The 55641-nt window shown below is 45.9% G+C and carries 43 protein-coding genes and 2 pseudogenes; 26 read left to right on the top strand and 19 right to left on the bottom strand.

The window, feature by feature from the left end; translation table 11 throughout:
- Positions 1 to 203: 203 nt before the first annotated feature.
- The gene (locus JGK39_RS04670; protein ID WP_293249344.1) at positions 204 to 632 is read right to left on the bottom strand and encodes an NUDIX hydrolase; all 429 of its coding nucleotides are present in this window, start codon (positions 630 to 632) and stop codon (positions 204 to 206) included.
- A gap of 386 nt (positions 633 to 1018) precedes the next feature.
- On the opposite strand from JGK39_RS04670, the gene JGK39_RS04665 reads away from it, so the two are divergent.
- Together JGK39_RS04665 and JGK39_RS04660 are read left to right on the top strand one after the other, a co-directional pair.
- Positions 1019 to 1939, top strand: coding sequence for an alpha/beta hydrolase-fold protein (locus JGK39_RS04665; protein ID WP_293249341.1), 921 nt, complete (start codon positions 1019 to 1021; stop codon positions 1937 to 1939).
- 11 nt (positions 1940 to 1950) lie between these two features.
- A complete protein-coding gene (locus tag JGK39_RS04660; protein ID WP_293249338.1) occupies positions 1951 to 3630 on the top strand; it encodes a phosphatidylglycerol lysyltransferase domain-containing protein in 1680 nt (559 codons plus the stop codon).
- A gap of 69 nt (positions 3631 to 3699) precedes the next feature.
- On the opposite strand, the gene JGK39_RS04655 is transcribed toward JGK39_RS04660, so the two are convergent.
- The 4 genes from JGK39_RS04655 to deoC form a co-directional block, all read right to left on the bottom strand.
- Positions 3700 to 4926, bottom strand: coding sequence for a glycosyltransferase family 4 protein (locus JGK39_RS04655; RefSeq protein WP_293249335.1), 1227 nt, complete (start codon positions 4924 to 4926; stop codon positions 3700 to 3702).
- A 24-nt stretch (positions 4927 to 4950) separates the two neighbouring features.
- Positions 4951 to 6525: an MFS transporter gene (locus JGK39_RS04650; protein ID WP_293249332.1), complete on the bottom strand. Its 1575-nt coding sequence runs from the start codon at positions 6523 to 6525 to the stop codon at positions 4951 to 4953.
- 198 nt (positions 6526 to 6723) lie between these two features.
- A complete protein-coding gene (gene recO, locus JGK39_RS04645; protein ID WP_293249329.1) occupies positions 6724 to 7599 on the bottom strand; it encodes a DNA repair protein RecO in 876 nt (291 codons plus the stop codon).
- Between the two features lie 258 nt (positions 7600 to 7857).
- Positions 7858 to 8538: a deoxyribose-phosphate aldolase gene (gene deoC, locus JGK39_RS04640; protein ID WP_293249326.1), complete on the bottom strand. Its 681-nt coding sequence runs from the start codon at positions 8536 to 8538 to the stop codon at positions 7858 to 7860.
- Between the two features lie 150 nt (positions 8539 to 8688).
- Here deoC and JGK39_RS04635 point away from each other — a divergent pair.
- From JGK39_RS04635 to JGK39_RS04625, 3 genes and pseudogenes are all read left to right on the top strand, one after another.
- Positions 8689 to 9880 (top strand): annotated as a pseudogene (locus JGK39_RS04635) (transposase).
- 320 nt (positions 9881 to 10200) lie between these two features.
- Positions 10201 to 10563: a hypothetical protein gene (locus JGK39_RS04630; RefSeq protein WP_293249323.1), complete on the top strand. Its 363-nt coding sequence runs from the start codon at positions 10201 to 10203 to the stop codon at positions 10561 to 10563.
- Positions 10564 to 10890: 327 nt separating this feature from the next.
- Positions 10891 to 11913, top strand: a complete 1023-nt coding sequence (locus JGK39_RS04625; protein WP_293249320.1) for a tetratricopeptide repeat protein — start codon at positions 10891 to 10893, stop codon at positions 11911 to 11913.
- Between the two features lie 344 nt (positions 11914 to 12257).
- Here JGK39_RS04625 and JGK39_RS04620 read toward each other — a convergent pair whose 3' ends face one another.
- The 5 genes from JGK39_RS04620 to JGK39_RS04600 form a co-directional block, all read right to left on the bottom strand.
- A complete protein-coding gene (locus JGK39_RS04620) occupies positions 12258 to 13052 on the bottom strand; it encodes a hypothetical protein (protein ID WP_293249317.1) in 795 nt (264 codons plus the stop codon).
- A 729-nt stretch (positions 13053 to 13781) separates the two neighbouring features.
- Positions 13782 to 14504, bottom strand: coding sequence for a pyridoxine 5'-phosphate synthase (locus tag JGK39_RS04615; protein ID WP_293249314.1), 723 nt, complete (start codon positions 14502 to 14504; stop codon positions 13782 to 13784).
- Positions 14505 to 14569: 65 nt separating this feature from the next.
- Positions 14570 to 14926, bottom strand: coding sequence for a hypothetical protein (locus tag JGK39_RS04610; RefSeq protein ID WP_293249311.1), 357 nt, complete (start codon positions 14924 to 14926; stop codon positions 14570 to 14572).
- Between the two features lie 87 nt (positions 14927 to 15013).
- Entirely contained in the window at positions 15014 to 15376 is a 363-nt protein-coding gene (locus tag JGK39_RS04605) for a nucleotidyltransferase domain-containing protein (protein WP_293249308.1), read from the bottom strand.
- 199 nt (positions 15377 to 15575) lie between these two features.
- Positions 15576 to 16730, bottom strand: coding sequence for a calcium-binding protein (locus JGK39_RS04600; protein ID WP_293249305.1), 1155 nt, complete (start codon positions 16728 to 16730; stop codon positions 15576 to 15578).
- 605 nt (positions 16731 to 17335) lie between these two features.
- Between JGK39_RS04600 and JGK39_RS04595 the strand changes: the two genes are divergently transcribed.
- From JGK39_RS04595 to JGK39_RS04585, 3 genes are all read left to right on the top strand, one after another.
- A complete protein-coding gene (locus JGK39_RS04595; protein ID WP_293249302.1) occupies positions 17336 to 18196 on the top strand; it encodes a Tab2/Atab2 family RNA-binding protein in 861 nt (286 codons plus the stop codon).
- 219 nt (positions 18197 to 18415) lie between these two features.
- The gene (locus JGK39_RS04590; RefSeq protein WP_293249298.1) at positions 18416 to 19711 is read left to right on the top strand and encodes a TldD/PmbA family protein; all 1296 of its coding nucleotides are present in this window, start codon (positions 18416 to 18418) and stop codon (positions 19709 to 19711) included.
- A gap of 402 nt (positions 19712 to 20113) precedes the next feature.
- Positions 20114 to 21070, top strand: a complete 957-nt coding sequence (locus JGK39_RS04585; protein WP_293249294.1) for a GDSL-type esterase/lipase family protein — start codon at positions 20114 to 20116, stop codon at positions 21068 to 21070.
- 42 nt (positions 21071 to 21112) lie between these two features.
- Here the strand turns inward: JGK39_RS04585 and JGK39_RS04580 are convergent, their stop codons facing one another.
- Entirely contained in the window at positions 21113 to 22351 is a 1239-nt protein-coding gene (locus JGK39_RS04580; RefSeq protein WP_293295840.1) for a transposase, read from the bottom strand.
- 235 nt (positions 22352 to 22586) lie between these two features.
- On the opposite strand from JGK39_RS04580, the gene JGK39_RS04575 reads away from it, so the two are divergent.
- The 4 genes from JGK39_RS04575 to JGK39_RS04560 all read left to right on the top strand — a co-directional run bounded on the left by JGK39_RS04575 (position 22587) and on the right by JGK39_RS04560 (position 25843).
- Positions 22587 to 23297: a haloacid dehalogenase type II gene (locus tag JGK39_RS04575; protein WP_293249288.1), complete on the top strand. Its 711-nt coding sequence runs from the start codon at positions 22587 to 22589 to the stop codon at positions 23295 to 23297.
- A gap of 54 nt (positions 23298 to 23351) precedes the next feature.
- Entirely contained in the window at positions 23352 to 24128 is a 777-nt protein-coding gene (locus tag JGK39_RS04570; protein ID WP_293249285.1) for a tetratricopeptide repeat protein, read from the top strand.
- A gap of 92 nt (positions 24129 to 24220) precedes the next feature.
- Positions 24221 to 24979 (top strand): tetratricopeptide repeat protein, encoded by a 759-nt coding sequence (locus JGK39_RS04565; protein WP_293249282.1) that lies wholly within the window; start codon positions 24221 to 24223, stop codon positions 24977 to 24979.
- 99 nt (positions 24980 to 25078) lie between these two features.
- Positions 25079 to 25843, top strand: coding sequence for a tetratricopeptide repeat protein (locus tag JGK39_RS04560; protein ID WP_293249279.1), 765 nt, complete (start codon positions 25079 to 25081; stop codon positions 25841 to 25843).
- Between the two features lie 119 nt (positions 25844 to 25962).
- Here JGK39_RS04560 and JGK39_RS04555 read toward each other — a convergent pair whose 3' ends face one another.
- Entirely contained in the window at positions 25963 to 26133 is a 171-nt protein-coding gene (locus tag JGK39_RS04555) for a hypothetical protein (RefSeq protein ID WP_293249276.1), read from the bottom strand.
- A gap of 411 nt (positions 26134 to 26544) precedes the next feature.
- Between JGK39_RS04555 and JGK39_RS04550 the strand changes: the two genes are divergently transcribed.
- From JGK39_RS04550 to JGK39_RS04540, 3 genes are all read left to right on the top strand, one after another.
- Positions 26545 to 29355, top strand: a complete 2811-nt coding sequence (locus JGK39_RS04550; RefSeq protein WP_293249273.1) for a chloride channel protein — start codon at positions 26545 to 26547, stop codon at positions 29353 to 29355.
- Positions 29356 to 29556: 201 nt separating this feature from the next.
- Complete coding sequence (locus JGK39_RS04545) at positions 29557 to 30678, top strand: glycosyltransferase family 4 protein (protein WP_293249270.1); 1122 nt, start codon at positions 29557 to 29559, stop codon at positions 30676 to 30678.
- Positions 30679 to 30689: 11 nt separating this feature from the next.
- The gene (locus tag JGK39_RS04540; RefSeq protein ID WP_293143588.1) at positions 30690 to 30923 is read left to right on the top strand and encodes a hypothetical protein; all 234 of its coding nucleotides are present in this window, start codon (positions 30690 to 30692) and stop codon (positions 30921 to 30923) included.
- A 123-nt stretch (positions 30924 to 31046) separates the two neighbouring features.
- Here the strand turns inward: JGK39_RS04540 and JGK39_RS04535 are convergent, their stop codons facing one another.
- A complete protein-coding gene (locus JGK39_RS04535) occupies positions 31047 to 31982 on the bottom strand; it encodes an exopolyphosphatase (protein ID WP_293249267.1) in 936 nt (311 codons plus the stop codon).
- 66 nt (positions 31983 to 32048) lie between these two features.
- On the opposite strand from JGK39_RS04535, the gene bioF reads away from it, so the two are divergent.
- The 4 genes from bioF (at position 32049) to JGK39_RS04515 (ending at position 35100) form a co-directional block, all read left to right on the top strand.
- On the top strand, positions 32049 to 33218 hold the full coding sequence (bioF, locus tag JGK39_RS04530) for an 8-amino-7-oxononanoate synthase (protein WP_293249264.1): 1170 nt from the start codon (positions 32049 to 32051) through the stop codon (positions 33216 to 33218).
- A 254-nt stretch (positions 33219 to 33472) separates the two neighbouring features.
- Complete coding sequence (locus JGK39_RS04525) at positions 33473 to 34135, top strand: methyltransferase (RefSeq protein ID WP_293249261.1); 663 nt, start codon at positions 33473 to 33475, stop codon at positions 34133 to 34135.
- 178 nt (positions 34136 to 34313) lie between these two features.
- The gene (locus JGK39_RS04520; protein ID WP_293249258.1) at positions 34314 to 34616 is read left to right on the top strand and encodes a 4a-hydroxytetrahydrobiopterin dehydratase; all 303 of its coding nucleotides are present in this window, start codon (positions 34314 to 34316) and stop codon (positions 34614 to 34616) included.
- Between the two features lie 334 nt (positions 34617 to 34950).
- Positions 34951 to 35100, top strand: a complete 150-nt coding sequence (locus JGK39_RS04515; RefSeq protein WP_293249255.1) for a hypothetical protein — start codon at positions 34951 to 34953, stop codon at positions 35098 to 35100.
- 324 nt (positions 35101 to 35424) lie between these two features.
- Here the strand turns inward: JGK39_RS04515 and JGK39_RS04510 are convergent, their stop codons facing one another.
- Positions 35425 to 36792: a TldD/PmbA family protein gene (locus tag JGK39_RS04510; protein WP_293249252.1), complete on the bottom strand. Its 1368-nt coding sequence runs from the start codon at positions 36790 to 36792 to the stop codon at positions 35425 to 35427.
- A gap of 347 nt (positions 36793 to 37139) precedes the next feature.
- Here JGK39_RS04510 and JGK39_RS04505 point away from each other — a divergent pair, with 347 nt between their 5' ends.
- The 4 genes from JGK39_RS04505 to JGK39_RS04490 all read left to right on the top strand — a co-directional run bounded on the left by JGK39_RS04505 (position 37140) and on the right by JGK39_RS04490 (position 47133).
- Positions 37140 to 41789: a PAS domain S-box protein gene (locus JGK39_RS04505; protein ID WP_293249249.1), complete on the top strand. Its 4650-nt coding sequence runs from the start codon at positions 37140 to 37142 to the stop codon at positions 41787 to 41789.
- A gap of 201 nt (positions 41790 to 41990) precedes the next feature.
- Entirely contained in the window at positions 41991 to 42848 is an 858-nt protein-coding gene (locus JGK39_RS04500) for a DUF1361 domain-containing protein (RefSeq protein WP_293295842.1), read from the top strand.
- A gap of 304 nt (positions 42849 to 43152) precedes the next feature.
- Entirely contained in the window at positions 43153 to 45126 is a 1974-nt protein-coding gene (locus JGK39_RS04495) for an ABC transporter ATP-binding protein/permease (RefSeq protein ID WP_293295844.1), read from the top strand.
- A 363-nt stretch (positions 45127 to 45489) separates the two neighbouring features.
- Entirely contained in the window at positions 45490 to 47133 is a 1644-nt protein-coding gene (locus JGK39_RS04490) for an NB-ARC domain-containing protein (protein ID WP_293249240.1), read from the top strand.
- 697 nt (positions 47134 to 47830) lie between these two features.
- Here JGK39_RS04490 and JGK39_RS04485 read toward each other — a convergent pair.
- From JGK39_RS04485 to JGK39_RS04465, 5 genes are all read right to left on the bottom strand, one after another.
- Positions 47831 to 49561, bottom strand: a complete 1731-nt coding sequence (locus tag JGK39_RS04485) for an NAD(P)H-quinone oxidoreductase subunit 4 (protein WP_293249237.1) — start codon at positions 49559 to 49561, stop codon at positions 47831 to 47833.
- 245 nt (positions 49562 to 49806) lie between these two features.
- Positions 49807 to 50508: a DUF4079 domain-containing protein gene (locus JGK39_RS04480; protein WP_293295846.1), complete on the bottom strand. Its 702-nt coding sequence runs from the start codon at positions 50506 to 50508 to the stop codon at positions 49807 to 49809.
- 32 nt (positions 50509 to 50540) lie between these two features.
- The gene (locus JGK39_RS04475) at positions 50541 to 50750 is read right to left on the bottom strand and encodes a hypothetical protein (protein WP_293249231.1); all 210 of its coding nucleotides are present in this window, start codon (positions 50748 to 50750) and stop codon (positions 50541 to 50543) included.
- Between the two features lie 241 nt (positions 50751 to 50991).
- Positions 50992 to 51390 carry a YHS domain-containing (seleno)protein gene (locus JGK39_RS04470; RefSeq protein WP_293249228.1) on the bottom strand — a complete coding sequence of 133 codons (399 nt, stop codon included), beginning with the start codon at positions 51388 to 51390 and terminating at the stop codon, positions 50992 to 50994.
- A 122-nt stretch (positions 51391 to 51512) separates the two neighbouring features.
- Positions 51513 to 52445 (bottom strand): ADP-ribosylglycohydrolase family protein, encoded by a 933-nt coding sequence (locus JGK39_RS04465; protein ID WP_293249225.1) that lies wholly within the window; start codon positions 52443 to 52445, stop codon positions 51513 to 51515.
- Positions 52446 to 52736: 291 nt separating this feature from the next.
- On the opposite strand from JGK39_RS04465, the gene minC reads away from it, so the two are divergent.
- The 3 genes and pseudogenes from minC to minE form a co-directional block, all read left to right on the top strand.
- Positions 52737 to 53534 carry a septum site-determining protein MinC gene (gene minC / locus JGK39_RS04460; RefSeq protein WP_293249222.1) on the top strand — a complete coding sequence of 266 codons (798 nt, stop codon included), beginning with the start codon at positions 52737 to 52739 and terminating at the stop codon, positions 53532 to 53534.
- 413 nt (positions 53535 to 53947) lie between these two features.
- Positions 53948 to 54754: a septum site-determining protein MinD gene (gene minD / locus JGK39_RS04455; RefSeq protein ID WP_293249219.1), complete on the top strand. Its 807-nt coding sequence runs from the start codon at positions 53948 to 53950 to the stop codon at positions 54752 to 54754.
- A gap of 215 nt (positions 54755 to 54969) precedes the next feature.
- Positions 54970 to 55227 (top strand): annotated as a pseudogene (minE, locus tag JGK39_RS04450) (cell division topological specificity factor MinE); the annotation flags it as partial.
- Positions 55228 to 55641: the final 414 nt, after the last annotated feature.

The raw sequence follows: 55641 nt of genomic DNA, 5'->3' as shown, positions 1-55641 counted from the left end.
GTCCTTAACGGTTTGTAGTAAGGACTTTAGTCCTTAACGGTTTGTAGTAAGGACTTTAGTCCTTAACGGTTTGTAGTAAGGACTTTAGTCCTTAATGGTGGCGTATTGGCGTATATTTTAATTCTGAGGACTGAAGTCCTCACTACGAACTTTACAATTAATCTGCATTAATCTGCGTGCATCTGCGGTCAAAAAATCTTCTGCTACAAACGCGGCCGCAATCCGTAGTGGCGGTAGCGCCAATAATCGCGTAAAATGCTCTCGTGATCGAAACACAACTCCCTGGGAATCTGCCAAGATTCAAAAACTTGTAAATTTTTAGCATCATCCGCAGCTTGAGGCTCGCCCGTTGCCGCAGCCAAGAATACTATACTGATTGTATGTTGCCGCGCGTCGCGATTTGGATCGGAATAAACATAAAATTGCTCGATTAATTCTACATTCAAACTCGTTTCTTCTAAAGCTTCGCGCTTCGCCGCCGTTTCTACCGATTCCCCATAATCGACAAAGCCGCCGGGAATCGCCCAGCCGTAGGGAATATGCAGACGTTCTATAAGTACGATCGGTCGCTGCGGGCGATCGACCAATTCAATGATAATATCAACTGTAGGTGCAGGATTTCTATAAGTCATTTGCGAAGGAAGAAGGAAGTTCGGCAACGGATTGTGTAACGGATGTAACGGATGTAACGGATGTAGAAGAAGGAAACATTTAATAGCATAAGTCTGTAGGGGCGGGTTTTACCAACAGTAATAGCCGGAGATGAATAATCTCGTAAACCCGCCCAACCCAACCAACAATCATCATGTACATCTTAACATTCAATATACAAGGGGCTCCCCTCACCGACAATCCTGACACTGCAAACAAATTAAATAAACTCGCCCCCACCCCAAGATAAAACCTGCTGCTGGGTGACATTAGCGCAAGATGTGCGATCGACCTAACCACAGTCCTAAAATAATATTTGCATATAATGTACTAATTGCCATAGTACACAAAAAGAGAGATTGATAATATGCCTAAATGGCTCTTAAAAGTTTTAGGTATCGGTGCGGGTACAATCCTCCTGCTAGGTGCGGCTGGATACTGGTACGTGTTTATTGCCGGAGCACCTCAATTAGACCCTCCGAAAATCATAGCCGATGCCGACTTAAAATTTGAACTAAAAACATATAAAAGTGCAGCTATGAATTCCGAGCGCACCTACGGCTTAATTTTACCTCCCGGGTACGCAAAAAATCCCAAACAGCGCTATCCCGTGATTTTTTTGCTGCACGGCGGGCACGGAGATGCGCGCGCTTATCAAGACAAAGCTGCTGTTACTTCTGTGCTCCACGATTTATATAAAAGCAAAAGATTGCCGCCGTCAATTATAATTACTCCTGACGGAAACGACAAGCGGGGTACGAGTCCTTTGTGGGATCCGCAGTATTTTGACGGGCCGAACGGTAAGGTGGGAAGTGCGATCGGCTCCGAATTGGTTCAAATCGTAAAATCGCGCTACAGAACGCTGGAAGACCCCAAATTTTGGGCAATGGGAGGACAATCTTCGGGGGGGTGGGGAGCTTTTAACATCGGTTTGCGATATTTAAATAATTTTAATATTTTGTTCAGCCACAGCGGTTATTTTACCGATCAAAGCGGCAAAGCTAACAGTCCTAAATATTTAGTGCCGAAACTTTCTGCAAAAGACAGACAGCGACTGCGGGCTTATTTGGATGCGGGGGAAGAAGACAAGGAGTTTCTGACTTCTACTCAGCAGTTTCACGAACAATTAAATAGTTTGGGTATTGCCAATCAGTTTAACAAATTTCCGGGAGGACACGGGATTGTGGGCCCGGATGTCGGTTGGAATTATTGGCACAAGCATTTAGCCGATTCTTTGAGTTATGTTGGAAAACTGTTTAAGATATCGCTGGCCGCACCGAAAAATTAGAAAGGTGAACTGTGTTACCCCAAAAAACTAGGATTGGACTCTGGACTGCATCATTTTTAACTGGATTGGTTGGAGTTATTAACCTGCTGTCTGCTGTAACTCCCAGTTTACCCGATCGCCGAAATTGGCTGGAACCGTTTTTTCCTTTTACCGTGCGGGCGGGCGGGCATTTTTTTGCAGCCGTTATCGGATTTATGCTGCTAACTCTGGCAACTAATTTGTTGCGGCGCAAGCGGATTGCTTGGTTGCTGACGGTGGGATTGTTAATTGCTTCTATTGTAGTTCATTTAGTCAAGGGATTGGATGTTGAAGAAAGTTTGCTTTCGGGAGTGCTGCTGTTTCAGTTGTTGGTGATGCGAAAAAGTTTTACGGCTAAATCCGATCGCCCTTCAATTGCTCAAGGAATCCGAGTTTTGGTAGGCGCTTTGCTGTTTACGCTAGCTTACGGCACGGCGGGATTTTATATTTTGGACGGGCGTTTTGAAGTTAACGAACAAGCGGTTAATTTTGATTGGGATGATGCTATTTTCCAAACTTTTGCCATGTTTTTTACGGCGGATGACGCGGGTTTGGTGCCAAAAACTCGGTTTGCTAACTTTTTTGCCGATTCGATTTATGCTGTGGGTGCGGTAACGATTGGTTACGCACTTTTTATGCTGCTGCGCCCGGTGCTGCTGCGAGATGCAGGAAGTATTTCGGAACGGAATAAAGCTCAAGAAATTGTCGCAGAATACGGGCGGACAACGCTAGCGAGATTGGCGCTGCTTGAGGATAAATCTTATTATTTTAGTCCTTCGGGCAAAAGTACGATCGCCTACGTGCCCAAAGGTAGAGGCGCGATCGCCCTGGGAGACCCCATCGGCCCCCCAGAAGACCGCAAAGAGGCAATTCTGGGGTTTCAAGAATTTTGCGATCGCAACGATTGGTATCCGGCATTTTATCAAACTTTGCCCGACGATCTAGAAATGTATTCTAATCTCGGTTTTCGAGTGATGCAAATCGGCGAAGAAGCAATTGTTGACCTCAAAAATTTTACTCTCAAAGGCAAGGCAAATCAAAATTTGCGAACTGCAATCAACCGACTCACAAAAGCCGGCAATCAAGTCGAATTTTACGAACCTCCTTTAAGTTTGGAGTTGATGCGGAAAATGAAAGCTGTTAGCGACGAGTGGCTGCAAATGGTTCAGGGTGCCGAAAAACAGTTTTCTGTCGGTTGGTTTGATGAGGCATATTTGCAGAAAACTCGCGCCGCAGCCATCCACACTCCCGACGGTAAAATTAGTGCTTTTGCTAATATGATATCTGTGGGCGATCGAGTTGTTGGAGTTGATTTAATGCGGCGCCGCACTGAGGTGGAAAATGGCACGATGGAGTGTTTGTTTGCTTCGATGTTGCAGCACTGTCAAGAGTTGGGCTATGTACAATTTGATTTGGGTTTATCGGCTTTGGCGGGAGTCGGAGAACCGGGGAAATCCGGGCGTTTGGAAAAGGTTTTGATTTATCTTTCGGATCACTTGAGCAAGTTTTATAATTTTAAGGGATTGCACAGTTTTAAAGATAAGTTCGGGCCGCGCTGGGAACCGCGTTATTTTGTTTATCCGAGTTGGGGAAGTTTGCCGGATGTTGTGGTTGCTTTGATTCGGGCTGATTCGGGCGATAGACTTTTGGATTATTTGCGCCCGGGAAGTTAGAGAAAATTGGTTTGTAGTGAGGACTTTAGTCCTCATAAATCCGAGGACTAAAGTCCTCACTACAAACATTCATGCTAAACCGCGAACTGGCACGCGCTGCTTCTGCAAAACTTCTGCATACAGCTTTTCCAACTCAGTAATATTCTGACTGAGAGTGTACCGCTCGATCGCCCGCTGGCGCGCTTTTTGGCCCAGCAGCATTCCCAACTCAGGGTGATCGCAAAACAGCGGCAGCAAAGTTTGCAACTGACTCCGCACCCGCTGAGTGTTCAAAACTATCCCCGCGCCTTCCTCCAAAGCCTCCCCGTCAGCACCGGCATCCGTTGCCAAACAAGCTAAACCGCAGGCCATCGCTTCCAGCAGCGACAGCGACAGTCCCTCCACCAAAGAAGGCAAAATAAATACATCTGCACCGCGCAGAATTTCGATCCGGCGTTCTTCCTCGGCGACAAATCCGAGCCACACAATGCCCTCCTCTTCGCCGTAGGACAGTTGCAGCGACGCGGCGAGGGGCCCGTCGCCCACGATGGCCAACACGTTGCCAGGGCCAAAATTGCATTGTTTCCAGGCCTTCAGCAAAGCCTCAACATTTTTCTCCGGGGCAATGCGACCTTGATATACAAAAAGTCTATCGGCCTTTAACTCTGATTTCAACCCCGAAGGCCCGGGCGAATACTTCTGGGCGTCTACGCCGTTGGGAATCACAGCCACCCGTTCTTCCGGCACTCCCAACTTCACCAAAATATCCCGCTGAATGTAAGAAAATACGATCGTCGAGTCGTAGTTAGCCAAAAACGGAGCGTACAGTTGATACATCAGGTGTTGGGTTCCCGATGTCAAATTCCGCAATTTGCGATCGAACGGCGGGTGAAAAGTCGCCACCAAAGGCAAATTCAATTCTTGACAAATTTCCGGCAGCAAAAAGTCTAGAGGCGAAAGCGTCAGGGAAGCGTGAACAACATCCGGTTTCAGCCGCCGCAAAGACTTCATCAAAACTGTGCGGGATTTGAGAGTTGGAATCGTATAAATTTGCGATTTGTAGTGACAGGGTAAAGAAACTTCGTTGCAACTCGCCGGCGAAAGCGAATTGGTATAGGAACTTGGAGCCATGGACGAGCCCCATGAACCATTTGCCGCGCTCCACGCCGCATTATTCCTGTCAAGTTGGCCCGCTTCTTGGGCAAAGTGCAGGAAACTAACCTGGTATTCCCGGTCTAATAGTGCGTTAGTGACTTCCCTGGAGTAAGTTACGTTACCGCAAAAAGGTGATTTTTTTCCTAGCCAAGCGATGTGCATTCAAGTAAATCAGAGTTTGTTATTTTATGGGAGTCGATCGACTTTGCTATTAGTGCTACGGGAAATATACCAGGTTAAGACGCCACCTGCGATCGCCAATCCTGCCAAAGCCAAAAATACGGTTGGCAAACCCAGAAATGTTTCTGCTACTCCCGCTAAAGCTAACGGTAAACTCAAAGCGATATTAGTGGCATTGTTTTGCAGCCCAAAGACTTTTCCCCGCATTTCTTCTGGGGTTTCTGCTTGAATTGTCGTCTGCATCGGCACTCCCACCAACGAGGCAAACAAACCCAACAGCGTAATGAACAGCACCGAGATCCACAAATGGTGCGTAAATGCAGAAAGACCCATCAGAGCAAGTGCCATGCCAACAGAGCCGATTAAACTAAGTTGAGAGTGAGAAAATTTGTGGCCGAGATAGCCAACAGTCGTCGCTCCAACAGCCATTCCCACGCCCACCGCAGCCAGCAAAAAGCCAAATTGTGACGCTTTCATACCGGGCAGGATTTCTGCCAGCCGCACCGCTAGAACTGCCAAGGCTGCAAAAATGGAAAATAGAATAATTAGTTGAATTAAAGCATTGCGGACTTTCGGCTGATCGTTGATGTAACGCAAACCGTCTTTTAAATCTGCTAGGGGGTGCGGCGGTTCGTGTTCGACTTCGTTTTTTTCGCCTGTTTTCATAGACAGCAACAGCACTCCGGCGAAGGCGTAACTGCCGCCTACTACTAATTCTTTGCCGATGCCGAGTCCGCCGCCGAGGTTGGTAAATAGGTTGTCGGCTAAGGCTAGTAAGGGTTCTCCGACTGCAAAGCCGATAATCACCGAACCCATCATGGTTGTGGTGTAGAGCGAGTTTGCCGATAGCAGGTGGCGGCGTTCCACTATTAAGGGAATCACGGACTGTTCTGCTGGGGCGAAAAATTGAGTTAGGGTCGAAACTAGGAATGTGACTAGCAGCAGCAAGCAGAATCCGAGCGGTAGTTGACCGAGTTCAAATCCGTCTGAGAGCCACAGCAGCAGGGGTAATGTTAAGACGAAGCCTCCGCGCAGCAGGTTTGTGGCTACAAGCACGGCTTTTTTCGACCAACGATCGACATACACGCCCGCAGCAGCCCCGAACAATACCGCAGGAATCGTAAAAGCAATCATGATTGCTGACACCCACCTGCTGATGGTTTGATCGGGCGCTTGAAATCTGCTGGCTACCAGGGCGATCGTCAGTACGAGATAAACTTTATCTGCTAGTTGCGAGAAAACTTGCCCGCTCCACAAGGCTAGAAAATTTCGGTTTTTCAGAACCGGCAGAAATCCTGTTTCTTTTTCGTCCGTTTCGGCTACTGCTTCCGCGAGTTCTGCTGCGGTTGATGCTGTTGGCAGCGGGGGGATGGCTTCGGGTTGTTGGCTGTTGCCGTTGTTCCAGTCTGTTTCTGGATTTGTGGGATATTTGTCCATTTCTGGGTCTTGGGCGTTGCTCCATTGTCGATCGGCAAAGACGGGCGATGAGTTAAAATCTGGAAAATTTTCTCGTTCTTCCATCTTGTGGTGGGTCACAGCTAAAACAGATATTCTCAAATCAGTATCGGACAGTCGCATCATAGGATTAGGGGTGGATCGCCTGGGATGGTGGAGGTTGGGGGACGTGAAGTTCAAATTGAGGCGTTTACCTCGAATTTTAATAACTCGTAACTTTTCTTATTATCTAGTGTTCCAAGAATCTTGAGAATTTACCTGAAACTGCTTGCTGGTTCGGATATCCCGCAAGGTGGGGTGAGATTTTCACTCAACATTCAAAATTTAAAACTCAAAACTCTCCAAGTAGGTGTCGATCGAGCTTCCCGATCGAATCGTGCAACCTAAATGATACTGGGCATATTGCCGCAAAATATTTTCTACTGATATCCAAGTCGCGCGATCGGCAATCCCCTCTCCTAGTTCTGCACTACCCAACTGTTGCAGCGCAGCTAATTCTCTAGCATTAATCTGAAAATTTGTCAAGTGTTTGCTGTCGCTCGTTTGCGGGGAACGGGAGCTGGATCTGTACAAGCTGCCGGTTTGGGAAGAGAGTTCTGCCTCTAAGTTAGCTAGCTCTGGCAAGCTGAAGGTTCCCCCAGAGGGTATACTAAACCCGGTTTGCCATTTCGGATCTTTGAAATTTGGGATGAGGGGTTGTCTGGTGGCGCAGCAGACTTGGACTTGGGGCGCGAGGCCTGCTAGGGCTAGCAAGTGAAAAATACCCTGGGCCAGATGGGCGACTAGCAGGGCGGCGGATTGGATTTCTGTGCGATCGGACAAACGCTCCAAACGGCTCAAGTGTTCGCCCAGCAAAAAGAACAGCGATTCTTGCGGTTCGTCGGAAAGGGCGCTGGCGATCGCCAATTCGGCCAGATATTGCGCGGCTGATAGTTTTCCGAGGTTGCGGCTCAAACCCGGATAGGATTCGACGGTGGACGCTTGAGTAATCTTGTCGAGCGATCGGCCTTTGGCGATGAGCAATTCGTTGACGACAAATAACTCGCTTCTCCCGCCAATGCTCGATCGCTGTTTGCGAACACCCGGTGCTACGGCTTTTATCAAGCCGAATTCCCGCGTCAAAACTGTCAGCAGGCGATCGGATTCCCCGATCGGCGCACTCTTAAGATTAATACCAATTGCTTTGTAAGTTCGATTCACTAGATTTTAAATTTTAGATTCACAATGGCAGTAGCAAAAACAGTCCACGACACACAACTTTTATTCGATACTCGTTACCAGACTCTGATACTCGTTACCAGGCTCTGCCTCCTAATCCCAGCCGATGCAGAGCCTCTAAATATGGGTTCCTTTCGCAGAGCCTTGGAACCAGTTAAGTTTCAGCTTAAGTTCACACTAATACCCATTACCTAATGACTACTGACTAATGACTAATGACTAATGACTGCTGACTAATGACTAATGAGTCTGATTTAAATTATCTCGCTGGCGGATTAATTCCGGGCCGCGAGAAGTCCCCAAACGAGTCGCACCAGCCACGATCAAATCTATAGCTTGTTCGTGAGTGCGAATTCCTCCGGCCGCTTTAATACCAACTCTTCCCTTAGTAAATTCCTTCAACAACCGTACATCTTCAACTGTCGCCCCACCAAAAAAGCCCGTATTCGTTTTGATGTAAGTCGCGCCCGCCTCCATGCAAAGCTCAGCCGCTAATTGTTTTTCCTCATCAGAAAGCATCGAGCATTCGATAATCGCCTTGATAGTTAGTCCGGTTTCTTCGCAAATTTCGGCCAATTCCCGATGAAATTCGTCGCTTTTTCCGGCTTTCAACAATCCTAAATTCACCGAGACATCTAACTCAACGGCTCCGCTGTCTGCCGCTTCTAGGGCTTCGTAGAGTTTTACTGCTGGTGTGGTTGCTCCCGTGGGAAAACCTATGACTGTCGAGACTTTTGGATTTTTGCCGTGCAAGAGACTTACCGCTTGTCGCACGTAGGCGGGATAAACGCAAACTGTGGCAAACCCAAATCTTTCTGCTTGTTGGCAGCAATTTTCTACTTGCTCGGGGGTGGCGCCCGGATCGATCAGGGCGTGGTCGATATAGGGGGCAATATCGATATCTGGCCCTTGTGCAGCCATTGCTGTTTTTTCTCCGAAGCAACTACTTCTTTATTATCAAAGATTTGGGTTTAAAACCCCGTCCTTCTAGGACGGCTTTAATTGTAAAGTTTTAATAACTCGCCGAACATTTTATGCTGGAGTGTATAGTATAAGATCGGAGGTGAAGTCATGTTAGTTTTTGAGTTCAAGGCATACGGAAAATCGAATCAGTTCAAAGCAGTAGGCGAAGCAATTCGTACCGCTAAGTTTGTCCGCAATAGCTGTTTGCGTTATTGGATGGACAACAAGAAAGTGGGTAAAAACGACTTAAATAAATACTGCGCCGTACTAGCTCGCGATTTTCTCTTTGCCGACGAACTCAACTCAATGGCAAGACAAGCTAGCGCAGAACGGGCATGGTCTTCTATTTCCCGATTTTACGATAACTGCAAGAAAAATATTCCTGGTAAAAAAGGGTATCCACAATTTCAAAGAGATTGCCACTCGGTGGAATATAAAACCAGTGGCTGGAAACTTGCTGACGATCGAAAATCAATCAACTTTACCGACAAAAAAGGAATTGGACGATTAAAACTAAAAGGCACACGCGATCTACATTTTTACCAAATTAGCCAAATAAAAAGGGTGAGATTGGTCAAACGTGCTGATGGCGTGTACGTCCAATTCTGTGTGGATGTCGATAGACAAGAAAACACAGAACCCTCTGGTACTACGATCGGATTAGACGTGGGATTGAAGGAATATTACACTGATTCAAACGGAACTACGGTTGAAAACCTTCCTGTTTATGAGAAAAGGTGAGAAAGTCCTCAAACGCTCTGGGCGTCGCGTATCCAGGAAAGTCAAAGGCTCAAGAAATAGGGGCAAAGCTCGGCAGATTCTAGGCAAGCGCCATCTCAAAATAAGTAGACAACGTAAAGACCATGCTGTGAAATTAGCAAGGTGCGTAATCTCATCAAACGATGTAGTCGTCTACGAAGATTTGAGAATCAAAAACATGGTGAAGAATCATTGTCTGGCTAAGTCCATTAATGACGCATCTTGGTATCAATTTCGTGTTTGGCTTGAATACTTTGGAAAAGTGTTTGAAAAAATCACGGTTGCGGTGAATCCCCAATACACCAGTCAAGAATGCTCTAGCTGCGGTGAAATCGTGAAGAAAACGCTCTCTACAAGAACCCATGCTTGTAAATGTGGTTGTGTCTTGGATCGTGACGAAAACGCAGCTAAAAATATCCTTAGTCGAGGATTGGGTACGGTAGGGCATACCGGAACCTTTGGTCTTGAACCAAGCAACTCTTTGGGAGAATTAGTCTCTACTGTTGTTGGAGAAATCCTGCCTCAGCAAACTGGCTCGTAGATCAAAGAATCCCCACGCCTTCAGGCTGGGGAGTGTCAAGTATCGAATTTACCAATTCTTAACTTGCCTCCGGCTCTGAGCGAGCACAAATACTCAATTTGCCTGTTCTAAAACTCTGGCGGGAATTGGTTCATTTATTAATGCCAAAAAAATTAAATTTTAGTATCTGCCTTTAGATACATTTTGGATATTTCTTTAGGTATACTTTGTTAAAAGGAGTTGCGGTAGAGCCTGCGTCAGCTACCCTAGGGCAGAGCCTGGTAGCAGTCACTGTTTTTACTCCGATTAGTGCTTTAAAAACATAACAGCCAGTGCCAAGCATGAATCATTTAGAACTCGAACAAGAAATTGGAAAGATGGCTAGAGCGATGATGACTCGCAATAGCTTAATTGGTAAAGATTTGATTGCAGATCTCAGAGGGCGGCTGTCAACAGACAGCGTAGCTGCTTTGATGATTGTCAGTATTGAGCGCTTGATTTGGTCTGACTGTGAGTCGGTAATCTGGAGTTTGAGTTATTTGATTCCTGCTGATGTGATGGAAGAAATTCGCCGCATTACGGCGCTGGTTGTTTGCAAGCGCTTGATGGGCAAGGGTTTTGTTCTGGGGAAGGATTTTAGTATTGATGGTTCAGGCAGGTTGCTGTTGAGCGAGACTGCTCAAACAGCGGTTGTGGTTGCTTGAATTTGGAAAGCAGAAGTTGGAGCTATTGGCACTACGAGATTTGCACTCTTAGTGTAACTGCAAACCTAATTTTGGATTCGGTAATAGTTGCGTGACTCGCGCCAGCCTGAGATTTGCAGCAGCTCCAACCAGTGATGAGTGTGGTTAGCTGAAAGAGCATTTGATGAAAGGAAAATAGTCGGTTTCAACAGCCAATTGTTGAGGTTGTTAATGGCAGTTTGTACGGGCGATCGCCCTGTATCAAAATTTTCAGATTTTTCGTGAAATTACAGTTTAACTCCGGGCCTTGTTCGTGTAGAATCATCCCTAAGATAGATGCAAAATATTATGAACTTAATTCAAAACTTGGAAGCAGCTTGGTATTATCATCTGGGTTCGCGTTACCTCGAAGCTAACGATCATGATAGTGCTCTGACGAATTTTGACAGAGCTGTGAAGTTGCAGTCGGATCATTACAAGGCTTGGTTCGGGCGAGGTATGGCTTTGGGGAACTTAGAACGGCACTTAGAAGCGCTTTCAAGTTTTGATGAAGCTTTGGCGGTGCAGCCGGATGCGAGCTTTGGCTGGCACAACCGGGCTATTGCTTTAGGAAAGTTGGGCCGCCTTTTGGAGGCTCTTAACAGTTTTGACAGGGCTCTGGAGTTCAACCCCTGTGCGGCGAGTATTTGGCACAACCGGGGACTGACGTCGATCGATATGGGGCTTTACCAGAAGGCGGTTCTGAGTTTCGATCGCTCTTTAAGCTTGCAGCCAGAGGCGCCTTGGGCGTGGTACAACCGAGGGAATGCTCTGTTAGAGTTAAAACTTTACTATCAGGCGCTCAACAGTTTCGATCGCGCGATCGAGTTTAATCCAGATGATGCGAAGGCTTGGTACAATCGCGGTATAGCAGCCAACTCCATGGGACTTTACAAGCAAGCAGTGGCTAGTTTTAGTCGATCGATCGCTCTGAAACCGGACAGAGCCGAAGCTGTAGGCGAGCGACGAATTGCTTTGCAAAAATTAGTCGGCTTAAATCAGAAAAATGCCAAGTTCACTCCCACATCAGAGTGTATCTTTGAGGATTATTTGATTTGGTACAATCGGGGTGTGGAGTTGGCGCGGCAAGGTAGCTATTCGGAGGCGATCGCTTGCTACGAAACTGCCTTAGAAATCAATCCTGATTTTGCTAACGCTTTTTACAATCAAGCTTGCTGTTATGCGCTGCTGGGCTTTGCTGATTTGGCCCTTGACAATTTGCAGCGGGCTGTGGAGTTTATGCCGATTTTATACCGAGAGCTAGCTGTAGCTGACTCGGATTTAAGCTGTATTTGGAAACAAGAACGTTTTGCAGCACTGATCGAAGGTTGAGAAGTCATTAGTCATTAGTCATTAGTCATTAGTCATTGGTCATTAGTCATTGGTCATTAGTCATTGGTCATTAGTCATTAGTCATCAGTCATTAGTCATCAGGAAGAAGGAAAAAGGAAGAAGGAAGTAATATTCTTTCCGGTTAAGTCGAACGGAATTATACAGTGCTGTACCCGCTCGCGATCTGTACAAAAAAAATGCTTTTTCCAAAACTGAGATGCTCCCCTAACTAACGTTCTTGGCGGTTGATTTTTCGCAAAAAAAAGCTCGCGTTTCGGGCGAGCTTTTGTGGCTGGGCTGCGTGAAATTTAGATCGGCCTCAAAAGTGTTTTTGCTATCTCGATCTATCGCACCGCAACTCTGATAGAGGATTTGACTGGCCTGTTGGCAACTATCAGCACCTTATAGGTGCCTGACTCGGGGAGTTGAGCAAAAGTTTGACCTTCGCCTTGATCCAGGAGTTGTCCCGATGGAGATTCGATCGCCACATCGAGATTTTTGTTGCTAGCATTCACGGTGATTGTCTGTCCCTGTTTTCCGGGAACTGTCAGGGGCTGGATTTGGTAGCCGGACATTTTGAGCCTGACTGTGGCTTCTGTTTCCCCGTATGCTATGGGAAGTGCGCGATCGGGCCTATAAGTCCACTTGGCGTTAAAGTCGCGTTCGAGTACGAAGGCGCTAGTCTCACCTTTCGGAGTAACTCGCACGCGATAAATGCCGGACTCTGGCAACTGACCTATCCACTGATTGTCACTTTTGTCAACAACTCCCAGATTTTGACCGTTGGGGCTGTACAGTTGGGCTGTCAGTTTTCCCGCCCACAGCGAGAGAGTGAGTTCTCGCCCTTTGACGCCTTCAAAAATATAGGTGGTGGGTTGGCTGATAGTTTCTCTAATTTCCGAGGTTGACATTCGCTCAATGGGCTCTAGCTTGGCAACAGGGGCCGCAGTAACTGACGTTGGCTCGATCGGTTCTTGCTGAGCAACTAAGGCAGAAGTAACTGGTGTATTAACAGTTTCTGTAATTTCCGCAGCGGCCATCCGCTCGCTCGGTTCAAATTGGGGGGCTACAGGGCTGGCAAATACGGATTTTGCCGTCAACATCAGTAGCATTCCAGTCAGTAAAATTAGTTTTTTCATGTCGCACTTGGCAGGGGTAAGGAGTTGTATATGGTTACTTGTGTTTGCCTGTTTGCACCGGATTAAGTAAGCGCGATCGCACACTTGGCTACAGCAGCATCTAGGATACAGGTAAATATCCCGTACTTGGACAAAACTGTTGGTAGCAGATTGGTAGTGCGGGAGCTAAGTAGTAGCCTCAATTTGTCGGGACATTTCAATGATACTCCCTACGCATAATATCATTGAGAATTTGAGTAATTTGGTTAAGGAAAATTAAAGTTTTTTCCAACGATATGGGTAAAAAAATGCCTGCACCCAAAAAACGCGGTGTCTGGGCTTCCGGATCGATCTTGCTACCGCGAAAATGCCCTTGACACGCCTGACGGCGGTCTCTACTGTTACGTACAATTTTTCTTGTTCTTGTGGAATGGGCGGGAGAGCCCGTCTCTAAAGGGCGATCGGCTTTTAGGGTGCAGGGATCGATCGCACATTCGGGCTATTAAGGAATGAGAATTAAATAACGTACAATTTTTCTTGTTCTTGTGGGATGGGCGGGAGAGCCCGTCTCTAAAGGACGGGCTCTCCCGCCCATCCCACAAATACGTGTAAATTATTTAATTCACGATCCTAATTTGCCCAGAATCGGGCAGTCTACAATGACAGGTTCCTATGCTTTGTAGATACCAGGGGCGGGTTTAGTGATAATTTTTGTGCAAAACTAGCCCTCCCACGCGAGGTTTATTTCTACTACAAACCTGAGAGAATTTTTAGGTAAGCTTTTACCGTGTTCGACAAGCCCATTTCTAGCGCTTCCGCAATTAAAGCATGACCTATCGAGACTTCTAGTATATCAGGAATAGAGCAAAACTTAGCTAAATTTTCCAAATTTAGATCGTGTCCGGCATTCACTCCCAAACCTACAGATTGAGCCGCTTTAGCTGCTAAAACATACTGTTGAAAAACAGATTCTACATTCCCTTCACGAAAAGCAGTTGCATAGGGTTCCGTGTACAGCTCTACTCGGTCTGCTCCAACTTCTTTTGCTAGGGGCATGAGAGCAGCATCTGCGTCCATAAACAAGCTGACTCTGATGCCGTTGTTTTTTAATTTTTCAATAATTGGTAACAGGCGATCGCGATTTTCGGGAATATCCCAACCGCTATCCGAGGTGAGCACGTCGGGAGCATCCGGCACTAAGGTACACTGAGCGGGTTTGACATCGCAAACTATATCCATAAATGGCGGCTGAAACGGATTTCCTTCGATGTTGAACTCGACGGTTAGCATTTTGGCTAATTCGTAAACATCGGCAGCTTTGATGTGCCTTTCATCGGGGCGGGGATGGACTGTAACGCCGTGGGCTCCGGCGGCGATTACTGTTTTTGCAGCTTCGGTAACGCTGGGAATGCCGATATTTCTAGAGTTTCTGAGGAGGGCGATTCTGTTGATGTTGACGCTGAGTTTTGTCATGGGATGTTAATTTTTCAGGTAGATGCTACTATATTAATCGCTTTCGGAACGAAATCTTTAGCGCATTACGGTACTTCTCGGGCATTCTGAGAGTTAAATTTAGCTTCTGCGTGGGGTAAGGTTTCTGCAAAAAAGTCCTCGGCTGTTTGCTGTTTTGCGGCCAAATCTTCGAGATTGGCAATGCAGAAAAGCGGTGTGACGCGATCGACTATTGCGGGCGGAAAATCTCGGGTGAAATATTTGAGTTGAAAGTCGTATCTGTGGGGACGGTAGATCGTGCCCAGCAGTTCGATTAAGGGTAGAAGCGTCCAATCGTGATAGTTGCCGATCGCCTCTACTAAATGCCCGCGATATATCTCTTTTTTCACCAAAGGTTGCAGCAAATCAAAACGAATTTTAATTTCGTTGAATCTGGCTAGCATTTGGGAAAAATGCTTGTTTGTATCCAAATGAGCAGGTACAATTAGATTGGCTTTGTCAAAGGCGATTCCCTACGGGATAGCTTCGCTTCACGGGACTTGTCCGTGTCTCTCAATTTCCAGAAAATCGTTGCGGCTGCTGCGCCGGAAAACGGCAAAATCAATTAGCAAGAAGGGCGGAGTTTCTTTGAGACGCCAAAAGCATTGAGATTGACCGTGCCAAGCTGGTTCGGGAACTCGATATTTGAGTTCTATTTCGGAAATTTCGGCGAGGGTTGTTTCTACAATCTCAAAGGTTTGTTCGACGGAGTTATCTGCAACCACAACTGCAATATCGAGGTCTGACCATTCGTCTGTGTAGCCGTGGGCTGCTGAACCTCCTTGCCACAAAGCGAGAACAAAATCTAAAGGTTGGAGGGTTGAAACAATCTTTTCGAGAATGAGTTGTCTCATGGCATCAAGCTAAACTCTTACTTTTGATTGTAGCGCCAATTCTGTAAAGGCAGTTCCAGCAAAGCGCCAATAAAATTCCTGGACGCACGGGCAGTCAGAAACCGGGTTTTTTACCGAATCTGTGGACTACAACGCCTCTTTTCGTAAAAAACCCGGTTTCTCGGCCCCCATGCGTCCAGGACTATAACTATTAAAAATTCTATCCGATTTGGCTGAGGGTTGAGTCTTGAGGCCCGGCCATGAAGATAGAAGTTCTGACGTTAATTTTTGACGGATCTGTACTCATAATAACCCCGACAACATCACCGCAGGAACAGAGGATGGCAGTGTCGGCAATCCCGTCTTTGTTGACATCAACCGAGGCAAGACTGATGCTGTCCATCCCTAATGTGCCTTTAAGGTAAGCAATTTTGATGGTGTCGCCTTCGCTGGGTTTGAAGTCGAGAATGCGATCGGCAAAGGCTGCACCAGCAGTAAATGTATCGCCCCGCAAAATAAATTGATCTGCACCTTCTCCCCCCATTAAGAAGTCCGCGCCAGCATCGCCAATCAAGATATCATTGCCCGCACCTCCGATCGCCATATCACTGCCAGCACCGCCTCGGATGACATCATCTCCCGCTCCGCCCAGCAGGTAGTCGTCTCCTTGATTGCCCATAATTATATCATTGCCTTCACCGCCATCAATCAGGTCGTTTCCTTGTCCTCCGTGAAACATATCATCGCCGGCAGCGCCAAACATTGTATCGTTACCAGCGTTTCCGTTAGCGATATCGTTACCCTTGGTTCCGACGATTTGATCGTTGCCTCCGAAAGCGCGAAGTCCTCCTGATTGTGCTGCATCTGAGGATTGAATTTCTATGAGATTATCGGCATTGTCTGCATCCACAAAGCGATTTTCTTTCGCTCCTAGAGCCGCACTACTCATTATACTAGATAAGCTTTTAAGTTGGCTGGCATCGCTAATCACATTTGCGTCGCCAAAGTCGCTAACATTAATAGTAATGGCCATATTTGTCAGGCTGTCAAAGTTGAGAGTATCGGTGACTCTTGATTTGACTGAGTTACCCAGTAAAACATCGGGTATTTGGACGCTATCTCCCATTAGTTCGCGGGTCATCGTACTGTTAAAGTGCTTGCCAATGGCACTTAAATCTTCTGCGGCTGAGCCTACAGTTTGACCGCTAGGTGTTTGTAGAACGATGCCGGGGGCAACGGTGAGGTAATTCGCACCTCTTAAGTTGTCTGCACCAGCTTTGCTTTTGTCGATAGTTTTTCGGAGATCGTTGGGAATCATATCCCCGATGTGAGAAGCTCTGACGGTCCCGTAATTGGATTCTGTTTGGTCTGCCATTTAGTTTGTTAATCTTTGAGATTAGGTTTGCTTACGTAAGATAAACCTAAAAAACTTGAAATTTCCCTTGGTTACGTAATTTTAATCAATGATGACTGCTTAAATAAGTTTTACGCTTAGTCTTTTGACAGAGATGATATAATGGCAAAAATTAAGTTTGACAAATTGTCTTTTGACAAAACAAAGTAAATCTTTTATAATATTAATTTTTTTTAAATGCGGGATTAAGCAGAAACAGGGTTGGCAAATAAAACTTCTACATTTGATGGCAGGTGTTAGGTGTAAACCTATTTTTTACTAATTATTAGAGCGCCGCCGGCACCGAATTTTTTACTGATTATTATTGGTGCGTGGAGTACAAAAACTGCATAATATCTATGATATTTGCAACTAACTAAAAATCTTTTTTTGCCGATCGCAAATAGGGAACCTATTGTCGGCGGGTGTTCGGCGCAGCAAAGATGCAACGCCAGATGCCTGACATCCGATCGCAGCCGTATTCCGGCAAAATCGCCCGGGAGCAAAAATCAGTCTTAAATTCTCAGCATCAGAAACCTGCCCGATGTCAGGTAACATGAGAAAGGATTAATTTTTAACAGCGCGGCATGGCTACTATTTGGGAACTCGACTTTTACAGCCGTCCAATCCTAGACGAGCGAGGGAAAAAAAAATGGGAAGTGTTGATTTGCGAAAGCCCGCTGAATGTAGGCGACAAGGCAGAATCTCTGTTTCGCTATTCGCAATTGTGCCCCAGTACAACCGTGAATTCCCTGTGGCTGGCTGGTGCAATTAAAGATGCGATCGCCTCTGCACCGAAACCACCCGAAAAAATCCGCTTTTTCCGCCGCCAAATGGCGAACATGATTACCAAAGCCTGCGAGGAATTGGATATTCCCTCAGCGTGCAGCCGCCGCACCCTCGCCCTGGGCCTGTGGCTGGAAGAACGGATGCAAGACGTTTATCCCTCAGAACCGGGCTATCAGCCGGTTGTGAACCCGAGCGTTCAATTTGTACCCGAAACGCCCGTAGCGCTGCCGGATGCCTTAATCGGCGAAAAATGGACGTTTGTGAGTTTGCCGATCGCAGCTTTTGATGAAATGTCCGAGTGGGATATTGGATTTGGCGAAGCTTTCGGGCTCCCGATGACACGCCTCGCGCCGGAAACACAAATTCCAGGATTAATCATCTACTCATCGAGAGCAACGGCTTTAGCAGGTTGGATGTCGGGTTTGGAATTGGCTTTTCTCAGATATGACAGCGCCCCTATCCCTAGGCTGGTATTAGATACGGGAGCTAACGATCGCTGGATTATAGCTAATCTCAGAGACGCAGCAACTGAGAAAGAAGCGGCATCATTTGAAGCGGCGAAACAACAAGCCAAAAAAGTACACTTTTTAGCAATTCAGTCAAATCCACAATCGGAATCTTTTGCTGGATTTTGGCTGCTGCACGAACTAACTATTTAGTCGATGCTTGGTAATAAATGATATAGCCTCGGTCGCCAAAAAATTGGTAATTGGTAATTGGTAATTGGTAATTGATAATTGATAATTGCTTCCAATGACAACGGATAACTGCCAACTGCTTTCCTAACAACTGTCAACTGTCAACTGTCAACTGTCAACTGTCAACTGTCAACTGTCAACTGTCAACTGTCAACTGTCAACTGTCAACTACCACCAACAATGACCAATCACCAATCAGCAGAACAACTGTTAGAATTAGCCACCAAAGCAGGTGCCGAAGCTGCTGAGGTATTGGAATCGCAATCGCTCTCGCGACCGGTCTTTTTTGAAGCAAACCGCCTCAAACAGCTAGAAACTGCCCAAGCAGAAGGCATTGCGCTGCGACTGTGGCGGGACGGGCGGCCGGGTTTGGCGGTGGCCTACGGGCCCGTGGAACCGCAGATTTTGGTCGATCGCGCGATCGCACTTTCTCAACTCAACGAACCGGAAACTATCGAACTCGGCACCGGTGAGACGGTTGTTTATCCCGATCGCGGAGTGTCAGTCCCAGCCGAACAGCTAGTAAACTGGGGAAAAGAGGCGATCGCGATCGTCCGCGAAGCCTATCCAGAAAGCCTCTGCACCGCCGAACTCGACTGCGAAATCGAAAGCACCCGCTTGCTGAACACCCTAGGCTTGGATTCTAGCCACACCGACACCACCCTCAGCGGTTACTTGTCAGCAGAATTAGTCCGCGGCGAAGATTTCCTCAACATTTGGGATGGCGAAACCGAACGCGGCAGGCTCGACTTAACCACCAGCGCCCAGCGGGTTTTGCAGCGGTTGGAATGGGCGAAAGAAAATGTAGCCACCGCCACCGGGCGCGTGCCGGTACTGTTTACAGCCAAAGCCGCCGATTTGCTGTGGGGGACTGTCTGTGCGGCATTAAACGGCAAACAGGTACTCGAAGGCGCTTCTCCTTGGAGCGATCGATTGGGCCAACAAGTGACTTCACCCCTTGTCACTCTTAAGCAGCAGCCGGATATCGGGCCCTATAGCTGTCCTTTTGATGACGAAGGTACTCCCACTCGGGCGATCGTCTTTATCAACAGCGGAGTATTGCAGCTATTTTATACCGATCGCACCACCGGTAGAGCCTTGGGAAGCGGCACCACCGGCAACGGATTTCGCCCCGGTTTGGGCAGCTATCCAACGCCGAGTTTGTTTAATGTTCTCATTAAACCAGGTTCGCGATCGTTAATTGACTTAATCACTCAATTAGACGACGGTATTGTCATCGATCAAATGCTCGGCGGCAGTGCCGGAATTTCCGGCGACTTTTCAATTAACGTCGATCTCGGCTACAGAGTCAAAAAAGGTCAAATAATCGGCAGAATCAAAGACACCATGGTAGCCGGCAACGTCTACAGCGTCCTCAAACAATTGGTAGAATTAGGAGGAGACTCCGAGTGGAACGGTTCTTGCCACACACCATCTGTAATTGTAGAGGGATTGTCCGTCACCGGCAAAAACTAAATTTATGGGAATTGGTAATATCATGTCCGGTCGATTACCATAACAACAAAGGTTTGTAGTGCGGACTTTAGTCCGCAGCCGGAAAGCGGACTAAAGTCCGCACTACGAACGGTTTGTCCTGCGATTAATTGCTCCGACACGATATAATTGGTAATCGGTAATGAGTCACATAGGGAAATATTCACATCCAAACTATGAGACTACTTACTTTCACGCACCACCCCAACCATTAGATAACATCCATGCACCGTTAACCAAACGACATGAATGTTAATTTTTATATCCCTAATTATCTATTTACTGGCTCAATTATCTGGTGCTACAATCAAAAAATAAAAAAGAAAAATCGTTAGGCCTTGACACACCAGACAAGCTCACTATAATCCCAAATCAAAAATAGTTATGCGTATTTGTTTTATCGGCGACTCTTTTGTCAATGGTACGGGCGACCCCAAATATCTTGGTTGGACAGGACGTGTTTGTGCGGCAGCCAGCGGGCAAAGACAGGATATCACCTACTATAATTTAGGAGTGCGGGGAGAAACCAGTACGGATATAGAAACTCGGTGGTTCAGCGAAATTTCTTGTCGCTTACCTCACTACTGCGACGGCAGAATAGTATTTTCCTTTGGCGTCAACGACACTTATTTTGAAAATGGGAAAACTCGCGTCTTACTTGACAAATCCCTTGAAAATATCCGCTATATTCTCAGCTCTGCGAAAGAAAGAGTGCCAGTTTTAATGATAGGGCCACCGCCAGTCATTGATGTAGAGCGCACAATCAGAATCGCCACTTTATCCGCTCAGTTTTCCCAAGTTTGTGGCGAGTTAAATGTGCCTTATTTGGATATTTGTACCCCGCTGGAAAAATCAGAGATTTGGATCGAAGAACTTACCAAGAATGACGGTTCCCATCCTCAGGCTGCTGGTTATAAGGAACTGGCTAAAATAGTTCACAATTGGGAGGCTTGGAAAGATTGGTTTAAAAATATAAACATATCAGATAAAGAGACGGTAACTCTGTTTAGAGCCGTCGGGAAAAAAGAAATGGAATTAATTAAAGAAAGCGATTTTCTGGCCTTTCCGCCGCGATTGTCTTTTCAGCCTATCTTTTATCCCGTACTTCACAAAGCATACGCGATACAAATTGCGCGAGATTGGAATACCAAAGATGCAGCATCGGGATATTTTGGCTATGTAACGAGGTTTCGTGTTTTGGCTGAATTCTTGAATAAATATCCCATCCAAACTGTCGGAAGTTCAATTCATCAAGAGTATTGGATTCCAGCAGAAGAGTTGGCAGACTTTAATCGCAATATTGTTGGGAAGATTGAAATTTTTGCTGAATATCAACCTTGACATACTCCCCACCGATGAATCGGGGGGATTCTTATTCATGGTTCATCGAAGTCCACTTACAGTATCAAATTGCTTATCAACGGCAGCGGTGGTCTTCTCCCCATGCTTTCCCGATTTCTCGGCAGATTCCTCTTGCCCAGAGGTACTGTGTTTATTCCACTCAACACCGAGAATATTCAATCCTTTGTGCAAGATATTTAAAGCCGCATTCGTATCGCGACAAATCTCAATCTTGCAACTAGGGCATGAATGCGTTCTAGTGCTAAGAGATTTTTTCACTCTATGACCACAATTAGAGCAATCAACAGACGTATAGTTTGGCGATACTGACACAACTACTTTATCCCAAATCTTGCCGTAGTAGTCCAACCATTGAGTGTATTGATACCAGCCAGGATCCGAAATTGACTTGGCCAAATGATGATTTTTGACCAGATTCGCAATCTGTAAATCTTCATACACCACGACATCGTTAGATATCACTACGTTTCGAGCTTGTTTAATTGCCCAATCTTTCCGCTGGCGTTGAATTTTCAGATGGATTTTGCCTAGTCGTTTTCGCGCTTTGTGATAGTTCTTTGATTGAGGTTTAGCACCCTTCACAAACTTCTTGCTTAATTGGCGTTGGGCTTTCTTGAGTCGCTGCGCGGCTTTTCTCAAGAACTGCGGATATATCACGGCATTATCATTTTGGTCTTTGGTGAAAAACTTCAGTCCTAGATCCAACCCGACAACATTACCTGAATATTTCCCTTGCTCTTTACGATAGGCATCAAAACAGAATTGAGCATAATACCCATCTGCTCTACGCAAAATCCGCAGGCGGTTAATTTTTAACCTATGCAAATCTTCCTGTGTTTCATTATTACAGAATATCGACAATGTTCCGATCTCAAAGCCATCGGTGAATGCGATCGATTTGCAATCATCCGATAGTTTCCAGCCTGAAACTTTGTATTCAACAGAGCGACAATGTTTTTTAAACTTGGGAAAACCTTTCTTGCCTACACCTTTTTTACATCGCTTATAGAAATTAGAGATAGCAGCCCAAGCACGTTCGGCACTAGCCTGTCTAGCTGCGGAGTTGAGCTTTTTAGCGAAATCAAACTCTTTGGCTAAGTCTTTGCATATACTGTACAGATCGGCTTTACTCGTACCTTGATTATCCATCCAATAGCGAAGGGCTTTGTTCCGAATGAACTGGGCCGTTCGGATTGCGTCATCAATGGCAGAATATTGCTCTGCTGTACCGTGTTTTAGCTTGGCTTCTCTAACTATCATTGAGCTATGATAACATAGTTTTATCCAGAACAAAACAGATAAATATTTTTGATGAATTACTACTCAATAGCGCACTCTGCCGAAGACAGCCGTGGAATTGCTTGGCTGGCGACGGTCGTCGCAGCCGAGTTCATCCCCAGCCTTGAAAAGCGGGGCTTTCCTCTCGCCTTTCGGTAAAAAATCGGTTTCTATAGGTTGGACTGGCTCAGTCTCGATAAAATAGGAGGAATGACAGATGTTAGATTTTAATCAATTTGAAGTTGTGAGTTTTGACTGCTATGGCACCCTCATAGATTGGGAAAGTGGGATATTGCCAGTCTTGAAACAGTTGCTGTCCAACCGCGAAATCGATTTTAGCGATGACGGAACTTTAGAGATGTTTGCTGAGTTTGAATCGGAACTGGAAAAAGACAAGGGTGAGTATATCAAATATCGGGAAATTTTGCAAGAAATAGTCAAAGAGATTGGTAGAAAATTTAGTTTTGAACCGACGGAAACTGAATCGGCGACAGAAATTAATTGTTTGGTTGAGTCGATCAAAAATTGGCAGCCATTCCCGGATACTGTCGCAGCTTTGAAAGCGCTCAAGCAAAAATATAAATTGGCGGTAATTTCCAACATTGATGACGATTTGTTTGTTGGTACTGCCAAACATTTAAAAGTTGAATTCGATTGGGTAATTACTGCCGAACAAGTACGATCGTACAAACCGTCAACTCGCAACTTTGAAATGGCGATCGACAGAATGGGCATACCACCGTCAAAACTCCTGCACGTCGCTCAAAGCCTGTATCACGACGTGGTACCAGCCGCCTCGATGGGAATTTCAACTGTTTGGGTAAATCGGAGATACGATCGAACAGGATTTGGTGCGACACTGCCGGCCAGCGCCCAGCCGGATTTAGAAGTGCCGGATTTGCAAACGTTGGTGGAGGCGATCGCCTAAATAACCGCCAATGTCAAAATAGTTGCTTGAAATTGCCAAAAGATGGAGATTAGCATGAAGTTTAAAATCTTGACTGGACTGTTGACAGGATTAGTTGTTTCAACAACCACAGGTTTAGTAAATTGTCAACCGAGTTATGCCGAAAATAAAAGCTTTTCATTGACAATTCCGATCGACCAAAATTTGAGATTGTTGGCGTCAACGAAGGTGGATTTGGGCGCGCAGGTAGCGAGTGAGGCTTTGGCAAAAGAGCAAACAGCGGAAGAGTTTTACAATCAGGGTGCGGACAAGTACAGAGAAGGAGATTATCAGGGTGCTATAGAGTCTTACAATCAAGCGATCAAACTCAACCCTAATTATGCCGAGGCCTATAACGATCGCGGTGTTGCCCGATCGAACTCCGGAGACAAGCAGGGTGCGAAGGCAGATTTTGACCAAGCCATCAAAATGAGGCCCAATGATGCCAATGCCTATATCAATCGGGGCAATCTCCGCGATGAGTCAGGAGACAGACAGGGTGCGATCGCAGATTACGACCAAGCCATCAAAAATAACCCCAACAATGCCACCGCCTACGTCAATCGGGGCAATGTCCGGGATGACTCAGGAGACAGTCAAGGTGCGATCGCCGATTACGAACAAGCCATCAAACTTAACCCCAACTATGCTTTAGCCTACTACAATCGGGGTATTACCCGATCGAGGTTAAAAGACAAGCAGGGTGCGATCGCAGATCTTCAGAAATCCACAGAATTATTTCAGCAACAAGGAAATAAAGTTCTTTACGAAAAGGCAATAAATATCATAAATAGACTTCAACAATCACCATAAATACCTCAAAAATTGACCGCAGCGATCCATGGGAAGATAGAACTTTTGAGGATCAAACTGTCTCGACCACTACTCAAATTTCAACTTAAAGTATGAATTTACTCTGCCGACTACCAGCAACATTAATTGTGGCAACTGCAACTATTTTTATCTCCCAATCCCCTCTAGTTTACGCCAAAGAAGCTAAATCGATCGCAGTGCAGATTGATAATTATGCTCGTCGAGCGGATTTGAGAGTGGGCACTGGGAGTGAGCTTGCAGCGATCGATCCCAAAGCTGAGGAATTTTATAAGCAGGGTGTGGCGAAGTACGACAAAGGAGATTATCAGGGTGCGATCGCGGATTTCGATCGGGCGATCGAGCTTAGTTCTAATTATCTTGATGCCTATATGGCTCGGGGCAATGCCCGCTATATATTAGGAGACAAGCAGGCTGCACTTGCCGATTACGATCAAGCCGTAAAAATTGATCCCAACGAGGCCGCAGCCTACACAAATCGGGGTAATGCCCGTGATGATTTAGGAGACAGGCAGGGTGCACTTGCCGATTACGACCAATCCCTGAAACTTAAACCCAACGATGCTAATACCCACTACAACCGCGGTGTTACTCGATCGAGATTGGGAGACAAGGAGGGTGCGATCCAAGATTACGACCAAGCCGTGAAAATTAACCCCAACTATGCCAGAGCTTACTACAACAGGGGTATTGCCCGCCTTAGTTTAAAAGACAAGCAGGGTGCATTAGCAGATCTTCAGAAAGCCGCCGACTTATTTCAGCAACAAGGAAACCCAGATATTTACCAAAAGATCCTGACCCAAATTAAAGAAATTCAAGATCTAAACCCATAAACTCCTCACTCAATAATCTACCACCTCTACCGCCTCTGGAAAAACCGAATTTTTCAGCTTTGACAGTTCTGCAAAAATACTCAATATTTGATTAAAATTATGAACTTACATCAGAGACTATCACTGACATTAATTGGTCTAACTGCAACTATTTTCATCGCCGAATCGCCCGCGGTTTACGCCAGAGATACCAAATCGATCGCCGTGCAGATTCACAGTGACGATCCAGTGGATTTGTCTGTGCGTTTGGCCGGCAAGCCTTTGGCGATCGAGCAAACAGCGGAAGATTTTTACAATCTGGGTGTCCAGAAGTACCACCAAAAAGATTATCCGGGTGCTATAGAGGCTTACGATCGAGCGATCGCGCTTAATCCTAATTATGCCAATGCCTATATCGGCCGGGGTAATGCCCGGGATGATTTAGGAAACAGCCAAAGTGCGATCGCCGATTACAACCAAGCCATAAAAATTGACCCCAACAATGCGTCAGCCTACTTGAACCGCGGTGTTACCCACTTAAGGTTAAAAAATAATCAGGCTGCGATCGCCGATTACAACCAAGCCATAAAAATTGACCCCCAATATGCCGAAGCATACATCAAGCGGGGTTTTATCCTCTATATCTTAGCAGACAATCAAGCAGCCCTCGCCGATTACAACCAAGCCATAAAAATTGACCCCAATAATGCACCAGCCTACATAGGCCGCGGTGGTGTACGCGCCCAATTAGGAGACAGGCAAGAAGCGATCGCAGATCTTCAGAAAGCCGCCGACTTATTTCAGAAACAAGGAGACAATGAGAGTTCTCAAAAGGTGCTAGATTTAATTAAAAAAATTCAAGGCACACAATCCGCGCCTCAATAATCTACGACCTCGATCGCAGATATTCAAAAAACCGCAGATAGACATAGAATAACGCAGATATTTTATGAAAATATCTGCGTTATTGTGCGTGAATCAGCGGTAAAAACAACCGCTACAGCCTAGATGAAAGTGAAATAAGGGCGATCGAGATTTAGATCCGTCACCCCTTGCACAGTTGCAATTAGATCGTCCGGCTGACCGGCCTTTTTAAGGAAAATGCTAGTCACATTCCCCGAAACCGACAGCAAATAATCAGCCTTAACTCCCGAAAGGACGATCGCATCCCCCATCAGATATATTTTTTCATATTATCTCTGGCGATCGCTCAACTAATTTCCCGGAAATAAAAATTTATTTCGGAAAAGTCGGATCTTTGGCGATGATGGCGGTTGAGGGTTGACTTTTGAATATTTTTATGTTGTTGGAATTGAATTTGCCAAGTGGGCGATCGCATCCTCAGCAAAGTGAATCTCAACAAATCAGGGAAATAGTTCTTCGGTACTTGTGATGCTCGACTGCTGCTTTGCGATCGCAATCAGTCGATGCTCGCAACATATCAAATGGGTTCCATAAATATATAGAATTCATCCGGGTTGATTTGCGTGCATCTGCGGTTAAAAATTAATTATATTTTCCCAAAGCGAGGGATTTTTTGCTAAAGTCGAACCGAGCCGAAAATTTGCAGGCCATCTACGCTATTTATGCCGTACATTACTATCCCTAAACAACTTAGGGAACCTTCCAGGGTCATCGAATCTCAACTGTTTTTACGACCGAAACGCCTCGCTATCTTTGAAGCTTGCCTGATCGGTTTGGTTGCCGGACTAGCAGGCGTATTGCTAAAATTAGGAGTCGGATGGCTAGGCAGTTGGCGAGTTGCTAGCTCCGCACTAATTCCCGCTTGGATATTACTACCCAGCGTTGGTTTATTTGGCGGGTTGCTAACAGGTTTCTTGGTTGAACGTTTGGCTCCAGAAACTGCTGGGAGCGGCATTCCCCACGTCAAAGCTGCTCTCGGCGGCGTCAATCTTTCCTTAGATTTGCGAGTAGCAGTCGCCAAACTTCTGACCACAATTTTAGCAGTTGGTTCCGGTTTAACTTTAGGAAGGCAAGGCCCAACTGTCCAAATAGGAGCATCCTTAGCAGGCTGGATCGGTCACTTGATGCCGACTTCCCCAGACTACCGCCGGCAATTGATTGCTTGCGGCGCTGCGGCGGGATTAGCTGCTGGTTTCAACGCTCCCATTGCTGGAGTTTTGTTTGTAGTTGAAGAACTTTTGCACGATGTTTCGGGATTGACTTTAGGGACTGCAATTATCGCTTCATTTATCGGTGCAGTTGTCTCGCAACTTTTGGGCGGCGATTCTTTGAATTTGAACCTGCGCGAGTACCCAACCAGTTTTGCAGCTCAAGAAATTCCCTTCTACATACTGTTAGGAATTTTAGCCGGATTGCTGGGAGCTTTATTTAGCAAAGGGATTATTGCTTCCTTGCAATTTAACAGGCGAATGCTTAAATTAGGCTTGCCTGTGCGAATTGCTCTCGCTGGTATAATCTGCGGTTCAGTAATAGCTTTTCTGCCAGAAAATTTTCGCAACAATACGGGATTGCGGGAGTTTTTGCTGACCGGAGAAGCTAACGGTATAACGAGTCTAATTGCTTTTGTCGCTCATTTTTTTCTGACAATTATTTCTGCTGCTTCAGGAGCTCCGGGAGGATTGTTTGCTCCTTCTCTAGTTATAGGTTCTGCACTCGGTCATTTAGTGGGAATTGTGCAAGCAAATTCCCTGGGCGTCGGTTTGCCAGCAACTTACGCTTTGGCGGGCATGGGAGCGTTTTTTTGCGCGGTTTCGAGGGCGCCGATTACTGCGGTAGTTATTGTGTTTGAAATTACGGCGGATTTCAAATTGGTGCTACCTTTGATGATCTGTTCTGTTGTTGCTTATTTAGTTGCAGAAAAGGTAGACAGCGGCTCTTTGTACGATCGCCTTTTGGAGTTTAACGGCATTCAACTAACCAAGGCAAAACCTGCCACCGATACTCTCAGCGACTTGATCGCAGCTAACGTCATGCAGCGCCGAGTTGAAACTCTTTCGAGTCTGCTGACTTTCGATGAAGCGATCCAGGCTTTTTCGCGATCGCACCACCGCGGCTTTCCAGTAGTAGAAGGCGGCAAATTGGTGGGAATTGTCAGTCAAACCGATTTAGCAAATGCCACCAAGCGCAATTTTTCCGGCAAATCGCTGCTGAAAGAATTTATGACTCCACAGCCGATCGCAGTCAAAGCAACCGATACTTTAAGCGAGGTTTTGTACAGGCTCAACAACTACAATATCAGCCGCTTGCCAGTGGTAGAAGGTCGCCGTTTGGTGGGAATTATTACCCGCAGCGACATTATCCGAGTAGAATCCGATCGCCTCAGCGGAGAAACCACCCAAGGCCCCCATCCAGAACCATCCTATGTAGTCTATCAAACCCGAGCCCCCCAAGTCGGAAACGGTCGATTATTAGTGCCGCTTTCCAACCCGCAAACAGCACCTGCTTTGCTGCGGCTGGCGGCCGCCATCGCGCGCGATCGCAATTACGAATTAGAATGCCTGCAAATCATCACAGTACCGCGCAACAGTTCCCCCTCAGAAAGCACAGTGCGAACAACAAAAAGCCGCCGCCTGCTGCAACAAGCCGAGCGCATAATTCGCAATTGGAACTTGCCAGTACACACCCAAATACGGGTAGCTCACAACGTGCCTAACGCGATTCTGGAGACAATTAGGGAGCGTCACATTGACTTAATTTTGATGGGCTGGCAAGGCGAATTATCCACAACTGGACGCATTTTTGGCGATGTTGTCGATACGGTAATTCGGCAAGCAGGTTGCGAAGTAGTTTTAGTTAAATGGAGCGAAAAACTATTAGTAACACCCTCGAAAAATGAGTTTTTAGCAGCTAGCAGCGCGCGGGAATATGCGCCTACAGAATGGCAGTTAAATGCCGCAGGGGTTGATGACGCAGAAAATTCTCAATTTGTGACATCAAATTCATCAGCGACACCAGAGACAGAATTTTCCTCGCCTAATTCCGACATTCCGGCGCCAGAATTGGGATTGCACACGCTGATGGGTTTACAGCGCTGGTTAGTACCAATTCGCGGCAGTTACAAGCAAGCTGCGGCATTGCGGCTGTTACCTGCTTTCGTGGCTGCCAGTGCTCTACCGGAGATTAAATTGTGTCAAGTTCATCAGCCGGATGTTGCAGAACCCGATCGCGTAGAATTAAAACAAGCTGCGGATTTTATCAAGCGCAGGGTTAGTTGTGAGGTAATAGCGACGGCGGTTTGCGCTAAGTCGGTGTCAGATGCTTTAATTGATTTGGCTCAAAACGATCAATGCGATGCGATCGTCCTCGGAGCCAGTCGCGAAGGGCTCCTCAAACAGGTGATTCAGGGGAACATCCCAGAGGCTGTGGCGCGCGGATGCGACTGTACAGTTATTTTAGTGCGATCGGCCTCTTAGCACGATCGTACCATTGCCGATCTTAGATTTAAGTCGTAACCACGCTTGAGAACCGCTATATAACTAACAAACCCTCACAAACCGTAGGGTGCGTCAGACCGCGAATTATCTGTCTGCAATCGTCACATTCCGATCTGACGCACCCTACAATAACTCACTAATGACTAATGACTAATGACTAATGACTAATGACTAATTATTATGGTTCATTTTAACGTCGGCTTTCAAAACTTTAATTCCTTCGCCGACATCACCCTATCCCTGGCGAAAACCTTAGACAAAATGGGGATTCCTATTTCTGTCGAACCCTCAGAAATCGCCTCTCACGTCACCCGCAATTCCACAGCCGAAGAAAACCACCTCCTAGCCAAGTGGATGAACTCCGCACCATCAGATTTATTTCAGCTAAAATGGTCTCATTACTGGAAACCTTTCTTTTTAAAAGAACTCAACGGACACCTCAACTTAGAATTTTTTGCCATCAATTACGAATTCGCCAGAAATGATGATGATTATGATTACTGGATTTACGATGCTGTTAACAATTCATCCCACATCCTAGCCGTCAGTGAATATTCTAAAAACGTTTTAATCCAAGCTGGATGTCCGGCCCAAAAAGTCTCCGTCATACCTCTAGGTTTCAATCCTTTAATTTCGCAACTCTATTCTCCCAGACGGCCAAAAACCCAAAAAGATATAAAATATATTCTGCACATGACCAATTCTTTTGACTTGTATAGATTTGGCACGGATCTCGCAATTCAAGCATTTTATCAAGAGTTTCAAGATGATACCAACGTAGAGTTAATCATCAAAGATGGTGGCAAAAATCCTGATGCGATAACCGAACATATCATAAATATGGAAAGGCAATTCGGCAAGTTAAAGCCGAAAATAGAGGTAAAGCCTAAATTTTTCACTAAAACAGAACTAGCGGATTTATACTTATCAGCAGATGCTTTTTTGGCTCCGTTTCGCGGCGAAGGTTTTGCGATTAAAATTTTGGATGCCTTTGCTGCGGGTTTACCAGTCGCCATGACTCTGTACGGCGGGCCGACGGAGTACGCCAATACTGCTAACTGCTATCCCATTGCTTACGATCTAATTCCCGTCGGAGAATGTTACGATACTCAGTATCTAAAAATTAGAAATGCTCCTCATTGGGCAGAACCAAATGTTCAGTCTGTTCGCGAACAGTTGCGAAAAATTGTCGAAGATCCCAGGCGTTTTCAGGTAGCCCAAAAAGCTCGGGAGACGGCGGATTTATTTAATTGGGAAGCGACGGGCAAAAAATTGTTAAGATTAATGCGAGAGTTGTTTTAGGAGCGGAAATTATGGGACTCGAACGCAAAATGTTTAGGGGAATGTTTTCGCCTAGCGAAGTGGTAAGATTGAAGCAGCCTTGTTTTACTCCGGGGCGATTGTTTGAAGCAGGAAATTATAACGCTGCTGATTTGCCGGATGTGGCTTTTGATATGGGTTTAGTAGATTATTTGCCACCTGTCAAAGGCAAGAGTGCAGAAAATTTCAACGCCCCGAACCCGCAACCTCAAAACCTTGAGGACTAAACTCCCGTTTGTAGTAAGGACTTCAGTCCTAAACATTCCCTTTTGTAGTAAGGACTTCAGTCCTGAAAATTTAAATAATCGAAGACTCAAGTCCTGACTGCAAAAAATATCACTCAAGTTAATCTAACCCTTTTGCTCAATCTGGGCAATTAACTCTTTCAAAACTTTACTAGCTTTATCATTTTCAATCTGACAAGTTCCCGCATTCCGGTGGCCGCCGCCACCATATTTTAACATTAACTCCCCAATATTAGTTGGAGAAGTTTTGTTGAAGATTGACTTACCAACGGCGAAAACCGTGTTTTGTTGCTTCAGTCCCCACAGTGCGTGAATCGAGATATTGCAGTCGGGGAACAAAGCGTAAATTACAAAACGATTCCCGGCATAAATCACATCTTCGTTTCGCAAATCCAAAACGACTAAATGATCGTAAACTTTGGCGCAGCGCTGTATTTGGTCTTCAAAATTTTCGGATTGCTCGAAGTAAAGGTCTACTCTTTCTTTTACATCAGCAAGCTGCAAAATTTCATCAATGGTATGATTTTTGCAGTAATCAATTAACTCCATCATTAACTGATAATTGGAAACTGTAAATTGTTTAAACCGGCCCAAGCCGGTTCGGGCGTCCATCAAGAAGTTTAACAGCACCCATCCTTCCGGTTGCAAAACCTCTTCTTTGGCAAATTGAGCGGAGTCTGCTTTGTCAACTGCGAGCATCATCGCCTCGGAAATATCAGGAAACTTTGCTTTGCCTCCATAATATTTGTACAGCACTCTGGCTGCGGATGCTGCATAGGGGTCGATGATGTGGTTGATTTTGATTTTTTCGTGTCTGAGAGTTTCGCTAAAATGGTGGTCGAAAGCTAGATGAACTCCCTCAACATATGGTAAATTGGTGGTAATATCGTTATTTGTTATTTCGATTTTTCCATCCTGCATATCTTTAGGATGCACGAATTTAATTTCGTCTATCATATCGAGTTCTTTGAGCAAAACGGCACAGACAAGACCGTCAAAATCACTGCGGGTGACTAATCTGTATTTTTTAGTGAGTGGCATATGCTTCTCTGATAGGCAGGGACTGATTATAAGACAATATAACTTATTACTCGATCGCTGGACAATATGAATGCAGACCCTTACGCTTGGCTAGAGAAGTCCCTGGACACTGTTCGTCGGGCTGATTGGTATCGATCGCCACAATCGATCGAAAGCTGCCCGGGGCCTGTGGTAAAATTAGCCAGCCGCCGGCTGATTAACTTTGCCAGCAACGATTATCTGGGACTTGCCGGCGATGACAGGTTGATTCAAGCGGCGATGGCTGCAACGAAGGAATTTGGTACGGGTGCTACGGGTTCGAGGTTAGTCAGCGGACACCGCGATTTGCACCGACAGCTAGAACTGGCTATTGCTAATTTAAAACAAACCGAAGACGCTTTAGTATTCAGTTCGGGATATTTAGCGAATTTAGGGGCGATCGCATCAGTTGTCGGCCAGCGCGATTTGATATTATCTGACAAGTACAACCATTCGAGCCTCAAAAACGGAGCCATACTCAGCCGTGCAACGGCGCTAGAGTACAATCACTGCAATCTTGAGGATTTAAAAGCCAAGCTAGAGCAAAATCGCGCTAAATTCCGCAAGTGTTTAATTATTACCGATAGCGTCTTTAGCATGGATGGGGACTTGTGTCCGCTACCGGAGTTGTTAGCTTTGGGCGAGCAATTTAACTCTATGGTATTAGTAGATGAAGCTCACGCTACAGGAGTTTTCGGTGCTAGCGGTGCCGGTTGTGCAGAACATTTCGGGTGTAGGGGATTGCCCCTAATTCAAGTTGGCACGCTTAGCAAAGCTTTGGGAAGTTTGGGCGGCTACGTTGCGGGCTCTGCTGCCTTAATTGATTTTCTCCGCAATCGAGCCGCGAGTTGGATTTATACTACAGCATTGACGCCGGCTGACACGGCGGCTGCTTTGGAAGCTGTGAGAATTGTGCAGCAAGAACCAGAGCGCCGAGTTCGGTTGCAACAAAATATCGAAACTTTCAAATATGGGGCGATTACCAATCGCCAATTACCAATTAGCAATTCCCGGAGCCCAATTTTCAGTCTGCTGTTAAAAGATGCAGCCACAGCTTTGGCAGTTAGCAGCCAACTCAAGGAAATGGGTATTTTGGCTGTGGCGATTCGGCCTCCGACTGTCAGCGTGAGCCGCATTCGGATTTCGCTGATGGCAACTCACGAGCTCGCACACCTTCAGCATTTGGTAGAGGCTTTGGGGACGATCGCCCAAATGTAAATTAGACATCTGGCAAAAAGCCAACCTTGAACAAGCAGGATGAAAGCCAATCTTGAACAGGCCCGATCCCTGTGAAGCGATAATTATGCCAGATCTAAATTAGACATCTGGCAAAAAGCCAATCTTAAACAGGCCCGATGCCTGTGAAGCGATAATTATGGGATATGTCTATTGTTCGTAGCGACGCACCCTACTTTACGATCGGCATCATTTGAGTGTACAATTACTGAACTTTCACTTTAACTTCCAGAAAAATGCAACAAACACAAGCCTTCCTAGAACTGCATCAGGCGTTTATCGATAAACAGACTAAATTTGCCACTTATAGAATTAATAATATGAATATTATTACTCTACCTAATGTCTATCATCCAGCTCCCGGTTCTAGCTCTTTATTTTTATTGAACCCTATTCGGGAAAGATATCAACATCTCAAGACCAAGAAAAAACGGCTTTTAGAGTTAGGTTGTGGTACGGGAGTCGTGGGACTGAGTTTAGGTGAATATGTAGAGGAACTGTACCTTTCTGATATCGCTGACTGTGCTGTACTATGTGCCAGAATAAATACGTTTATAAATTCCCGCAAAGCTAAAATTTACCATTCGGATTTGTTCAAATCTTTGCCAGACATTTTATTTGATGTCATTCTTTTTAACGTCCCTTTGTTAGATAAACCAATTGAAAGTATTGCCGAAGTGTCAACAAACGATCCGAGCGGTAAAATATTCCTCAATTTTATCGAACAGGTTCCTCAATATCTTGCACCTCAAGGAGAGATATTTTTCAGTTATTCCACTCTGGGAGATGTAGCGCTGCTTAATAAAATTCCGCCCAACTTTAATGTGGAAAAAATTGCTGAAGAAAGGCACGAAGCAAGCAAAAATGAAAAGTATATTTTTCGCTTAACCATCAATTGAGTATAGTGTACACCAACTTTTCAGAGCGTACAAGTAGTCGGACATAAATAAACGCAGCCATGTCATTGCGAGTGAAGCGAAGCAATTCGCTTCGCTCGCAAGGCTTTGAGATTGCGGAGCGCATTGAACAATGACATTGTTGATTTTTGTCAGGTACTTATCAGGAGCGTAGTAACTAATGACAGGCTATAAACTCACCGAAACAGAAATACATGAAGCCTTAAGGAGCCTACCGGGTTGGGTAGTCAAAGAAGGTAAGTTGTACAAAAAATTTGAGTTTCATTCTTTTAATGAGGCAATGGGTTGGATGGTAAGTGTCGCGATCCACACAGAGGTGATTAAACATCACCCTATATGGCTGAATATTTATAATTCAGTTGAAGTAAATCTGCTTACTTACGATGTAGGTCATGCAATCAGTAACTTGGACGTTGAACTTGCTAAAAAGATGGATGAACTAGCAGAGCCTCTGTTGCGTTAAACAATTCAGGTCTAAAGACACGCTCGCTGGTGGCATCCCGCTTTTTTTAGGCGATCGACACCGGTGTCAGCGCGTTGCAGAGTCCGTATTGTCACGGCGAGGAGGTACGCGATCGGTCAATTGCGCTCTACGGCAATGGAGCGCTTGGCTTCGGACTTTGCGTATTTATGGGAATTGTCAAGATATCGCTATTGACTTATGGCAAATAGTATACACTATTGTGGTCGATCGGTCAATAACTGTAAATTTTTTGTAAAATTAGATACTTTTTGAAATTTTGCGCTATATTAAAGAAGTAGGAGTTACACCAAATTTAATATAAGGAACGTCCACCATGAACACAAATCGCCAAAATGTAAAAAAAATCTCTGAAACCCACCGCGCTAACATTCAAAAGCAACTGATGCACCGCATCGAAGTGGCTAGAGCTAGCGGCAATCAAGATTTGGTTCGGGTGCTGGAAGATGAGATGAGACAGCTTTAAGTCGCTGCCACTAAAATTAGCCCGTAGTTTGGTTGAGAGGGTTGCGCGAGAAATGCAGAATTCCGGCAACCTCTACCCCATAATTTTTCACTCCTCTCTTAGTTGGTAGAAAAAAACCCGGTTTCTTCAAGAAACCGGGTTTTTTATTGAGCTTTTGGGTCCGCAATGTTCACCTGACTGGGATAAAAACCAATACGGTAAGGTTTGTAGTGCGGACTTCAGTCCGCCCCAGAGCGGACTGAAGTCCGCACTACGAACCGTTTTTGTGATAGTAATTTACCGGACATGAGATCATTCATCCCCAATCGAAAATCGAAAATTGTATTATCTTCCTCCGACTACAACATTTTTGATCCGCAAATGGGGGCCGCCGACGCTGACAGCTAAACCGCTTTGGCCGCCTTTTCCGCAGCCGCCGTAGGCATAAACTGAGTCGTTGCCGATCGACTCAATATCCTTTAAAGTCTGAAATACGTTGCCGCTTAAAGTGACATCGCTCACCGGTTCGGCCAATTTGCCGTCGCGAATCATGAAGCCTTCGGCTGCTGCAAAGGTAAACATTTCGCCGTTGGTTTGTCCTCCCAACATCCGCACTGCATAGACTCCTTCTGCGATGTCGCCCACCATTTCGTCGAAAGAATGTGCGCCAGATTCGATCGCAGTATTAGTCATCCGCACCAACGGCATAAAAGTAGCGCTCAGGGCCCGGGCATTTCCTGTCGGAGCTTCGCCCATTTTGCCCGCAGTCTCGCGATTGTGCATCCGAGCTGCTAAAACTCCATTTTTAATTAAATGCTTGCACTGAGCTGGCACTCCTTCGTCGTCGTATTTGAGAGTTCCCGGCAATCCCGGCAAGGTTGCGTCGTCAATTACGTTCAATTGTTCGATCGCCACAGGCTTGCCCAAAGTCAACAATTCCTGCATTTTCGGGTTTTCGTAAATGCCGTCTGCTTCCGACAAATGACCGAAAGCTTCGTGAATAAATACCCCCGACAAATAAGGGTCTAAAATCACTGGATACTGACCGCCTTTTACCGATTTTGCTTCTAGTTGGCCGACAGCTCGAACGGCGGCACTCTTAACACGATCTTCGATATTTGTCAAGACATTGTAGTCCGATCGCGAATGAATCGATTCAAACCCTTGGCGGACGACACCATCTTCATTGCGGGCGATCGCCCCGAAGCGCCCGGTGACATCCAACCGCTCTTGGGCGATCGAAGTGCCTTGGGAATTCACAAAATAAGTAATCCCGAATCGATCGCTGTAACCGGCCATTGTCGTCTGAATTCGCGGGTCGAAATCTAACAGCAATTGGTTGTAAGATTCGAGCAACTTGCGTTTTTCTGCTAGAGTAATAGACCGCGGGTCGCGACCGAATTCCACCGCTACATAATCTTGAATCGGAGTGACATCTGCTAGTACAGTTTTTTCGCTACCTACCAAACGAGACTGCACGACAGCTTCTTCAATCCGGGCTTTTAACTCAGCTAAACCGTTGAAAGTTACAAAACTCCAGCCGCCTTTGTGACAGGCGCGCACGCCGCCGGCGAGACTGAAACTGCGGTTGACAGCATCTAACTGAGGCCCGCGAAAACTAATCGCTGTTGACTCGCTTTGTTCGAGGCGAACTTCTAGATAATCTACTCGATCGCGGTAAGGTGCGATCGCTTCCATCAACTGTTCCTGCATCAAATTGCCCCTATGTAATGATTAGCGCCGAGCACTGAAAAAAATTATTGCTAACCTTATTTTAGCCAATAAATCCCGTGTTTCGGGTGCGCGAGTCTGGAGAATGGGGAGATGGGGAGATCGGGAGAGTGGGAGAGGGGGAGAGTGGGAGAGGGGGAGAGGGGGAGAGTGGGAGAATGTCCGAGGGAATTGAAATAAACAATTTAGATCTACAACAGCTTAGAACACAAAAAACTGGTGCAGACTTGTGAAAAGCCCCGTCTGCCGGAAATCTTGCATCGGCATAGGAAAATGAAACTAAAATAAATCTATCTAAAGACTTAAAAATATAGTTGAACTGCCGACAGATGGAATACTTTAAGCTGAAAAAATTCCAAATTTCACCGTATTTAGGGGCAATTTCCACATTAATAGCAATTTTAGTCGGAGTTGGCATTTTAGACCGATCGGAGCAAGAGCGATTTTTGCAACACAACCGCGCTAGCACGATCGAGCGACTCAGCACAGTCCGTTCTAAGCTGGAAGGCTCTTTGAATTCTCGGCTGTTGTTAATGCGGGGTTTCGTGGCTGACATTTCCCACAACCCAAACATCACCGAAGCCGAGTTTGCAGCGATGGCGAGAATTCTGATGGGACAGCAAAGAGGAATTCGCAGCCTAGGTTTAGTTAAAGGCACAACCATTGCTTATATGTATCCGCTTCAAGGCAATGAACAGGCGATCGGAGTTGACTTGACAAAGGTACCGGCACAGCGCGAAATGGTCAAAGAGGCGATCGACACCAGAAAAACTGTGCTTGCTGGGCCTGTGAAATTATTGGCGGGGAATGTGGGGTTCATTGGTCGATCGCCCATTTTTCTCACACCCCCAGGCGCAGAACCCGAAACAGGGCCTTTTTGGGGATTGATAGGGGTTCTCATCGACCAAAACGATCTTTTACAAGAAGTAGGACTCAACGATCCCTCAACTAAGCTGCAATACGCTGTGCGCGGCAAAGATGGGAAGGGAGTGTCAGGCGAGGTGTTTTTCGGCGACAAGGAGATTTTTCAGAAGAATCCGGTGGTGCTGGAAGTGCTATTGCCCAACGGTTCCTGGCAGTTGGCAGCAATTCCGGCGGGAGGATGGCAGCAGAATTCGTCACGGCGGGGGTGGTTGCTCTCAGGAGGCGGCTTGCTGGCAGTTTTGAGCGGGGTGGCGGTTTTTACGGGGATGTACGGCCGATCGATGCTGCGATCGAGCGAAGCTAAGTACCGGCAACTGGTTGAGAATGCTAACAGCATTATTGTGCAGTTAGACAATGAAGGCAAGATTACTTTTTTTAATGAGTTTGCGGAAAATTTTTTCGGGTATTCACAAGCAGAAATTATTGGCAAAAGTGCGATCGGCACAATTGTAGATCCGGCTACACTGTCGGAAAATCAGTTAGTCATAATGATTCGAGACTGTTTGGCACAGCCGGACAAATACTTCCAACACGAAAATGAAAACATCCGCCGCAATGGGGAAAAAGTCTGGATAGCCTGGAGAAACAAACCTGTGGTCGATCGCAAAGGGCGATCGATCGGGCTGCTGTTCGTCGGTACAGACATTAGCGATCGCATCCTAGCAGAAGCCGCGCTGCAAGAGAGCGAATCTCGCTATCGAGCGATTGTCGAAGACCAAACCGAACTGATTTGCCGTTTCTTGCCGACGGGAGTTATTACTTTTGTCAACGATGCCTACTGCCGCTATTTCAATAAATCGCGATCGGAGCTGATCGGCAATTCTTTTATGCCTTTGAGTTGGGAAGAAGATAGAAACTTTTGCAGCGATATTTTCAATTCTTTAAGCCTACAAAATCCCGCTATTACCTGGGAACACCGCGTGGTTCTCGACACGGGCGAAATTCGCTGGATACAGTGGACTGACAGGGCAACTTTTGACGAAAAAGGTGGGGCGATCGAATATCAAGGAGTGGGGCGCGACATTAGCGATCGCAAACAAGCTGAACTCGCCCTGCAAGCTTCGGAATCACAACTTCGAGCTTTATTCGCGGCAATGAACGACGTAATTTTCGTGATTGATACAGAGGGACGCTACCTGAAAATTGCCCCCACCAATCCCGAACTTTTGTACAAACCGCCGGCAGCACTCATAGGCAAAACTCTGCACGAAATCATGCCGCCAGAATTAGCAGATGTTTTTCTCAGTCAAATTCGACTTACCGCCAACACAAAGCAGACCAATTCACTAGAATACAGCCTGCAAATTGGCAACAAAGACATTTGGTTTGCCGCTAACATTGCGCCAATGCAGGAAAATACTGTTATTTGGATGGCCCGGGACATTACCGATCGCAAGCAAGCTGAAAATTGGTTGAGCGCTCAAAAACAAATTTTAGAAATGATTGCTCAGGGTGCAACTCTTGGCGATACTTTAAATACTTTAGTTGAAATTATCGAGCAGCAATCTAGAGATGTCATGGGTTCGATTTTGATTCTAGCTCCAGACGGCAAACATTTGCTGCACGGAGCCGCGCCCAGTTTGCCAGAAAGTTATAATGCTGCTATTAATGGAGTAGCCATCGGCCCGAATGTCGGTTCTTGCGGCACTGCTGCCTATCGCTGCGAACAGGTGATCGTTACAGATATTGCCAGCGATCCTTTGTGGCAAGACTTTCGAGATTTAGCCTTGAGTTTTGGACTGAGAGCTTGCTGGTCTACTCCTATTGTCTCATCTGGGGGTCAAGTTTTGGGAACTTTTGGCATGTATTACGCCCAACCGCGCACTCCCCAAAATTTTGAGCTGCAATTGATAGAATCTGTCAGGCATTTAGCGGGAATTGCGATCGAGCGGAAACAGGCAGAAGAAAGTCTCAAACAGCTCAATGAAGAACTAGAAAATAGAGTCGAACAAAGAACTGCTCAATTGATGCAAACTGAAGAACGCTGGCAGTTAGCGCTCAAAGGTAACAATGACGGCATTTGGGATTGGAACTTGCAAACAAGAGAAATATTCCTGTCCGATCGATTTAAGGAAATCACCGGATATGAAGACATCCCAAATCTCGATTACTTTGACCAATGGAACAGAAACACCCATCCCGATGATTTATCTTTAGTAATGCAAGCTTTCCAAGACCATTTAGACAAAAAAACGCCGCATTACATCACCGAATATCGCTTGTTGTGCTACAACAGCACCTACAAATGGATACTCAGTCGCGGACAAGCTTTGTGGGACGCATCTGGAAAAGCAGTCCGCATTGTTGGTTCAATTACTGACATCACGGAGCGCAAAGAAGCAGAGTCAGCACTGCGAGAAAGCGAGGCAAGATTCCAAAAACTGTCGGGCAATGTGCCGGGAGTAATTTATCGATTTGTGTTGCGTGCAGATGGCTCTTTCAGTTTTCCTTACATTAGTCCTGCTTGCCGAGAAATGTTTGAGCGAGAACCAGAAGCTGTTCTGCAAAATGCGGCTTTGATAACAGATTTAATTCATCCCGACGACCGCCAAAATCATGACGAATCCGTTGCTGTTTCAGCCCAAACTTTGCAACCTTGGCACTGGGAAGGACGGTTCGTGCTACCTTCCGGTCAAATTCGCTGGTTTCAGATAATTTCGCGTCCTGAAGCTAGAGAAAATGGTGATATTGTTTTCGATGGCATCAGCATTGATGTTACGAATCGCAAAGAAGCTGAATTAGCTTTGCAAGAGAGCCAGCAGTTTGTTCAAAAGATTGCCGATGCTACTCCCGGTATTTTGTATCTTTATGACTTGGAAGAACAGCGAAATATCTATGCTAATTCTTCTATGGGCACGCTTCTTGGCTATACATTTGATGAAATTAAAGCGATGGGTTCATCACTAATGACTCAGTTAATTAACCCCGAAGATTTGCCAAAAATTTTGGAATATCACTCGAGATTTGCAGAAATTAAAGATGGCGAAATTAGGGAAATTGAGTACCGGATGCTGGCGGCAAACGGTGAATGGTTTTGGCTGCAAAGTCGGGATACTATTTTTAGCAGAAATTCTCAGGGTCGGTCGAAGGTAATAATTGGATTTGCCCAAGATATTACGACTCGTAAACAATCAGAGGAAGCTCTGCGACAAAGCGAGGCGCGAGAAAGAGAAAGAGCTATAGAGTTAGAGTCAGCGCTGCGGTCATTGCGCTCTACTCAAGCTCAACTCATTCAAACTGAAAAAATGTCTTCTTTGGGTCAATTAGTTGCAGGCATCGCCCACGAAGTTAATAATCCGGTTAACTTCATTCACGCTAACATTGCTTATCTACACCAGTATACTACACAGTTGCTGGATCTGGTGCATCTTTACGAACACGAGTATCCCGAACCTAATGCAAAAATTGTCGATCGCATTGAAGAGATAGATTTGGATTTCATGACTGAGGATCTGAGAAAACTTGTAGGTTCGATGCAGGTGGGAACCGATCGCATCCGGCAAATTGTGCTGTCGCTGAGAAATTTCTCGCGGCTGGACGAATCGGCCATGAAGCCTGTCGATATTCACGCGGGAATTAATAGCACTTTGTTGATTTTGCAGCATCGCTTGAAGAGTCACGACAGGCGCCCGGAAATTGAAGTAATTAAGGAGTTCGGGAAACTGCCGCCGGTGGAGTGCTATGCGAGCCAACTGAATCAAGTGTTTATGAATATTATTGCTAATGGAATTGATGCTATTGAAGAACGATATCAAAAGTTGTCGGTTCCTTTATCAGAGACTAAGAACGGCCGAATAGTGATTTCCACTGGTGTAACAGATCGAAACACTGTGATGGTGGAAATTTCGGATAACGGTACGGGGATTCCGCAGGCGGTGATCGATCGCATTTTTAACCCGTTTTTTACGACAAAAGCTGTGGGGAAAGGTACTGGCTTGGGAATGTCGATCGCGCACTCGATTGTGGTAGAAAAGCACAAGGGCAAGATTGACTGTATCTCGGAAGTCGGATGCGGGACGACTTTTGCGATCGAAATCCCGATCGGCAAAACCTAAGTAGAAGGAAGAAGGAAGAAGGAAGAAGGAAGAAGGAAGAAGACTTACACAGTTATTGTAGGGTGCATCAGCTCATAGCCTGATTATCTTTGTTGAGCAAGGAGCCACAAGCTGACGCACCCTACAAATTAGCGACTAAGATAGATTCAAGCTGCTGAGAAAGCGGTGCTGCATGAAACCTTTAATTGTATAAAAACTGACATGATGGGATTAATCCTGGAAGCGATCGCAGCAATGGGACAGAATGTCCGCTGGATGTCTTGGAATTTGTTTTTAGGTTTAGTACCGCTGGCGTTGAGTTTTTGGCTCTTCCGCAAACCTCGATCGCGCTGGCTGCTGTGGGGTACGTTGGTTCTCCTGGGCGCTACTTTTTTGCCCAGCACGCGCCATGTTTTGTCCTATCTCAAGCACATTGTGCAAGATGTGGGCACAACTTACGTTTTGGGGGCGATCGCGATTACGCTAGCACTGATGGCTGTAGACATCTGGGTACTGCGGCAGCGCGGAGTTCGCTCTCTCCGCTGGTGGGGCGGTTTTTTCTGGTTTATCGCGTTTTTACCCAATGCACCCTACGTTTTAACTGATATCATTCACCTGATCGAGCAGATTAAAGATGGTAGCTCGGTGTGGGTGGTGACATTGGCGCTGATTCCGCAGTATCTGGTGTTTATGCTGGCGGGATTTGAGGCTTACGTGCTGTCGGTGATGGGTTTGGGTTACTATTTGAAGCAACAGGGTTGGGGTAGATTTATCCTGGCAACGGAGATAACTATACACGCACTTTCGGCGATCGGCATTTATTTAGGACGATTTATCCGGTTCAACACTTGGGACATTCTGGCGAATCCCGATGCCTTAGTTAACACCGTCATGAATGATTTGATTGGTAAGCGTCCGTTTGTAGTAATGGCTGCAACATTTGTCGTCATTGCTGTTTTGTATTGGGTGTTCAAGCAAGTTAGTTTGGGGATTAGCCAGCGATTTTACTACAATCTATCGTCGTCGGAGGCGATCGGCGAAACCGCCACTTCTGCCGATCCCATAGATTTAAGATTTTAGATTTACCCACAACTAACCTAGAAACTGTTTGCCTCTCCACGGCTTAATTCAGAAAACAAATATTCCTCTGTGGGTGACACCATGTCCGGTAAAATAACCGCCATCTGGTTTGTAGTGAGGACTTTAGTCCTCTAATTTTCATGAGGACTAAAGTCCTCACTACCAACCAATTTAATTGTGGTAGTTCTCTTCGGACATGATATGAGACCAATCTCTTCCCTAAACTCCCAAATAAATTACTGCGGCAATCGCTAATAAAACTTGATATGTTATAAAAGCCGAAGTAGTTTTGCAAACAGCTAAGATGAATCGATTTGACCGTCAGTTGTGGGAAAGATTTATTGCGATCGCTCAGCCTTACTTTTATCCTTTAGAGCCTGGGGGAGGCAGGATTTTTCTGGGATTAGTAGCGCTGTTGTTAATATTTCTGTTCGCTGCTATGTTTGTACTCATCAGTGTTGTATGTTTGGGGGGTGCCGCTCTTTTTCCCGCTTTTTTCAATAATATTGCTGCTGGGTTAGTTAGTTTGTTGCAAGGAATTATTCATTCTCCCGCAATGCTCATTATTGCCTTGATGCTAATTATTCCTTTCAGCGCTTTTGTATTAATCAAAGGCAGAGTTATAGCGCATTGGCAGTCGTGGGCATTATTGGCTTTATTGCTGTTATTGTCCCTGTCTGTCAGCGGTTTGAATGTCATAATTAGTTACGTCAGTAACTTTTTCAACACAGCTCTATCAAAGAAAGACCAGCTCAATTATTGGAAGTATCTTTTTGTCTATGCAGGGGTTTTTGTAGTCGGCACTCCCATTGTGGTAATTTACCGCTACACCCAAGATAAATTCGCTCTCTACTGGCGGGAATGGATGACAAATAAGTTTCTGAACAAGTATTTTAAGAATCGGGCTTATTACGAAATAAATTCACACAAGGAAATCGACAATCCCGACCAAAGAATTTCTGAAGATGTCAAATCGTTCACTGATACAAGTTTGACATTTATGCTGGCGATTCTGACTTCAATAATTACTATTATATCTTTCACAGGTATCCTGTGGTCAATCTCGAAACAACTTTCGATTTTCCTGATTATCTATGCTATGTTGGGCACGACCGCCAGTCTGATTTTTGGTCAAAGATTAGTGCCTCTGAATTTCGAGCAACTTAAAAAAGAAGCTAATTTCCGCTACGGACTGGTTCACATTCGCGACAATGCTGAATCCATTGCCTTTTATGGGGGGGAAGAGCGAGAATCGATGCAAATAAAGCAGCGGTTCGTGGAAGTATTCCGCAATTTTAATTTGCTAATTGGCTGGCAGCGAAATTTGGATTATTTTACAACTGGATACGGGTATGCTGTGGTGATTATTCCGGCTTTGTTTCTCGCTCCTGCTTACTTTGCCGACAAAACTGATACGATCCAGTTTGGAGACATCACTCAGGCTGGTTTTGCTTTCCGTCAGGTTTTAGCCGCTTTTTCACTGATTGTCAGTCGCATTGAACCCCTTAGTTCTTTTGCAGCTAGCATCAATCGCTTGACTGTATTTACAGATACTTTGGAAGCAGAAAGGGCGGTATCTCGTGCAGGAGGAACTACTATAGATGTCGTAGTAGATTCTCAGTTGACGCTGGAACACGTTACTTTAGATACTCCCAAGCATCAAAAGACTTTGATTGAGGATTTGTCGGTAGCGGTGTCGCCGGGAGAAGGACTGTTAATTGTCGGTCAAAGCGGTTCTGGGAAGAGTTCTTTGCTGCGGGTTATTGCGGGTTTGTGGGACTCGGGAACGGGTCGTCTGGCGCGGCCGGAATTGGCAGAAATGCTGTTTTTGCCGCAGCGTCCTTATCTGATTTTGGGCAGTTTGCGATCGCAACTTCTGTATCCCAACACCAGCAGCGAGGTTGATGAGGAACAATTGCGCCGCGTTTTGGCATTAGTAAACTTAGCAGATTTGCCGGACAGATTGGGCGGTTTTGATGAGGCTTTAGATTGGGTAGAGATTTTGTCCCTGGGAGAACAGCAGCGTTTAGCTTTTGCTAGATTGTTGTTGACCCAACCGCGATATGCTATTTTGGATGAGGCGACAAGTGCTTTGGATTTGAAGAACGAGCAACTTTTATACGAACAGTTGCAAGCCACTAAAACTACATTTGTGAGTGTCGGCCACCGATTGAGTTTGTTGAAATATCACCAGCAGGTTTTGGAACTTTTGGGTGATGGGAGTTGGCGGCTGCTTTCTGCCGAAAAATACCGCGCTAGTACGAAGGTTTTTGGCTGATAGAGCGCTGCTACAGATGATATCATGTCCGGTAAAAAAATAATGATCGGGTTGGTAGTGAGGACTTCAGTCCTCATCCAATGAAAGGACTGAAGTCCTCACTACCAACCTGTTCGCTGGCTGTTGTTCTATCTGACATAATAGGACTGATTGCATCACTGATTGCATCATGGTTTGGATCGCAGTTTATTCAGTTGCATTCTTTTTTTGAAGTAGTACCAAAATCGATGATAGGGTATAAATATCTCAAACTGCCCGAAAAACCGACAAGCAAGCTGAAGATTGACAGATTCAATTGTTCGCCCGCGAGAACTCAGAGAATATAATAGAAGATAGATTTTTAGTACAGGCGAGATTCCTACCTTGACTACTCCGATTCCTCAAAACTTTGTGCAAACGATCGCGAAAGAGCGCGGTGTCACAGATGCCGAGTTAGAGACTGTGTTTATGGCTCTCGACGGGCAATCTACGGCTACCATCGCAACCAAGCTTGGCATTAGCGACATCGCAGTTCGCAAAAGACTAGGCGAAGTTTACAAAAAGTTTCAGATTGCGGGGAACGGCCCTGGAAAGCTCTCGGAATTGAGGCATCAGTTGCTATTTTCATACCACACGGAGCAGGGTTCGATTGATTTTAGTCGAGGTAAAGGATCTCTGTTCAATATGCCGATCGCGCGCCGACAGGAAGATTGGGGCCAAGCACCGGATGTTACAGTTTTTTACGGGCGGACTGAAGAATTAACTACTTTAAAGCAGTGGATTGTATCCGATAATTGTCGCGCAGTAGCGCTGCTGGGTTTGGCCGGTAGCGGCAAAACAACTCTGTCGGTGCAGTTAGCAAAACAGGTACAGCAGGAGTTTGATTTTGTGATTTGGCGATCGCTGCGATCGGCACCAACAGCATCCGACTTCCTCACGGGCTTAATTCAACTTTTTGCTAACCAACAAAAGTCCGCTCTGCCCTTAGCGGATCCCTCGCAGGCGATCGACTTTAACGGCAAAATTTCGCGCCTAGTCGAGTATCTCCGCAAGCAGCGCTGTCTGATAATTTTAGACGATTTTGAAGCAGTGCTCAAACCAGAAGAACTAGCGGGACATTACCGCGAAGGCTGTGAAGGATATCGAGATTTAATTGTGCGGCTCTGTGAAGTCAATCACCAGAGCTGTTTTGTCCTAGTTAGTGCCGAAGAACCTACGGAAATGGCTTTGCTAGCTGGAGAAAAAGTCCGGTTTTTAAAGCCGGCTATTTCCGAGGAAATAGCCCGAGGTATTTTCAAAGAAAAAGGTTTGTACGCCCCAGATAGAGAATGGGAAATATTGTTAGCCCGGTACGGAGGCAATCTGTTAGCCATGAAGATTGTGGCGACAACGATTCACGAGTTTTTCGAGGGAAATATTGTCAAATTTTTGGAAGCGACGGCGTTATTTATTGAAGAACACATCAGCAATTTACTCGCGCAGCAGTTCGATCGAATGTCAAATTCAGAACAAGAGATTTCCTACTGGCTGGCTATTGCTCAAAGTCCGATTTCCCTAGCTACTTTGCGAGAGCAGATGTTAGTCAATTCGTCCCTTTCCGATTTGCTAAAAAATCTCGATTCTCTCGGCCGTCGCTTTCTCATCGAAAAAATCAGTGCAGGCGGGCAAACTGTTTTTAGGCTTCAGCCTTTAATCGTGCAATATGTAACCGAAAGATTAGTCGAGCAGATTCAAGTGGAGATTTTGGAGATAGTCAAAACGCAAGGAATAGAAAGAATGTGGCTGTTAAAAACTCACAATCTTAGTACGAGTGTTGCTCAACAAAAAGAAAGTAAAGAGGCTCGCACTCGCTCAATTGTAGAATTAGTTAAAAATCGGCTGCAAGTGTTGTTCCTGAAAACTGTAGGTTCGGAAGCACCGCTAAATATCCTGACGAAAGTTGCTTCGGGGCTGGAAGATAAATCGATGCTTGAGGTGGGATATGCTAGGGAAAATCTAGCCCAGATTATTGCAGAAATTCGGCGCTAGTATCAGAGCCTGCAAATTACAATTATGAAAAATACTGCCCTAGTATTTGTAGGGTGTGTCGCCCTGAAAAATCCGTAAATTCAATCGACTTTTCGAGCGGCGACGCACCTTAGGAATGAAAATTTAATAACTTACAGTTTTTATGCTTCTTGTGGAACGGGCGAGACGCCCGTCCTTTCTGTACGGGCGAGACGCCCGTTCCACTTTCAAGAGTGTAAATTATTTAATTTGCGCTCCTTAGATGATATTTGAGAAAACAAGGGGAAAAATTGTTTTGTCGCAATATTGTTCAACTGTATAATAAACTTTATCCGTTTGTAGCGCGGACTTAAGTCCGCTCTTCGGCTGCGGACTTAAGTCCGCACTACAAACCGTTTTTGTTATGGCGATCGACCAGAAATGAAATGATATGATAGGTCAACCGCAAATGTCAATCAAAGAAATACAGATCGACGCAGATTCATTTTAAATCAAAATAGTTTGTGAATGAATGGAAGAAGTCTAAGGTGCATCCTGCGTGGTGCGTCGCTACTCGAAAAGTCGATTTTTTCGCATAAATCTGCGATCGCGACGCACCCTAGGATTCTTCGACGCACCCTACCCTTACTTGGTTGCCGAACTTCCTTCTACAAAAAAAACGATCGCCCTTTAACAAAAGCGATCGCCCAATTTTCAGCAAAAACAGAATTGGATAAAATTATTTGACAATCCCAAAAGCCGATGCAGATTCAGAGCCTGTAATTTTGCCCAAAGCAGGTGCTTTTGAAACTTGGGCAATTTTGGGAGCCAAAAAGCCCTTCGCATAAATCTGAGGATTTTGTTGAACGATGAGGGTGTAAGATTGGCGGACTTCGGCGTTAACAGCCACAGTCTTCGCGTCGTAAGCCTGCATCGCCATGTTTGGATAAAAACCAATGCCGACAATCGGAATCAAGAAGCAAAATGCGATCGCCACTTCGCGAGGTTTAGCATCGATAAACGGTGCATCACCAGGCAAAACGCAACTATTACCGAAACAAACCGCTGCATCCAGATTTTCTCGCTGATTCCGCAAATCTAGATCTTCAAGATCGCAAGCTGCCAATGTTCCGCAGTTGTAAAATAACTGTCGCAGCATCGAGAGCAAATAAATCGGTGTCAAAATCAGTCCCACTGCCGCCAGGAACACTATTACTGCGCGGAAAGAAGTACCGTAAATATCGCTAGTTGCGACGCCCACAAACACGGAGAGTTCGCTAGCAAAACCGCTCATACCGGGGAGTGCCAAAGAAGCCATCGCGCCCGCCGTAAACAAGGCAAACACTTTCGGCATCACTTTCCCAATCTCGCCCATCTCGTCCATGATCATGGTGTGGGTGCGATCGTAAGTCACGCCAGCCAGGAAAAACAATACTGAGGCGATCAAACCGTGGGAAATCATTTGCAGCATCGCCCCGTTGATTCCCAAATCCGTGAAGGAAGCAATACCCAACAACACGAATCCCATGTGAGAAATCGACGAGTTCGCCAAGCGGCGCTTCATGTTCGTTTGCCCGAAGGAATTCAGCGCGCCGTAGATAATGTTAACTACGCCGAGCACCGCCATAATCGGTGCAAAGTAAACGTGTGCTTTCGGAAGAAGTTCCAAATTCAGGCGAATCAGTCCGTAGCCGCCCATTTTCAGCAACACGCCGGCCAGAATCATCGACACAGGAGAAGATGCTTCGCCGTGGGCGTCAGGCAGCCATGTGTGGAAGGGGAAAATCGCGAGTTTCACGCCGAAGGCAATCAACAATCCCGCATAAAGTAGGATTTCTAAACCTAGCGGGTAATCCTTCAAGCCGAGTTCTACCATGTCGAAGGTGAGGTTTCCTCCGCCGTAGAATGCCATTGCTAAGGCAGCGACGAGAATAAAGATGGAAGCGCCGGCGGTGTAAATCAAGAATTTGGTAGCTGCGTAGCGGCGGTTTTGTCCGCCCCAAATCGAGATTAGCAAGTACACGGGAATTAGTTCTAATTCCCAGACAATGAACAGCAGCATGATGTCTTGGGCGACAAATACTCCGATTTGTGCCGAGTACATCACCAGCATTAGGAAGTAGAAGAGTCGCGGCTTGCGATCGACTTCCCATGCAGCAAAAATGGATAGCGTCGTCACCAATCCTGCCAACAACACCAGCGGAACTGACAGCCCGTCAACCGAAACATACCAGTTGAGGCCTAAAGAAGGTATCCAGGGATATTGCTCGACGATTTGGAAAGTGGAGATGCTGGGATCGTAGTGCGTCAAAAACACCCAGCACATTAATACAAAGTCTGTAATGCCTACGCCCAGCGCATACCAGCGCACGGTTTTGCCGTCTGTATCGGGCAGAAAAGGGATGGCGAGGGAAGCTACGAGGGGTAGCATGACAATCGCGGTCAGCCAAGGAAATTGATCCGCTATCATGATATTGAGAATAAATACTTAGTTGAAAGTTACGACAATTATAATACTTAATTTAATAAAAATTTAAGATTTGCAAATATTTCTTTGTAACAACATCGGAACTGGCTATAATACACAGATTGCGATAAATGTCAAGAGCTTTTTCGATTAAAAATATAAGGTACGTTGTTGCGCTTGGGCGCTCTTTTCCACAACATGAAAGAGCGCTCAAGCGCAACAACGTACCTAAAAAGTAATCCGATCGCTCAAGGCTTTGGGCAAGTCTTATTGGCGAAGTCACAGCTATAAATATAAGGTTTCTGCCAGCTCAGAGGAATTTCTAATAAATCCCTGGTTCCGGTCATTCCCAGTCCCAGAAACAGCAGCACAGCGATCGAGTTCAAGATGACATGGACAGTGCGCCAGCGATTCGATCGATCTTTGTAAATGTCTTGAACGATCGCCAGGGAGAAAACCATCAGCAGCGCAGCAGCTATACCAATATAGTAGTGAGACCAATACCATTCATCGCTGCGCCGAAAAACGCCATCTTGAGCGCCAAGAATCACCAAGCCAGCACCCGTCAATGTCGCAAATACGCCGCGCCACATAGCAGGTGTCGATCGATATAACATGACCAAAGAGGCGATCGTGGCCACAAACATCAGCACAATGAAAATGACCTGAAACGAGTTTTTGCTCCAAACATCCTTGCTCAAAATATGCTCAAAAATAGCGTAGCCCAAACCCAACAGCGTCACTCCTACCACAGATCCCGACAGAATTTTACCTGCTTTGACGTGTTCTGAACCGACTGCTGGGGGAATTTTGCTCTTATCCCCGGATGCAATTTGCTGGCGGCGCTGCCTAGTTTGCCAAGCCATATTCAGCACAATACCCAGCATCGGAAAAACGATCGCCACAGCTAAAACAGGATGAACCAAAGCCATAAAATCTTTAAATTCCATAAAGCACTTTTTCCTTCTTAAACTGGATAAAACTAAACTTTTGAGATTTTCACGAAATCGATCGCCCGATCGCGATAGAACAAAACGCGAGGCTTCAATAAAATCCCAAATAGCAGGAAGAGAGACTTTAACTCACCCGCTAAAATAACCGAACCGAACATGACGGTATTGGCGATCGGTATCCGGTGGCTGGAGGCACTGTCTCGACGGTGCAAGCCCAAATAATTAAGCCGTGAAGTCATATTTTTTCAGAAATTTTTATGAATTGGCGTCAAGCACAGGCTTTCGGGCCTGTGCCACCAGAGTTCAGATTGCTTGTGGGGTGGGCGTCCCGCCCGCCCTTGTCAACCAAAGGCTTTCGGGCCTGTGCCACCAGACATCAGATTTATTGTGGGGTGGGCGGGAGAACCCGCCCTTCAAAAACTTATTAGCAGTGGTGCAAGATGTGAGTTTGAGGCAAGTATGATGGTTCAACCAAACGGTTCATGAGTACCCGTGCATAACTTTTATTTTAGCCGATCGAAACAGTTCTTTGTTATTCAGAATAGCCGGCCAATTCTTGTTTGCTAAAGCAATGTGACCGGGAATATCACCCATCCACTGTGCCTGTACTTTCTTGTCGTAGTTGAGATCGAGCTTCCCATTAACAATTTTCCAGGCGTCAGGCTGGGTGACAACAAGATTGCCTTCACTGGCAGCTTGGGCGCAATATCCACCGTATTGAGGAGCATACTTTTCAGGATTTTTAGCAAACATATCACGGTTTGGTGCACTTGCAAACATCCAAGTTATTCCATGCCAATTATGTTTAAATTGGGTAACTCCCATCACTAATTTGCTTTGGGTGAAATAGGCTGCGACATCCTGACCATCAAGAACCACACCTTTTTCGGTATTATTTGGTCAGGTGCGGCTCTGTGAGATTGTCAATTTTTATGCGGGGATTTTCGATCGCGACGCACCCTACGGCTACGGCTAGTGTTGCATAAAAACTCGGTTTATACTCACGGGTGCGTAAGTCCTACAGTCAAGAGTTGTTCGGCGAAAGATGCAATTAGAGTAAAATCGGTCAATTGCGAGAGCCATTTTTGCGGTATAGCAGATTCGCCGTAAAAAGCCCCCGCCAACTGTCCGTAAACCGCACCAGTTGTATCCGCATCGTCGCCCAAATTTACGGCCAACAAACACCCTTCGGCAAAAGACGAACTGTTATAAAACGCCCACAGTGCGGCCTCCAAAGACTTAACGACATAACCAGTACCCTTAATTTCAGGAGGTTGTCGCCGTTTAAAAGAACCCGCCGCTATTTCATCGATTTCTGCTACCAGGGGGTGCGCGGCCCAATATTCGGCGATCGCACAATATCTTTCCGAAAGCAAAACTTCTTTACTAACTCCATTGACAGCCCCCGCAATTAAAGTACCGAAATAGTGGCAAGCATCGACGCAAGTAGCAGCGCCGTGAGTAGTGCGAGAACTTTCTCCAGATTTTTCTATGACTTCTAAAGGATTTTTAGCATAAAACAAAGGTACGGGAGCCAAACGCATAATCGAACCATTTCCAGCAGTCCAAGATTCGGTAGCACCGCAGTAAGGCTTTTTTGTATCTTCAAACTGCCAAAGTGCTTGTTGAACCGTATTGCCAATATCAAAACACTCGCCCGTACTGCTCAAATGTCCGTCTATACACCACTTCAGATAAGTTTCTAATTGATGGACTGGATCGAAACCTTTTTTTTCAATCAAACTTTCAGCTAAACAAAGTGCCATTGATGTATCATCCGTCCACTGTCCCGGTTGCAGGCGAAAAGGGCCGCCGCCAACCATATCGTTAATAGGCTCAAAGGTTCCGGGGCGACAAAATTCTAAAGTTGTTCCCAAAGCATCGCCAACTGCCAAACCGATCAGACTGCCGCGATAACGTTCTATTTGCTGCATAGTAATTGTAAATTAATAATTACATAACTTAGAAAACGTGGTTAAATGTGCTACTTTTAGCGGTAAATTACGCAGTTTACAGCTACTGTATTCTTCTCTTAATTTTCTTTCTCTGTGTACTCTGCGCCCTCTGCGGTAAATAAAAAAAAATCTTGTTCAAAAATGCAATAGAATTGCCATACTTGCGGTTAAAAATAAAAAAACCCGACTTTTCGCCCCAAAGACTGAGGCAAAAGACCACTCAAGCTAATATTGATGTTAACCTTTCGCTACCCGAGATCGAACAGTCCCATGACACCCGATGCCTCCGCCGGAGCTGCTGCCCCCACTCCTCAATCAACACCCGAAGTTAGCTTAGATCTGCAAGTCCGGCTCAAGACTGAAGACGGACAGCTATTGTTGCTACTTCCCCCAGAAACCAACAACGAGCCCGCAACTGGTACGGCATCGACTTGGACTGAACTTTGCCAGCAGCTAAAACTCAGGCTGAATGCTGGAGAACGCTTTTGGCAGCCGAATGCAGAAGTACAATTGATGGGGAGCGATCGACTTTTAGATATCCGCCAACTGCAAGAAATTGCCGGTGCCCTCTTGGAAGCGGAACTGCAACTCAAACGAGTCCACACCAGCCGCCGCCAAACTGCCGTAGCTGCGGCAACGGCAGGCTACTCTGTAGAACAGCAGCCTCCGGTTTCTACCCTGGCTAAATCCGCCGAAAAACCGCAATCGCTGGCGGAACCTTTATATTTGCAGATGACTGTGCGATCGGGCCAAGAAATTCGTCACCCAGGGACGATCGTACTTTTGGGAGACGTAAATCCTGGCGGCTCAGTCGTCGCCGGAGGCGATATCCTGGTTTGGGGGCGTTTGCGGGGCGTCGTACACGCGGGTGCCGGCGGCAACACCAACAGCGTGATTATGGCCTTGCAGATGGAACCGATGGTGATTAGGATTGCTAAGTACGTTGCCCGAGGCCCAGAAACCTCACCCGCTCAGTTTTTCCCGGAAGTCGCCTATGTGACGCCTCAGGGGATTCGGATCGGTAGGGCCTCTGATTTTGACAAATCGCAGTTAATCGGCGGTAATTAGTCAAGAATCATTAGTCATTAGTCATTGGTCATTAGTCATTGGTCATAGTGCGAGCGTCCCCGCTCGCGAACGTTAGTAGTCATTGATCGTTGACAATACTGTTGCTCTTTAAGTCGGCGCTTGATAATTTTGGTCTTGGCTCAATCAGTTAGTCAAGGAAATTTTCAAATTTTAGTGCTGATTCAGAGATCATTCGTAGAACAATGAGAGTTATGAGTTTTGAGTGTTGAGTTGATTCAATGAATAAAAGATTGCTGCCAAATCCTCAAAAAAAAATGCCAACGAACGACAAATAATAAGATTAATTGCCCACGACTAATGACTGATAACTAATGACTGATAACTAATGACTGATAACTAATGACTGATAACTAATGACTGATGACTAATTACCAATAAATCTAAAATCGCTTATGGCTCGCATTATTGTTGTTACATCAGGGAAAGGCGGAGTCGGAAAAACCACATCGACAGCTAATCTCGGCATGGCTTTAGCTAAGCGGGGGCGCACCGTTGCGGTAATTGATGCCGATTTTGGCCTCAGAAATTTAGACTTGCTGCTGGGCTTAGAAAACCGCATTGTTTACACGGCATTAGAAGTTCTAGCCGGAGAGTGCCGGTTAGAGCAAGCTTTGGTGAAAGATAAGCGGCAGCCGCGTTTGGTGCTGTTACCGGCGGCGCAAACTCGCATGAAGGATGCCATCAGCGCCGATCAAATGAAGCAGCTTGTTGGGATGTTGGGAGCAAAACATGACTATATTTTGATCGACTCTCCGGCGGGAATTGAGCAGGGTTTCCAAAATGCGATCGCCCCGGCGCAAGAAGGTATCATTGTCACGACTCCAGAAATCGCTGCTGTCCGCGATGCCGATCGAGTCATCGGCTTGCTGGAAGCCAACAATGTCAAAAAAATCAGGCTAATCGTCAACCGGATCAGGCCCGCAATGGTGCTGGCAAATGATATGATGTCGGTGCAAGACGTGCGGGAAATCCTCGCCATTCCGCTGTTAGGCGTCGTTCCCGACGACGAGCGCGTCATCGTTTCCACCAACCGAGGCGAACCATTAGTATTGTCGGAAACCACCTCTTTAGCTGGTACTGCCTTCGACAATATTGCCCGCCGTTTAGAAGGCGAAAAAGTTGATTTTTTAGATCTCACTCCTCGTCGGGAAACGTTTTTATCTCGTCTCCGCAAGTTTTTCAATACTAAAATTATGTGATGTGCTGCCCTATTGGCGATCGACCTTTAATAGCAGCCACTGCATCGCAAAAACTAGCCGAAAAATTCCCGGAGTAAAACCATTTCGCAAAAAGCATCAAACTGCTTCCCCCGACTCCAAACCAGACGGGAATAAGTCATTCCCCAATCTAAAATCTAAAATCTAAAATCGCCTGACTTTTTCTATGCCCAACCATTGACAAACCCGCCGCAACCATGATATACACACTTCTCGAACGACTTTTCCCGCGCATCCCTGACAACAGCCGCGACGATGTAAAACGCCGCCTCAAACTCGTTCTAGCCCACGATCGGTCAGAACTCAGCCCCGAAATGGTTGAGTCTATGCGCCGAGAAATTCTAGAGGTGGTGTCTCGCTACGTGGAAATTGATACCACTGAGTCAGAGTTCGGTCTCGAAAGCGACCAGCGGGCTATGTCACTGATCGCAAATCTGCCGATCCGGCGAGTGAGACTGGAAAATCCACCGGAAAATTTGCCCTATAAATTGCCGGAAAAATTGCCCGAGAATGTACCTGAAAAGGTGGCTGAGTATGTACCGGAGTATGTAGTCGAAACTCTCCCCGAAACTCCCGAAACTACAGATTGATAGGAATTGGGATTTTCTTTTCAGTAAATGAGTGCGATCGGCTCGCCATTTAAATTAAACTATCTCTCTAGAATTAAAATCTTGCGGGACGCGAACTCTTAGCGCGCCCCAAGTATGCAATTGAAATAACAAAAAGCTTTCCCTCTAAAATCCGGTCAATTAACCCTAAAACAATAGTTCGTAGTGAGGACTTTAGTCCGCATCAAAGAAAGGACTAAAGTCCTGACTACGAACCAATAGCCAGTATTTTACCTAACCTGAATCGAGTCAATCACCGAG

Source organism: Microcoleus sp. PH2017_12_PCY_D_A, assembly GCF_020738565.1.
Taxonomy (GTDB): domain Bacteria; phylum Cyanobacteriota; class Cyanobacteriia; order Cyanobacteriales; family Microcoleaceae; genus Microcoleus.
Note: the sequence above shows the minus strand (reverse complement) of the source record. Positions and strands in the feature narration are given on the sequence as shown.

What these genes read in the sequence shown, in the direction of transcription:
- JGK39_RS04670 (WP_293249344.1), bottom strand. Translation starts at nt 632, where the DNA reads ATGACTTATAGAAATCCTGCACCTACAGTTGATATTATCATTGAATTG.
- JGK39_RS04665 (WP_293249341.1), top strand. Translation starts at nt 1,019, where the DNA reads ATGCCTAAATGGCTCTTAAAAGTTTTAGGTATCGGTGCGGGTACAATC.
- JGK39_RS04655 (WP_293249335.1), bottom strand. Translation starts at nt 4,926, where the DNA reads ATGCACATCGCTTGGCTAGGAAAAAAATCACCTTTTTGCGGTAACGTA.
- JGK39_RS04650 (WP_293249332.1), bottom strand. Translation starts at nt 6,525, where the DNA reads ATGATGCGACTGTCCGATACTGATTTGAGAATATCTGTTTTAGCTGTG.
- deoC (WP_293249326.1), bottom strand. Translation starts at nt 8,538, where the DNA reads ATGGCTGCACAAGGGCCAGATATCGATATTGCCCCCTATATCGACCAC.
- JGK39_RS04630 (WP_293249323.1), top strand. Translation starts at nt 10,201, where the DNA reads ATGAATCATTTAGAACTCGAACAAGAAATTGGAAAGATGGCTAGAGCG.
- JGK39_RS04625 (WP_293249320.1), top strand. Translation starts at nt 10,891, where the DNA reads ATGAACTTAATTCAAAACTTGGAAGCAGCTTGGTATTATCATCTGGGT.
- JGK39_RS04620 (WP_293249317.1), bottom strand. Translation starts at nt 13,052, where the DNA reads ATGAAAAAACTAATTTTACTGACTGGAATGCTACTGATGTTGACGGCA.
- JGK39_RS04615 (WP_293249314.1), bottom strand. Translation starts at nt 14,504, where the DNA reads ATGACAAAACTCAGCGTCAACATCAACAGAATCGCCCTCCTCAGAAAC.
- JGK39_RS04610 (WP_293249311.1), bottom strand. Translation starts at nt 14,926, where the DNA reads ATGCTAGCCAGATTCAACGAAATTAAAATTCGTTTTGATTTGCTGCAA.
- JGK39_RS04605 (WP_293249308.1), bottom strand. Translation starts at nt 15,376, where the DNA reads ATGAGACAACTCATTCTCGAAAAGATTGTTTCAACCCTCCAACCTTTA.
- JGK39_RS04600 (WP_293249305.1), bottom strand. Translation starts at nt 16,730, where the DNA reads ATGGCAGACCAAACAGAATCCAATTACGGGACCGTCAGAGCTTCTCAC.
- JGK39_RS04595 (WP_293249302.1), top strand. Translation starts at nt 17,336, where the DNA reads ATGGCTACTATTTGGGAACTCGACTTTTACAGCCGTCCAATCCTAGAC.
- JGK39_RS04590 (WP_293249298.1), top strand. Translation starts at nt 18,416, where the DNA reads ATGACCAATCACCAATCAGCAGAACAACTGTTAGAATTAGCCACCAAA.
- JGK39_RS04585 (WP_293249294.1), top strand. Translation starts at nt 20,114, where the DNA reads ATGCGTATTTGTTTTATCGGCGACTCTTTTGTCAATGGTACGGGCGAC.
- JGK39_RS04580 (WP_293295840.1), bottom strand. Translation starts at nt 22,351, where the DNA reads ATGATAGTTAGAGAAGCCAAGCTAAAACACGGTACAGCAGAGCAATAT.
- JGK39_RS04575 (WP_293249288.1), top strand. Translation starts at nt 22,587, where the DNA reads ATGTTAGATTTTAATCAATTTGAAGTTGTGAGTTTTGACTGCTATGGC.
- JGK39_RS04570 (WP_293249285.1), top strand. Translation starts at nt 23,352, where the DNA reads ATGAAGTTTAAAATCTTGACTGGACTGTTGACAGGATTAGTTGTTTCA.
- JGK39_RS04565 (WP_293249282.1), top strand. Translation starts at nt 24,221, where the DNA reads ATGAATTTACTCTGCCGACTACCAGCAACATTAATTGTGGCAACTGCA.
- JGK39_RS04560 (WP_293249279.1), top strand. Translation starts at nt 25,079, where the DNA reads ATGAACTTACATCAGAGACTATCACTGACATTAATTGGTCTAACTGCA.
- JGK39_RS04555 (WP_293249276.1), bottom strand. Translation starts at nt 26,133, where the DNA reads ATGGGGGATGCGATCGTCCTTTCGGGAGTTAAGGCTGATTATTTGCTG.
- JGK39_RS04550 (WP_293249273.1), top strand. Translation starts at nt 26,545, where the DNA reads ATGCCGTACATTACTATCCCTAAACAACTTAGGGAACCTTCCAGGGTC.
- JGK39_RS04545 (WP_293249270.1), top strand. Translation starts at nt 29,557, where the DNA reads ATGGTTCATTTTAACGTCGGCTTTCAAAACTTTAATTCCTTCGCCGAC.
- JGK39_RS04540 (WP_293143588.1), top strand. Translation starts at nt 30,690, where the DNA reads ATGGGACTCGAACGCAAAATGTTTAGGGGAATGTTTTCGCCTAGCGAA.
- JGK39_RS04535 (WP_293249267.1), bottom strand. Translation starts at nt 31,982, where the DNA reads ATGCCACTCACTAAAAAATACAGATTAGTCACCCGCAGTGATTTTGAC.
- bioF (WP_293249264.1), top strand. Translation starts at nt 32,049, where the DNA reads ATGAATGCAGACCCTTACGCTTGGCTAGAGAAGTCCCTGGACACTGTT.
- JGK39_RS04525 (WP_293249261.1), top strand. Translation starts at nt 33,473, where the DNA reads ATGCAACAAACACAAGCCTTCCTAGAACTGCATCAGGCGTTTATCGAT.
- JGK39_RS04520 (WP_293249258.1), top strand. Translation starts at nt 34,314, where the DNA reads ATGACAGGCTATAAACTCACCGAAACAGAAATACATGAAGCCTTAAGG.
- JGK39_RS04515 (WP_293249255.1), top strand. Translation starts at nt 34,951, where the DNA reads ATGAACACAAATCGCCAAAATGTAAAAAAAATCTCTGAAACCCACCGC.
- JGK39_RS04510 (WP_293249252.1), bottom strand. Translation starts at nt 36,792, where the DNA reads ATGCAGGAACAGTTGATGGAAGCGATCGCACCTTACCGCGATCGAGTA.
- JGK39_RS04505 (WP_293249249.1), top strand. Translation starts at nt 37,140, where the DNA reads ATGGAATACTTTAAGCTGAAAAAATTCCAAATTTCACCGTATTTAGGG.
- JGK39_RS04500 (WP_293295842.1), top strand. Translation starts at nt 41,991, where the DNA reads ATGATGGGATTAATCCTGGAAGCGATCGCAGCAATGGGACAGAATGTC.
- JGK39_RS04495 (WP_293295844.1), top strand. Translation starts at nt 43,153, where the DNA reads ATGAATCGATTTGACCGTCAGTTGTGGGAAAGATTTATTGCGATCGCT.
- JGK39_RS04485 (WP_293249237.1), bottom strand. Translation starts at nt 49,561, where the DNA reads ATGATAGCGGATCAATTTCCTTGGCTGACCGCGATTGTCATGCTACCC.
- JGK39_RS04480 (WP_293295846.1), bottom strand. Translation starts at nt 50,508, where the DNA reads ATGGAATTTAAAGATTTTATGGCTTTGGTTCATCCTGTTTTAGCTGTG.
- JGK39_RS04475 (WP_293249231.1), bottom strand. Translation starts at nt 50,750, where the DNA reads ATGACTTCACGGCTTAATTATTTGGGCTTGCACCGTCGAGACAGTGCC.
- JGK39_RS04465 (WP_293249225.1), bottom strand. Translation starts at nt 52,445, where the DNA reads ATGCAGCAAATAGAACGTTATCGCGGCAGTCTGATCGGTTTGGCAGTT.
- minC (WP_293249222.1), top strand. Translation starts at nt 52,737, where the DNA reads ATGACACCCGATGCCTCCGCCGGAGCTGCTGCCCCCACTCCTCAATCA.
- minD (WP_293249219.1), top strand. Translation starts at nt 53,948, where the DNA reads ATGGCTCGCATTATTGTTGTTACATCAGGGAAAGGCGGAGTCGGAAAA.